We start from the raw sequence: 44,346 nt of genomic DNA, 5'->3' as shown, positions 1-44,346 counted from the left end.
CCGGTGGTTCGGGCGGCTCCGGTGGCTCGGGCGGCTCCGGTGGTTCGGGTGGCGCTGGTGGCGGCGGCGGTGGCAACGGCGGTGGCAATGGCGGCGGCAATGGTGGCGGCAATGGTGGCGGCAATGGCGGTGGTTAACCCATGCCAATCACATTCGGCTGCTGATTTCTTGTCGCCAACATCGACAAGGTCGTAGGGGCCGAGCAGTGGCTTTGTCCGCCGCGCTCATGAAATTGCTACGTCAGAAGGCTCTCTTTTTTGGGTTATTCTGCGTTTTGGCCGTCGCCTATGGTTTGGGCGGGCTAACTGGCCTCGACAATCTTCTGACATCATCGCAGTTTAGGCTGGCTAGATCGGATGCCAGCCAGAAACTAGTTTTAATCGAAATCGATGCGCACAGCTTGGCGGCGTTGAACTCATGGCCGTGGCCACGGTCGATTCACGCTGAATTGATAGAACGGCTGAAGGAAGCCGGGGTCCGAGACATCGCATTGAATGTCGATTTTAGCGCCCGCTCCTCATCGCAAGAGGATGGCCAATTGGCGCGAGCGCTGGCGAATTCGCCGGGACAAGTCATCCTTCCGGTGTTTCGGCAAAATTCATCACGTGTCGGCCTGGAGGAGCGGATTATCTTGGTGGGGCCGATCGCACGATTGCGCGATAACGCAGTCCCCGGTTCGGTTAACGTATCTGCGGATTCCGACGGCGTGATCCGCCGCCACGCGACGGTGGAAAACTGGAATGGCATTACCATTGCCAGTATGGCGGCGCTTCTCGCGGGCAGTTCCGATGGCATCGAGAAAATATTTCATGTCGATTACGGAATTCGCGCCGAAACGATCCCGGTGTATTCCTATGCGGATATTTATCTTGGCCGGACGGACCTCACCCCCTTGGACGGAAAGTCGGTTCTCATCGGCGCGAGCGCCGCTGAACTCGGCGCCCGGTTCACTATCCCAGCCTATGGAACGGTGCCGGGTACGCTGGTTCATGCATTGGCTTATGAGTCCATGGTGCAAAACCGCATGTTGCAGCGCTTTCCTATGGTTGCCGTGGCGGCAATCGGTTTCGCTCTCGGGCTAGTTTTTTTGACGATCTTTGGCATCGGCAAGTGGCGCCGGGGAGCCCTCACCCTGGTGGCCGGGATCGCACTCCTATTTTTTTCCGCACTTGCCGTGCAGGCGTGGTCAACGACTCTTGTCGATTCCGGGTTCTGGATGCTGTGTCTGTTGGCTGCATTTCTTGCGGCAATGGCGCGCGGTATAGATCAGCAAGCCTATCGGCTGTTCGTACAAGGAATGGCCGTTCAGCATCGGCGGAACATGATGGATGCCGTTCTCGACAATAACTTCCATGGCATCGTGATCACCGACAGCAAGGGGCGTATTCAATTTTTCAATGATGCTGCGGAGAATCTTCTTACCCTCCGGCGCCAGGAGGTGCTGCTCAAATCCATCGAATCAATCTTACCGGGCGCAGATATTCTTGAACTTTCAAATAATTTGTCGCGTGGCTCGGAACACGGTACTGCCGCGGCGCCGCCCGCCCCCGAATTGGAATTTGTCCGCAGCGATGGCGAGAGAATACCCTTGGAAGTGGTCACCAGCGAATCAGCCGTCGAAATCGGCAAATCTCCCTTCGAGCGCCGCGTAGAGGCTCGCGTAATTCGCGTCTATACTTTTCGCGATATAAGGCACCGAAAATTTCTTGAACAGGCGCAAGAGAAAGCCCTGGAAGAAGCCCTATCGGCCGGACGGTCGAAGGCTGAGTTTCTTGCAGTCATGAGCCACGAGCTGCGCACGCCGCTCAACGCAATTATTGGCTTCTCCGATATCTTGAGAAACCAGTTATTCGGACCAATCAGCAATCCGCAATACCTCGAATACGCGAATGACATCTACAGAAGTGGTGCAGGTCTTTTGACACTTGTTACGGACATTCTCAGTGTCTCCCGCGTCGAGGCAGGAAAGTTTGATGTCGAAAACAGCATCATCGACGTTTCCGACGTGATCTCGGCCAGTTTGAGATTAATTCGCGGTTCAAAAGACCATCTAACCGCAAACTTGGTATCCGATTTTGCGGAGGATTTGCCGCGCCTACAGGCTGACGAGCGCCTCCTTATGCAGATGATGATCAATATCGTTTCGAATGCAGTGAAATTTACGGAGGATCGCGGCGAAATTCGTATCCGTGCCTATGTCGACGAGTATGGCAGAATGGTGATTGAAACATCAGATGAAGGCATTGGTATGTCTAAGGAAGATATTCCCAGGGTATTGCTGCCTTTTCAGCAGGCGGATGGCTCACTTGAGCGAAAATTTGAAGGCAGTGGCCTTGGTCTCTATCTCGTCTCGAAATTTATCGACTTGCATGACGGTGAGTTGGAAATTGATAGCGCGCCCGGGGTCGGCACGACGGTCAAACTTTTGTTTCCGAGTTCACGCGTGCTGAGTGAAGACTGGGGCGGATGCTAATTTGAAGAGTAGATTGCGAAATTGTATAGCCATGGTCCAACAGGTAGACCATGGCTATACTCGCTCGATCGACGGAATATAAAGAACAAATACCGCCGATTGGGAGAGTGACATGGCCCTTACGCCTCCGACTAGAGCGATCAGGCTGTTCGGAACAGAAGAACCGCGGGCGGAAATACGCACCCTCAGCGCCGGTCCGCTATCCGTCGAACTCGAAGCGGGAAAATTGCGGTATGTGCGGATGGCCGGATATGAAGCCATACGCGGTATCGCCTTTGTCGTGCGCGGTCCAGGCTGGCAGACCTTTCACCCGGCAATTTCCAATCTCTCTGTAGAAGAGGGAGTGATTGATTTCCGAATTTCCTACGACGCCGCGGTCGACGAAGCCAATGGTGCGATAAATTTTCATGCCGAGATCACCGGTTCGGCGTCGGGCGGCCTAGAATTCAACGTCGCGGCCCGCACCGGGAGCGATTTTGAAACCAACAGGACTGGTTTTGTCATTCTGCATGCGGTCGAAGGCGTCGCCGGGCAACCCTGCACCATCCTGCATGTCGATGGCAGCGCCGAAGAGACGATTTTCCCTGATCATGTTATGCCGTTGCAGCCGTTTTTCGACATGCGCGCGATCAGCCATGAAGTGGCGCCGGGCCTCCGCGTGACATGCCGGATGGAGGGCGAACATGCGTGGGAGTGTGAGGACCAGCGCAATTGGACAGATGCGTCCTACAAGACCTATTACCGCCCGCTGTCGCTGCCTTTCCCCTATGTCATTCCCGGCGGCAGTGAATTTGACCAGACGGTCGCGCTGACGTTTGACGGCACCGCGAAGGGCTCAGCCACAAGCAGTGATGCAGCGGTAAAGGTCACGCTCGGCGCCGGCAGCGGCAAGAAAATGCCGCGCATCGGCATCGGCGTGCCGGCCGATCTTGGCCGCAAGAGTTTGGACGCGCTCGATCTGTTGCGCGATATCGGCCCGCAATTGCTTATCGCCGAATACCGCGCCGATCAAGCACGCGCCGATTTATCCGCCTGCCAACAGCTGGCCGATGCCCTGCAGGCAGAATTGGTGGTCGAGATTGTGGCACCCTGCGCGCGCCCGCTGGATGCGGAGATGGGCGATGCCGCCAGCGCCATTGCGGCGGCGGGGGTCAAGCCGGACGCGGTGATCGTGGCGCAGGCCCGGCTCATGGATTTCACCCTGGAAACTCTCGCGGCGCTTGGCGTGCCGAGCTTCGAGGAAACCTACGGCGCGGCGCGCAAGGCCTTTCCCGGCGTTGCACTCGGCGGCGGTGTGCTGACTAATTTTACCGAAATGAACCGCAACCACCCAAGCGCCGATCTCTACGATTTTATCTCGCACACGACCTCGGCCGTGGTGCATGAAGTAGACGACCGCTCGGTGATGGAAACCCTGCAATCCTTGCCGTCAATCATCGGCTCGGTGCGCGCCATGTCAGACGGCAAGCCTTATCGCGTCGGCCCGAGCGCCATCGGCATGCGCTACAATCCCTATGGCCCCAGCACCTTCGACAATCAGGCCAATATCCGCATGGCGTTCAACCAGCAGGAGCCTCGCCACCGCGCCTTGGCCGGCTCCGCCTTTACGCTTGGCTATGTCGCGCGTATGGCGGCGGGCGAAGTGGAAGCCGTGAGCCTCGGCGCGGCGGTCGGTGAATTTGGCCTCGCCTATCGCAAAATGGCGCATCCGCAACCTTGGTATGATGATTTGGCCGCTGCGCGCGGAGATGACACTGTGAGTGGTGATGGTGGCTGGGTGTTTCCGCTGCGCCATATCGTCGCTGCCATGGCTGGCGCAAGCACCTCTGAAATGCTCGACCTGGAGACGTCTGCGCCGGATAAGATTTTGGGCGTGGCCTACCGCACCGCTAACGGCGCGCTGATGTGGCTCGCCAATCTGACACCGGAGCCGCAACAGGTGACGATCGCCGGCCTGCCCGCCGGTGCTGCGCGCATCGGACGGTTGGATGAGAGTAATTTTGTAACTGCCGTGTGCGAGCCGGCCGCCTTTGCCGCTGATCGCGGCTCGCTTGGCGACGCCTCTGCCCTCGACCTCGGCGCATACGCAGTTTTACGCATTGAGTTGGAGGGGGCATGAGTCGTTTTGCCATTATTGTCGAATTCGAACTGCTCGAAGGCAGCTTCGACATTTTTCACCAGGAAGTCCTAAAAAACGGTGAGGCCTCGAAACGCGAGGAGCCGGGCTGCCAATGCTTCGATGTTCTGATACCCAACAAGGAAGAAAACCGCATCACGCTCTACGAGACCTATGACGACGAAGCGGCGTTCCAGGAACATCTGCAATCCACACATTTCAAGGATTTCAGCGACCGCGTAAGCGGCCTGGTGACGGACCGCAAACTCACGAAATTTCGCGTCAGCAACGACGCCTGAAAACTCGACACAACAACATAAAGGGAAAAAGCAAATGGCTGATTCAGCGTTCAAAAATTTGACAAAGCATAGCCGCCTCAAGGTTGGAACATTTTTGGTCGAATTCAATACACCTGGAATCGGGCAAATCCTCAAGGCATCGGGATGCGATTTCGCTTTCGTTGATATGGAGCATAGCGGCTTCAGCATCGGCGATATCAAGCAAGTTTTGCGCTACATGCAGGCGGCGGATTTGCCGGTCATCGTCCGCCCGCCGTCCAAGGAATATCACCATGCCGCGCGCGTGCTTGATATTGGCGCCAGCGCCGTCATCTTCCCGATGGTTGGCTCGCCGGAAGAAGTGAAACGTTTGCTCAGCTTTATCAAATATCCGCCCGAGGGCGGGCGCGGCGTGGCGCTACAAATCGCTCATGACCGCTATGCGCCCGGCCCAGTGATGAAGAAACTGAGGGACGCCAATCGCGATACGGCTTTTTGCGCCCTTATTGAAACAGAGGAAGGCGTGGAAAACGCCGAAGCCATCGCCGCGATGAAGGGTGTCGACCTCATGTGGATCGGCCATTTTGATCTCAGCGCCGATATGGGCATCGCCGGGCAATTCGACCACCCAAAGTTCAAGGCGGCGATCCGCAAGATCGTGGCGGCATGCAAGAAGTATGACAAATCCCTCGGTCGTTTGGTACCCGATGCCAAAGTAGGGGGCGCCCTGTTCAAGCAGGGGTTCGATTTTATCTGCCATTCTGGCGATGTGTGGATGTTGCAAGCCACCATGCAAGCGGGTGCCGACAAACTACGCGCCACCTGCAAAGGCGGCCGCAAGCGGAAAGGGCGTTAGTCATGGCGGATAATTTCCGTATCGCCGTCAGCAGTGATTTCATTAAGCCTGATGGTTCGCCGGCCTTTCCGATGTTCGATATGACCCCGCTCGACGATATGGCGAATGTCGAGTGGCAATATTTGCAAAGCCGAGACGGGCCTGTCTCGGCCGCCGAATTGGCCGGCCATGACGCGCTCATTCTGTTGGGCCAGCGCTTTGACCGTGCGAGCGTCCCGGCGGACGGCCGCTTGGCCCATGTCGCCCGTTTCGGCGTCGGCTATGACACCGTCGATGTAGCGGCTTGTTCCGATAACGGCATCGCGCTCACCATCACCCCGGACGGCGTGCGCCGGCCGGTAGCGGTGTCGATTATCGCGCTGATGCTGGCCTGCACCGGCAAGCTCCTGATCAAGGACAAACTGACCCGCCAGGGGCCGGCAGGCTTTGCTAAGAAGATCGACCATATGGGTGTCGGTCTGGTCGGCAAAACCCTTGGCACCATGGGGATCGGCAATATCGGCGCCGAGATGTTCCGCATGGCGATGCCGTTCGATATGAAGTTCATCGCCCATGATCCCTATGCCGACGCCGCCGTGGCGAAAGAGTTGGGTGTGCACATGGTCGACAAAGAGACGCTGGCAAGAGAGTCGGACGTTCTCGCGGTCAACTGCCCGTACAACGACGAAACCTATCAAATCGTAAGCGCTGAGTTAATCGCCCTGATGAAGCCGACGGCCTTTCTAATCAATACATCGCGCGGGCCGACGGTAGATCAAAAGGCGTTGACCAAGGCGTTGCAGATTGGTGCCATCGCTGGCGCCGGCCTCGATGTTTTTGATCCGGAGCCACCTGAAGCTGACGATCCACTGCTTCAGCTTGAGAACGTCATTCTCACGCCGCATGGCCTGTGCTGGACGGATGAATGTTTCGCCGGAATCGGCGCCGCTGATGTTGCCGCAGTATTCGCGACCATGAAGGGCGCAGAGCCGCGCGGATTGGTCAACCGCAGCATCACCAACAACGCCGATTGGCAAGGCAAAATGGCGGCGCTTAAGGCGCGATTCGGCGCTTAATCATAGTTGCGGCGAGGCGGCTTCCCGCGCATTCTGACGCGATAGAAGGAGTATTCCGTGCCGCACTTGAGCGCCAATAATCTGCGCTTTCCGCCGCCCCGCCTGCCCGACGAGGTAGCCGAACTGCGCGCCGAATTGCGCGCCTTTCTCGCCGAATCATCGGCGGCGGAACCTTGGCTTCCGAACAGCGATTTCGGCGCCGGTTTTTCGCCCGAATTCAGCCGCAAGATCGCCGACAAAGGCTGGATCGGCATGACCTGGCCGAAGCATTATGGCGGCGGCGAGCGTTCTCATCTCGAGCGCTATGTCGTCACCGAGGAATTGTTGGCGGCTGGTGCCCCGGTCTTCGCCCATTGGATCGCCGACCGGCAAAGCGGCCCGCTCCTATTGCGCTTCGGCTCACAATCCCAGCGCGCGGAGCTGCTTCCCCGCATCGCCGCTGGTGAATGCTTTTTTTCGATTGGCATGAGTGAGCCGGATTCAGGCTCCGACCTCGCATCCGTCCGCACCCGCGCCGAGCGCACCGCCCATGGCTGGCGCTTGAACGGCGCCAAGGTGTGGACCAGCAATGCCCATCTCAATCATTACATGATCACATTGTGCCGTACCGGAGATGCCGGCGAGGACCGTCACGGCGGCCTCAGCCAGTTTCTCATCGATCTCCGTCAGGACGGCGTGACGATCAATCCGATCGTCAACATGCTGGGCGCGCATGAGTTCAACGAAGTCGTCTTCGACAATGTTGAGATTCCTTTAGACAGATTGATCGGCCAGGAAGGCGAGGGTTGGCGGCAGGTGACCAGCGAACTGGCCTATGAGCGCAGTGGCCCGGAGCGCTTTCTCAGTAATTTTCATATTTTCCAGGCACTCGTCGATGAAATCGGCCCCGCGCCTGACGCCCGCCAGGCGGAGGCGCTCGGGCGCTTGACCGCTAGGCTGTGGACGCTTCGGCGCATGTCCCTTTCTGTTGCAGCGATGCTGCAGGCGGGCGAGTCGCCTGACGTCGAAGCCGCCATCGTCAAGGAACTCGGCAACAAGTTCGAGCGCGAAGTGGTGGAAACCGCGCGCGCCGTGCTGCCCGTTCAACCTACAATCACCGCAGGCGGAAATTCGGCGGATTTCCCCGCCATGCTGGCGGAAGCGCTCCTCCGGCTGCCGTCCTTCACCTTGCGCGGCGGCACCACGGAGATCATGCGTTCGATCATCGCGCGCGGGCTCGGCCTCCGATGAACGCAGAGTTAGAACTTCTCACTGAATCGGCGGAGCGGCTGTTCACCGATCATGTAACGCCGGCGCTGTTTCGCCGCGTTGAAGCTGGCGAATGGCCTGACGCATTATGGCGCGCTGTCACCGCGGCAGGCTTCGAGCGCGCCGACATGCCGGAATTCGCGGTGGCCATCTGCCAGGTCGCCGGTCGCTTTGCCGCGCTGATTCCCCTGCCGGAAACAATTCTTGCGGTCTCTCTGTTGGAGGGCGCCGGCCTTGCTGTGCCGGATGGCGCGCTGACGATTGCCGTGGCGGATGCCGCCGAACCTATCGCAATCTCTGCCAACGGCTCTCTATCCGGCACCGCACGCCGCGTTCCCTGGGCCCGCCATGCGGCGCATATCGCGGTAATTTCGGATAGTCCGGAGGGCGGCACTTTGGCCCTTGTCAAGTTGGCGGGCGCACATATCGCGCCAGGGCAGAACATCGCCTGCGAGCCGCGCGACGATGTGCGTTTCGATAACACTCCATCCGTTCATGCCGTCGCGGGTGTATCCCCGGCGGTAGTGCAAGAACAGGCCGCGCTGTTGCGCGCGGCGCAGATCGCCGGCGCGCTGGAGAGGATCCTTGCCATGACGGTGCAATATGCTGGCGAGCGCCGCCAATTCGGACGGCCAATCGCCAAATTCCAAGCGGTGCAGCATCATTTGGCGGTCCTTGCCGGGCATGTTGCGGCGGCCTGCGCGGCCGTCGAAGCGGCGGTTGGCGCGCCTGATTTTCTCGCCGTTGCGGCGGCCAAGGCGGCTGCCAGCGAAGCGGCGGGTGAGGCCGCCGCCATCGCCCATCAGCTACACGGCGCCATCGGCTTCACCGAAGAGCATGACTTGCACCGCTACACCAAGGCGTTGTGGGCGTGGCGCGAGGAATTCGGCAACGAAGCCGAGTGGAATTCTCGTCTCGGCGCAGAGGTCGCGGCGCGCGGCGGCGCGGCGTTGTGGCCGGACGTCACCGGATCAGGTGGCTGAGGGAATCTATCGTGAGCGCACTCGACGCCCTCCTGTCGCCCCGCGCGATCGCGATTATCGGCGCCTCACCGGACGCTGGAAAAATACGCGGGCGCATACTCGCGGCGATTCTCGCCGGCGGCTATGGCGGCCCGATCTATCCGGTCAATCCAGCGCATGCGGAAATCCAAGGCCTTCGCGCCTATGCCTCGATCGCCGCCATCGGCCAACCGGTTGATCTCGCGCTGATCGCGATCCCGGCCGAGCGCGTGGCTGCTGCCCTAGAGGAATGCGCCGACGCAGGCATCCGGGGCGCAGTGATATTCAGCTCGGGCTTTGCCGAAAGCGGTCACGCCGCGGCGCAATTGCAAGCGCAAATCGGCGATATCGCGGTGGCACGCGGCATTGCCGTTTGCGGTCCCAACACCGCCGGCTTCCTCAACACCGGCATAAACCTCAACGCCAGCTTTAGCGTCGGCACCAAATTGGACAACACTCCACGCACCGGCGCGGGCTCACGGCGGCGCGTCGCCATAGTCTCGCAAAGCGGTGGTCTCGGCTTCGCGATCTATAACCGGGGCATCCGGCGCGGCATCGCATTTAGCCATGTGGTGGGCACCGGCAATGAGAGCCATTTGGGATTGCTCGATTTCACCAAGCATCTGTTGGAGAAGGAAGAGGTTGGCGCCATTGTCCTCTTAATCGAGCAACTGCGCGGCGCCACAGGATTTCTTGACGTAGCGGAGAAGGCGGCAGCGCTCGGCAAACCGTTGATCGTGGTAAAATTCGGCCGCTCGGAAGCGGCGCGGCGCGGCGCGCTGTCGCACACCGGCAGCCTGACGGGCGGCGCGCACGCCTATGACGCGGTATTTCGTCACGCCGGGGTGATCCGCGCGGACGATCAGGACGAATTACTCGATATCGCCGCTGCGTTCACTTCCTGTCCGCTCCCGAAGGGCAGAAATGTCGGTATCGTGACAATCAGCGGCGGTGTCGGTGTGTGGCTGGCCGATGCCTGTGAACGGCAGGGCCTGAGCGTGCCCGAATTAGATACCGATGTGCAGACCGATCTGCGTAGCTTCATTCCGGATTATGGCGGCGTTTCGAATCCGGTGGACATCACCGCGCAAGCGCTGGAGCAGGGCGGCAATGTTGCTGCCATCGAGCGGCTCTATGATTCGCCGCAAATCGACAGCGTGATCGTCGCCGCATCGATGGCCGAAGCAACAATGATTGCCGCGGAAGAAGCGCAGCTCACGCGCATTCAAGCGCGCTGGGAAAAGCCGCTGATGTATCACTCCTACACCATGCCGCATGGCGATGCCTTGGCGCATCTCTCTGCCACGGGAATACCGTGCTACACCTCGGTTCGAGGCAACGCCCGGGCGCTCCAGGCAATGGCAGATTACGCCGCCTTTCTTGAACTTCGCGCCGCCGATACATTGCCTGCGGAGCTGCAAACGCCAGCCCTGCCTGAGGGCAAGGCGGTGCTGACGGAATGGTCCGCCGCGCCCTATCTGGCGGCGCTCGGTATCGCCATGCCCGCAGCGCGACTCGTTCAGGCTGCTGATGACGCAGTTGCTGCCGCTGAAGCACTGAAGGGCGCGGTAGCGTTAAAGGCACAATCTCCACAGCTAACCCATAAGAGCGCCGCCGGCGGCGTGGCGCTTAATGTTGAAGGCGAGCGGCACGTGCGGCGCGCATTCGAGCAGGTCTCGAACCTGCCGGATGAAATCGTGCTCGACGGCGTGTTGGTGCAAAAGATGGCACCCAAAGGCGTTGAGATGATTGCCGGCATCGCGCGCGATGAAACCTTCGGCCCGCTCGTCATGGTCGGCTTCGGTGGCACGGACGTAGAGATTGCTGGCGATGTGGCGTGGGCGCCGGCGCCTTTCGGCGTCGCACGCGCGCGTGCGTTGATCGTTTCACTTCGCGGGTTCGCCCGGCTTAGCGGTGGCGCCGGGAGGCGGTCCGCCGATATAGAGGCGCTCGTGGACCTCCTGGTTCAACTCAGTTTCTTCGCCGCGCGCAACCGAGACCGCATTCAAGAACTCGACCTCAACCCGGTGGTGGTTTATGAGGAAGGCGAGGGGCTGATGGCGCTCGACGCGCTCATCGTGACATGTGAAAGCAGGGGAGCGTAAATTACATGGCTGGAGATATTTTGTTTGCAGTGGCGGATCGTGTCGCCACCATCACGTTGAATAGGCCCGAGCGGCGCAATGCCTTCACCTTGGCCATGATCGATGAATGGGCAGCGCGTCTCGAAGAAAGCGCCGCGCGCGCCGACGTGCATGTGGTTCTGATCACCGGCGCCGGCAAGGCATTTTGCAGCGGCGGGGATATCGATGAACTGATGAAGCAGGGACAGGAAAGCGGCCCGCAAGAACGCAAGGACGAGCTGATCGGCCATGTCCACCGTATCCCCCGCATTCTTGAAAATATGGACAAGCCGGTGATTGCCGCGATTAACGGCGCGGCGACCGGCGCCGGCCTCGATTTGGCCTTGATGTGCGACCTGCGCTACGCCGCGCGGTCGGCAAAATTCGCTGAAACCTACGTCAAGCTCGCTCTGCTGCCGGGCGCTGGCGGCGCATATTTTTTGCCGCGCATTATCGGCAAGGCGCGAGCGTTGGAAATGCTGTGGACCGGCGATTTTATCGATGGCGACGAAGCCGAACGCATCGGTCTGGTCAACAAGGCACTGCCCGACGACGAGCTGATGCCGTTTGCACGGGCCCTGGCGGAGCGCCTTGCCGCCGGGCCGACACAATCGATCCGCGCGATTAAACGCGCCGTCCGCGCCGGGCAGGCGACTGATCTGTCAACAAGCCTCGATATCGGAGCCTCAAATTATGGCGTTCTGGCGATGGGCAAAGACCATCATGAGGCAGTAGATGCTTTTCTTGAAAAACGCGCGCCAAATTTCAAAGGCGGCGGTTCGTAACGTAGCAAACCAGAAAAGGAGGTAGTAATGGTCTATCCGCGCACCATGAATCATGTCGGCATCACGGTGACCGATCTCGACGCGGCGGTAAAATGGTATCAGGATTTGTTCGGCTGTACGGTCGTCATGGCACCTATCGCGGCGGCCGACGACGGCGGATATTTCGCCGAGATCATTGCCGATATTTTTGGCCCAGGCTTTGGCGAGATGAAGCTCGCACATCTGGCGACAGGCGATGGTGTAGGCATCGAGTTGTTCCAGTTCACCAACCCCAAAAGCGTGGTGCCGGAGGATAATTTCGAATATTGGAAGGCCGGAATTTTCCACATCTGCTTCACCGACCCGGAAATCGAGAAATTGGCCAAACGCATCGATGAGAGCGGCGGCAAGCAGCGCTCTAAAGTATGGAAACTGTGGCCCGATAAGCCGTGCAAAGTGTGCTATTGCCAAGACCCATGGGGCAATGTCATCGAACTCAGCTCACATAGCTACGAACAAACCTGGTCTAACTATGACCAACCGCACAAGCCTTGACGGAAGAGCTATGAAAACCCAAGCAAACGGCATCACCTTCAATTGCCGTATCGACGGCCGGGAAGGCGCGCCGTGGCTGATGCTGAGCAATTCATTGGCGACCAATCTCACCATGTGGGACCGTCAAACTGCAGTGTTAGCCACGGATTACCGGGTGCTGCGCTACGACCAGCGCGGCCATGGCCAGAGCGATGCGCCAGCCGGAGATTATGATTTCGACCTGCTCGCCGATGACGCCGCCGCCCTGATGCAGGCACACGGCATCGATGCTTGTCATTTTCTCGGTCTCTCCATGGGCGGTATGACGGCGATGGGTCTTGGCCTCAACCATCCAGAGCGATTGCTGAGTGTGACGATCTGCAATTCCCGCGCCGACGCGACGCCGGAGTTTCGCGCTATATTTGATGATCGCATCGCCCTGGCGCTTAAAGAAGGCATGGCGCCGCTCGTCGAGACCACGGTTGCGCGCTGGTTCACCGAAGACCTGCGTGCCACCGCTCCTGCCTTCCTCGAAGATGTGCGCGAGATGGTGCGGACCACGCCGGCGCAGGGTTATGCCGGCTGCTCGCGCGCTGTACAAAATATCAATTATATGTCGCGTCTCTCGGCAATCGACAAACCGGTTCTGCTTATCGCCGGGGCGCAGGATATCGCCACGCCGCCCGATGGCATGCGCGCGATGCAGTCGGTTCTTGCCAATGCACGATATGTCGAGCTTGACCCCGCGGCCCATCTTTCCAATTTAGAGCAGCCAGAAGCCTTTACCGCCGCGGTCCAGGATTTTCTGACGGCGCACGGGTAGGGTAAGCAACATGGTTGCGGCACTAACTTTGGCGGCGATCGAGGCCGCGGCAGCACGGATCAAAGGTAAAGTGGTGGCGACGCCAATTCACCATTGGCACGGCCCGCAGTTGAACAATATTCTAGGCGTGGATACCGAAGTGATATTGAAGCTTGAACTGTTCCAGCACACCGGGACCTTCAAGGCGCGCGGCGCCCTGGTCAATCTTCTCAGCCTCTCCGATGAACAATTGGCCAAGGGAGTGACCGCCGTCAGTGCCGGCAATCACGCCATTGCAGCAGCGTTTGCCGCCCAAAGTTCTGGTGCCAGCGCCAAAGTTGTGATGATGAAAAGTGCCAATCCGTTCCGTGTTTCGCAATGCCGGGCTTACGGCGCAGAAGTCATCTTCGCCGAAGACGTCCATCAGGCCTTCGACACCGTCAAGCAGATCGAAAAGGCGGAGGAGCGCACATTCGTGCATCCCTTCGAAGGTGAATTAACGGCGCTCGGTACCGCGACATTGGGACTGGAATTCGCCCGCCAGGCACCGCAGTTGGACACGCTGATTGTACCGATCGGCGGCGGCGGTTTGTGCGCCGGTGTCGCCAGTGCCTTCAAATTGGTGCAGCCGGCCTGTCAAATATATGGCGTTGAGCCCGAAGGAGCGGACAGCATGTCACGCAGCTTCCGGGCCGGCTCGCCGCAAACCATCGACAAAGTGCGCACCATTGCCGACAGCCTCGGCGCGCCCTATGCCTTGCCCTATTCCTTCGCCCTCTGCCAACAGACTGTCGACGAAATTGTCCTGATCGACGATGACGCGATGCGCCGCGCGATGGGCTTGCTGTTCTCCGAGATGAAGTTGGCGGTAGAGCCCGCCGGTGCCGCCGCGACCGCGGCTTTGCTCGGGCCGTTGCGCGAACGCCTTCAGGGCAAACGGGTCGGTGTCATCGTGTGCGGTGCCAACATCGATTTCGCCAGCTTCGCGGCGCACGCGCTGTTTGAGACGGCGTGACGCTGCCTACCAGTCGTTGCGCAATTCCCGGAGCTTGACGAACACCGTCTTGGCATCGAGTTCCGCCGGTAGGTCCGGGAAGCTCTCGCGCAGGCGCGCCATGACCGACGGGTTATGCAGGCGGAAAAACGTGTTCACCTCTTTCTCGATCGCCAGGGTCGACACCAGCGGATCATCCGGGTCTTGATTGGCGACATCGGCGAGCAGTGCTTTGGCGGCCGCGTTGCCGGGCTCCCGATCCAGCGTGAATTCGAGATTGTTGGCGATGTAATCGTGGCCGGGATAAACCCGTGTCTCATCCGGCAGAATCGCCAACTGACCGGTGAACGTCTGGTATAGCTCCGCCGGATGGCCTCCCCCGTGGCAGTTGCCGGCACCGGCGTTGAACAGGGTATCGCCGCAGAACAGCGCCGGGGTATCGCTATGCGACAGCAGGCAGACATGGCTCATGGTGTGACCCGGCGTATCGAGAGATTCCAGCTCAATCGTCTTGCCTACTTTGATGATGTCGCCGGCGCCGAGACCACGGTCGATACCGGGGATGCTTCCCTTGGCGTTGGCATGGGCGAGCAGCTTGGCGCCTGTGGCAGCGATAACCTGCTTGTTGCCGCCGGTATGATCGCCATGTTCATGCGTGTTCACCACCTGGGTGATGTTCCAACCTTTTTCTTTGGCGGCAGACAAGCATTTTTGGTGATCGAGTGGATCGATGGCCAACGCGTCTCCCGTCTCCGGGCAGGCGATCAGATAGTTAAAGTTGCGGTAGGAGTTGGCGGTCCAGATTTGTTCGACGATCATAATTGACTCCGTTAACGCCCCTCGAATTGGGGCTTACGTTTTTCCATGAAGGCGCGCCGCCCCTCGACATAATCCGCGCTCGAAAAACATTCTTCGACGAGGCGTTCGCAAAGTTCGCGGTTGAGGTCGCTCGGCGCTCGGGCAATTTCATCGACCGTCCGTTTGGCCGCCAACATGGTGAGCGGCGCGTTCGCGGCTATGCGTGCGCAATAATCGGCGGTGTAGGTCTCCAACTCATCCGCGGCAACGGCACGATTAATCAGCCCCATGGCAAGCGCCTCGGTGCAATTAAATTGACGCGCTGTAATAATGATTTCCTTGGCGAAGGCGGGTCCGATCAGGGCGACCAACGGCTGCAACGAACTGACACGGTATCCCAGCCCAAGCTTGGCCGCCGGGATAGCGAAGCGCGAGCCAACACTCGCGATCCGCATGTCGCAGGACAGTGCGACGCCAAGGCCGCCGCCAATGCAATAGCCGCGTATCATGGCGATGGTTGGCTTGGCCGCGTGGATCAGCCGCTCGCTCGCCTCATGCGCGATGTTGTCATATTGCGCGACCGCTTCGGCGCTCGCGCGTTTCTTGTCGAATTCTGAAATATCGGCGCCTGAGATAAAGGATTTCTCGCCGGCACCCTTGAGGACGATAACGCGAACTTCAGCGTCTGCCTCAAATTGGTCGAGAATGTGCGGAATGGCCTCCCACATGTCGAGCGACAGCGCATTGTGCCGTTCCACATTGTTGAAGATCATCCAGCCGACGGCGCCGTCTTTCTCGGCGATCATCTTGTCGCCGTAAGGCGTTTGCTGGCTTTTAGACAATGCCACGCTCCTTCAGGCTGGAAATATCTGCTGTATTGATACCAAGGCCGTTCAATATTTCGTCCGTGTGCTGGCCCAGATCCGGCGTCGCTGAATGGATGCGGAACGGCGTGCGGCTGAGCGAAGTGGCCTGGCTGACGATTTCGATTGGGCCGAGGGTGGGGTGATCGACCGGCGCCGCCATGCCAAGATGCTTGACCTGCGGATCGTCGAACATTTCGTCGATATCGTAGATCGGCCCGCACGGCACACCGGCATCGTTGAGAATTTGCACCCATTCCGCGCTCGATTTATCCCGCGTGAGCGCGTTTAAGCGCTCGTTCAAGGCGTCACGGTTATCGGAGCGTGCCTTGCCGGTGGCGTAGTTGGGATCGGTGATCAGTTCCTCATCGCCGAGCGCGCGGCAGAGACGTTCATATATTTCACCGCCAGCCGTGGCGATATTGATATGGCCGTCGGTGGTCGGATACACACCGGTCGGGATGCTGGTCGGATGATTGTTGCCGGCTTGGGGCGGCACTTCATGGTCGACCAGCCAGCGCGCGGCCTGAAAATCGAGCATCGAGATTTGTGCCTGGAGGAGCGAGGATTGCACCCATTGCCCCTTGCCTGAAACTTCGCGTTCGAGGAGCGCCACCATTATACCAAGGGCGCAATACATTCCGGCGCTGAGATCGGCAATTGGAATGCCAACGCGCATCGGTCCCTCGCCGGGCATGCCGGTGATCGACATCAAGCCGCCCATGCCTTGCGCGATCTGGTCGAACCCGGGGCGTTTCTCGTAGGGGCCGTCCTGTCCGAAGCCGGAGATGCTGGCATAGACCAGGCGCGGGTTGGTGGCGCTCAGCGTCTCATAATCTATGCCAAGCCGGTGTTTGACGTCGGGGCGGTAATTCTCGATGACGACATCCACGCCATCAGCCAGTTGCTTGAATATCGCCAAGCCGTCCGGGTCTTTTAGGTTCAAGGTCAGGCTGCGCTTGTTGCGGTGCAGGTTTTGAAAATCCGGCCCGTGGCGTGCTTTGACAGGGTCTGCCTGGGAGTTCTCGCCCGGCGCTGGTGGCATCTCAATCTTGATGACGTCTGCGCCCCAGTCCGCCATTTGACGGGCCGCGGTGGGGCCGGCGCGATATCGCGTCAGGTCGAGAACTTTAAAGCGCGCCAGCGCCTGTCCGGAGAGATCAAGAGGCATAATATTTTCTCGTGGCTCTATTGCGGCGGACAGTTTAGCCCTGCTGGCCCGGCTTCGCGAGACCCGAGCGGATTAATCTTTCGCACCGAGATCAAAATTGAATATGTCCTGGTCGAATTGATTGTAGGCGGCGTAGCCGAGCGCCTCGTAGAGCCGGCTTCGCGTCCACATATGCTCGACCAGCGCGGCTTGGTCGTCATTTGTTTTTAGGGCGGTGAGGCCGTCATCAATGGCTTTCAACGCCAAGCGCATGGCGGTCATCGGATAGATGACGATATTAATGCCAAGCGCCTCCAACTGGGGCGCGCTCAACAGCGGTGATTTTCCGAATTCGGTCATATTGGCGAGCAGCGGCAGGTCGATGGCGTTGCGGAATGCTGCGAACTCAGCTTCGCTTTGCAGCGCTTCGGGAAAGATCATATCGGCGCCGGAATCGGCATAAGCCTTGGCGCGCGCTATGGCACTGTCCAGACCTTCCGGCGCGCGTGCATCGGTGCGTGCGATAAGCAGGAAATTGGGGTCGCGTTTGGCTTCGGCGGCGGCGCGCAGTTTGCGGCACATGTCGGGCGTGTCGATCAATAACTTGTTGTCGAGATGGCCGCAGCGCTTGGCGCTGACCTGGTCCTCCATATGGCAGCCGGCAAGGCCCATTTCATCGAGGCGCGTGATCGTGCGGGCGGCATTCATCGCGTCGCCGAAACCGGTATCGATGTCGACGATCGCCGGCAGATCACTCACCCGGGCGATGAGCTGGGCACGCGCGACGACTTCTTCCTGGCTGGTCAGGCCGATATCGGGCAGGCCCTTCTCGGCCGCGATTCCGGCGCCCGAGATATAAACGCCATCGAAGCCGGCCTGTTCGACCATCATCGCCACCAGTGGCGCGAAGGCGCCGGGAAATCGCATGAGCCCGCCTTGCGCGAGTTTCTGGCGAAACGCCGCGCGTTTCTCTCCGGCTGTCTTTTGCGCGTCGATCATGGCTTTATACCTCTCGTGCAGTTGGCCCGCCCTGGCAGTCCGATTATGCTCAAATTTCAAATTGATTCGATATGTAAGAAGGATCGCTATCATGATGGACGAGCGCAAACCCGACGAAACCATCAATGTCGAAGTCGATGGTTTTAACGTTGTGGCCTATAGCTATGGCAGCGGCGATGAAGTGCTGTTCTGCCTGAACGGCGGGCCCGGCCTGCCCTGTGATTATGTGCGTGACGCCCATTCCTGGCTCGCCGACAAGGGCTACCGCGTTGTGGCCTTCGACCAGCTCGGCTGCGGCAGTTCAGACCGGCCGGAAGACGTCGCTCTCTGGACCATTGCGCGCTATGTTGAAGAAGTGGAAACCGTCCGCACCGCGCTAGATCTCGGCAAGGTGCATCTTTATGGGCAGTCCTGGGGCACCTGGCTCGGGATCGAATATGCACTGACCTATGCGGACAGCTTCAAGACGCTCACGCTGGCCGACGGCGCCGCCGATATACCGCACCTGGTCAGCGAACTAAAGCGCCTGCGTCAGGCGCTCGGGCCGGAGACGGAGGCGATGATGCAGCGCCATGAGGCCGAAGGAACCCTCGATCACGCAGAATATCAGGCTGCGATTACGATCCTCAATTACCGCCATGTGTGTCGCCTTGATGTCTGGCCCGACGCGGTCAACCGCTCGTTGGCCGATTGGAACATGGGTCCCTACACCGCCATTCAGGGCCCGAACGAGTTTTGTTACACGGGCAGTATCAAGGACTGGAACCGGATTGCCGATATGGCGCAGATTGTGCAGCCGGCTCTGGTGCTGTGCGGCATGCATGACGAGCTGACACCGGCCTGCTCGCAAAAAATGCACGACGCTTTGCCAAACTCTGAAATCAAGGTGTTTAAGAATTCGTCGCATCTACCAATGTGGGAGGAGCCGGGCGAGTATTTTTCTACGTTGTTCAATTTCCTGGAGAAAAACCGCACTTAAGCGGCTGTAAACATGTATGTTTGATAGTGATGCCGCCGCGCATGGAGCGGCAATTTCCCTAGGACAATATTTTTGAAAATTCGCCTGCGCTATACGCTGACCGCGACATTTACGGTCATCGCAATCGTCCCGGTACTTTTTCTTGGGCTGTGGGTCGAGCGCGCTGCCTATTTGCGTGAAGTTTCCTCAGTCGAGGAAAAGCATTTGCTGCTGGCGAAAAATATCACCAACGCGCTTGAGCTCTACTCCCATGACGCTGCGGCGCTGTTCGGGTTTTTGGCCGAATGCGGCACGGCACAGTTTTGGCCCAGAGGCTCTGCGGAGCTCGCCCAATCTCTTAATTTTCGGAATTTTGCAATATTAGCGCCGGACGGAAGTGTCAGTATGTCGCTCCTCTCGGATTCGACCAGCGAGGATATTTTACCGCAAGGCGGGATTGCCGCTCTCGAAGCCTTGATTGCCCAAGGTGGTCAGCATTTCAGCAATGTAATGCCTGATTCCAAGGGCGAGCCCACGATTTATCTGGTCGAGAAGTTATCGAGCGGTGATACGGCTATCGGTGCGATGGGCGTTGATTATATCGCCAAGCTGCAGGGCCAGATCACTTTCGGCAAACTTGGCCATGCAGCCATCGTGGACAGGATCGGAAATGTCATTGCCCACCCCAATCGGGAGTGGAGTCAGTCGATGAAAAATATTGCCCAGGTTAAGCCCGTCACCCACATGATAGAAGGCGAAAGCGGTGTGACGGAGTTTTATTCTCCCGCCGTCAAAGCCGACATGATTACCGGGTATACCATCGTGCCGGGCGTCGGCTGGGGCGTAATGGTGCCGCAACCGCTCGAAGAATTGCGGGCTAAGGCGGCATCCGCGCGCAGTGCGCAAATTGGCATCATGGTGGGCGGCGTCGTTGTCGCAACAATTTTGGGTTGGCTACTGTCCGGCCTTCTCGTCCGCCCCATATCCGCGGTTGTCGGCGCGGCGGAGAGAATCGGAACGGGCGACCTGGAAGCGCGCGTGCCGAACTTTCCAAATGTGACACCGCGCGAATATCGCGAGCTCGGCATGGCGTTCAACAACATGGCCGGTTAAATTCAAGAGGAACGGCGGCTGCTTGCCTCCGCCGCTCGCGACGCCGAATTGTCGAGCCAATCGAAATCCGCATTTCTCGCCACGGTGAGCCATGAATTGCGCACACCGTTGAACGCGATTATCGGATTTTCGGAAGCAATGCTGGAGAAAGTGTTCGGCGATCTCGGCCACAAGAAATATGAAGAATACGCAGATCATATCCATGATTCAGGCAAACATCTGTTGTCGATTATCAACGATATTCTCGATCTCTCCAAGGTAGAGGCCGGCAAGTTCGAATTCGATAGCGCGCCGGTAGCGCTCGACAAGGTCGTGTCTCAAGCGGTGACGATTGTCGGCGGCAGTGGAGAATCGAGCGGCATCAATATTGAGGTCGCCGATCTCAGCGCCATGCCGACGGTGCGGGCGAGCGAACAAAGGCTGCTGCAGATTTTCGTCAATCTGCTGTCTAACGCGGTTAAATTTACGCCCGAGGGCGGTCATGTTGGCGTACGTGCGGCGGAGGAGGGCGCGGATTATGTCGTGATTTCCATCACCGATACCGGCATCGGTATGACGGCATTGGAAATGGAGCAAGCGATGCTTCCCTTTACCCAAGTGGATACCGGCCTGGCGCGGCGTTTTGAAGGCACCGGTCTCGGCCTGCCGCTCGCCAAGCTATTGGTGGAAGGGCATGGCGGTTCGTTGCAAATGACGAGTGAGCCGGGAAAGGGCACGGAAGTTACCGTGCGGATGCCGGCGGAGAAGAAGTCGGCCTAGAAGAAGTCGGCTTAGAACCGCCGGCTTAAGATAGTGGGCGCTGAATTAAATCGGCAAGAAGCGGCATCACGTCGGCGCCAAAATGATCTATCTGCTCGATTTGATCGGCCCGCTCAGCGATAAAATCAACGACCAAATGCCGCACGCCGGCTTGATAGAATTCCCGAATTGTGGCCGCCACCTGTTCCGCCGTCCCGAGCGCACAATAGCGTTTTGCCGCTTTGCTGAAATCCATTTCATAGCGGGCACTCAGCATTTTCGTCGCATAGTCGAGCGCGCTTTCGTAATCCTTGGACAAGCGCACAAACAGCAGATGCCCAGTGCCGAATCCTGAAAGATCGCGCTCTCTCTCTTCTGCGGCGCGGCGGATGACCTCCAATCCGGCGCGATATTGCTCCGGTGTCACCACATAAGAGAGCCAGCCGTCCGCCAGCCGCCCGGCGCGGCGCAGCGCCGGCTCCTGGCGCCCGCCGCACCAAATTGGCGGGCCGCCGGGGGAATGCGGTGCCGGCAGCATCTGCACCTCGGGAAAGGGATAGAATTTGCCGGCATTCTCAACCGGCTTAGCGCTCCATAATTTGCGCAGGACCTCGATGCTTTCGCTCAGGCGCGCGCCGCGCTCCGTTACCGGTATCCCGCTCAGGGCAAATTCACCGGGAAATTCGCCGCCAACACCAACGCCGAAGATGACGCGGCCCGACGACAAGAGGTCGAGCGTCGCGACCTGCTTGGCGACCCCTGCGGGATGGCGGAGCGGCAACAGAAACACCGCCGTGCCAAGCTTGAGACTCTGTGAGATCGCCGAGGCCTGAGCGAGCTGGATCATCGGGTCCAAGATCGGTTGAGCGAAAGCCAAATGATCGCCCGCCCACATGGCGTGAAAGCCGTTGCGCTCGAGGGCGAGCACGAGGCGCTTGGTGGTTTCGAAATCGGCGATCTGAAAATTACCGCGCGCATCGGCGGGCGGTTGCACATTCTGAAAGCCGATCTCTAGACGCTCGGGCAATGGAAAACTCATTTGCCTGTCAGTTCCTTTCGCCTTCTAGCGCACCAACGACATCACGTTGGCGGCAAAATTCTCCATATTGTCGAGCGAGTCCTCGAGAGTGGCGCCGAGAAAATTAAAGAGGACATGGCGCACGCCCAGTTCCTCTAATGCTTTGATATCGCCGGCGATATCATCAGAGCTACCGGTCAGTATCATGCGCCCGCCGCCGTCCAACATGGTCGGCGTATTGCCACCATACCAAACCGCCCAAAAGGCGAGATCGATAGACGCCGGGTCTCGGTCGACTTTCTCAGCTTCTGCTTTGAGGGAATCGAGCCCGGCGGAGAATTTTTCAATGGTGTCCAGCGGATGGTGCGGGTTGCAGCCAATCGGATACCAGGCGTCGCCGAGGCGCGCCGTGCGGCGAATGGCTGGCATGCTTTCGCCGCCGATCCAAATTGGAGGATGCGGGGTTTGCACCGGCTTGGGGGCAAAGAAGATGTCGGAAAATTCGGTATATTTCCCTTTGAAATTCGGATTCTCGGCAGTCCATAATTCGCGGAAGGCCATGATGTATTCGTCCGTCACCTTGCCGCGTTCCTTAAATGGTGGCGCGTTCACAGCGACGAACTCCTCTTCCATCCAGCCGGCGCCGCAACCAAGAATCACCCGCCCGCCCGACATGACATCGATGGTAGACACCAGCTTCGCGGTGAGGATCGGATCGCGGTAGGGCACCACCATGACGGAGGTCAGGATACGCGCCTTTTTGGTGATGGCGGCCACATGCGCCATGAGCGCCAAGGGCTCGAGAAAATCGCCTGCAAAATCCTGTGCGAAGGTAAACGCGCCATCGGCGGAATACGGGTAGCGTGAGGAAATGCTGCGCGGAAATACAATGTGATCGGGAATCGCCAATATCGAGAATCCCAATTCCTCGCCGCGCTGAGAAATTGTCGTAATATCGCCGGGATTAGCGAGAATGCCGCTGTTTGGCACGTTGAAACCGAATTCCATTGTATTTCCTTCCTGGGGCGTTGTGTCGGCGCATATTATCCGGCACAACCGGCTCTGTCTTGCATGATAAGGTGATTTAGGAGCAAAAATCGCCGCGCTAGCGTGCTCGGCGGCAATTTACGAGAAACGGGAGGAGACATAGCATGGATTTGGGTTTGAAAGGTCGCAAAGCGATCATCACTGGCGGCAGCAAGGGCATTGGCCGCGCGATCGCCAATCTGCTTGCGGACGAGGGCTGCAATGTCGGCATTTGCGCGCGCAACGCGGAAGAAGTAGATGCTGCGGTCGCGGCGCTGAAAGCCAAAGGCGTGAACGCCTACGGCAGTGCCATTGATGTGCGAGACGGCGACGCCGTGCGCAAATGGGTGGCGGATTGTGAAAACGCGCTCGGCGGGTTGGACATCGTGGTCCCCAACGTCAGCGCCCTGGCGATTGAGCGCAATGAGGAATCATGGCGTGCCCAGTTTGAGGTCGACATGCTGCATACGGTGAATACCGTGGAAGCCGCGCTGCCGATGCTGGAGAAATCTGATGCCGGCTCCATTGTGATCATCTCAAGCGTCTCCGGCGTTGAGATCGATTTTGCCGCCGGCCCGTACGGTGCGTTCAAGGCGGCACTCATTCATTATGCCAAAACCCTGGCTTGCGAATTGGCCGGCAAGAACATCCGGGTCAACTCAGTATCGCCGGGCAATACCTATTTTGCAGGTGGCGTATGGGAGATGATCGAAAAAAACATTCCGGAGCTGTTCAGCAAAGCGCTCGGCATGAACAAAACCGGCCGCATGGCGACGGCGGAGGAAGTTGCCAACGCCAGCGTGTTCCTGGCGAGCCCCATTGCGACGTTCATCACCGGCACCAATCTTGTGGTCGACGGCGCGCTGACAAACCGCGTGCAGTTTTAGGATAGGGCAGGGAAGGCGGCTTTGCCCGCCTTCCTCTTGCCGTGCCGGGGCAACACCTAGGACCCGCTAGGATCGGGGCGCTTCGGAGGTTTCGGAGTTGGCCTGTACCTTGGCGTCGGGCGCTTGGGGCAGCGCCGTCAGGCCGCTGTTCTGCAGCAGGTCGAGCGGTATTTCGTTTATCAGAACGATCCCGTCCGCCGGCAGGACGACATCGTAGACATAAACCAGCTCGCCCTCGGCGTCGGGTTCCGGTCGTCCGAGCCCCTTAGCGAAAGTTAGAAAAGCCAACATCTCCGTCGCGTCTTCGCCGCTCAACGCCTGGCGCGCGGCAGCGGCAATGAGCCTGTCGAGGCCAGCGAGTTCGAGGCGTGCGTCGCCGACAACGCCCAACGCAGAGTCATTCTCGGCGGACAAATTTCCCGACGCTGCCAGTGCCGCGATCGAACTGCGCAGCACCAATTTTTCCAACCGGAGACGGGTTTGGTTGGCGTTGATCAGTGGCAAGATCATGAACTGAAGGGGCGCGCTAAAGTCATTGTGAACGGAATCAATGGGCGGGCTAAGATTCTCGGTTTCGCGCAACGTCAAGGCCACAATTTGTCGAAGGGGAAACTGTTCGAGATGCATTTTCAGCGCGCCTGTATGGGTAAAGTACGCCGCTGGAATATCGCTGTCGGTTTGCTCCAACCCCTGCCAATCCACATTAAAACTGTAAGCTCCGGGCCTGGCGCCATTGTCGTAGTTCATGCTGAGGTTGAGCTCACCCATTTTAAATTCCGGCCTACCGGGCGGGCCATAACTCAGATCTGAGACCAACAATCCGGTATTCCCAGCGCCCAGATTCATGGCTTCGAATATTCGTGCTACGGCTTGGCTACCGCCAAACGAAGTTGGACCCGTGCCATCAACCGCAGCTGAAATCGAGTCCCCCCATTCGGAAAGCGCTTGCCAGGCATAGAGGTCAAAATCCTGCAACTCGCCGCTCACTGAAAGCTTGCCGAGAGAAACATTCTCGTCTCGATCAGCCGGTGAGACCTCTATGTTCGTGGCGTCGTATACAAACGGACCGCTCCACCAGCCGTTCGCAGATTCGGCAAATTCCTGATCCATAGCAACAGAGTTAATCTTGCCAACAACCTGTCTTTCATTCTGGTTTATGTCGGTGAAGATAAGACTTTTAAGAGAGCCATGAATTTCCGTGGCGGTTCGCAAATCAGCACGCCAAACCCCGCGCAGCGCGCCCGCCCCCCAGCTCACCTCACCTTCGGTTATGCCGCCTGCCTCCGAGACGGTCATAGAATTCGGCAGGCCGACAGAGAATCGAAACTGGTCTTTCTCTTGCGGGGTGACGCTGGCCGTCACATTTCCCAGGTGAAATCCGCCGCCAGTGCGATCGAGGATACTGGGGGCGGGGAAGATCATTTCGACCCTGCTGCCACTCGGTTGGGCGCTCGGCTCAGCTCCCAATTCGAGGGTTAAGTCCTCATTCGTGGAGGTAATTAGGGTCGTGAGGTATTCAAAAACCTCGCCGAGCAAGGCTTTTGCCGAAGCAGCGTCTTGTGCCGTTTCAGCGCGCGGCGCGCTATGGACCGAAAGCGAACCGGCGATTCCAAGCGCGAGCGCAAACAAAGCAGAGCGGCGCCACAGCGATTTTCGCAACATATTGCTGATCAATCCTAGTTCACCTGCGGAAGGTCTTCCGTCGCGGTGCAGATCGGCGTGTAGAGGTCGGGCCGCCGGTCGCGGAACATGGGCAGGTTGCGTCGGGTTTCAAACACCAGTTCACGCTCGAGCGAGGCCGTAATAATTTCGTCGCCCTCATTGCCGGCCTCGACCAGCACTTCGGAGGTCGGCGAAACGATCATGCTGCGCCCCTCAAAATACCATTCGCCTTCCAGGCCCACTTTATTGCACGGCGCCACATAAGCGCCGTTCTCGAACGCCCGGGTCATCATCATTTCGCGCCAGCACGCCTTTTTCGGGGTGGCGAAAGGAATAACGATGAGTTCGGCCCCATTCAGTGCGGCACAGCGCGCCGATTCAGGAAAGAACGTGTCGTAACAAATATTTATGCCAACCCGCCATTCGCCAATCTTGAACACCGGAAAATACGAACCGTAGCGGAAATATATTTTTTCCAGGCTGGCCACGGCGGCGGGCTGAACCTTGCGATATTTGCCGATAATCTCTCCGGCCGGATTGATCACCATCGCGGAATCGTAATAGACGCCCGCCGATTGCTCTTCGAAGATTGTCGCGATGACGTGAATGCCGTGCTCCTTTGCCTTTTCCCGCATCCGTGTGATGGCGACGCCAGATTCGCGCTCGGCACAATCGATATATTTGTAATCGCGATATTGAAAGACGTAGACGTGATTGAAGAACTCCGGGATGACGACGAGATCCGGCTTGTCGCGCGCGACTGCCTCGTCGATATAGCGCGCGGCGCGTTCGACATTCTCGTCGCGGTCGGGCGAGCTGTTCATTTGGATAAGCGAAAGTTTCATGGTGGCCGATCTCCCTTGTGATGTCAGCCGCCAGACTAACTTGTTCTGCTGCTGCCCGCCAGCGGTGACCGGCATTCTTGCCGGGCAAAAAACCGGCTTCACGGCAGGCTGTAAGGCGCTATCATGGCCGCGTAAAAGCAAACAAAAAAGGATACGGGAGATGGCCGTTATCGCGAATTCAGATAGGCTGTTTGACTTGATTGCCAAAGATGCCGCAGTCGAACAGGTTGCTACCGGTTTTCAATTCACCGAAGGGCCACTGTGGAACCCGGCGGAAAATTGCCTTTATTTCAGCGACATACCGAACGATGCGCGCGGCCGCTGGAGTGCCGCCGATGGCGCAACCGTAGTGCGCCAAGCATCGGGTACGCCGGCCAACAAATGCAACGGCATGACCTATGACGGCGATCTGAACTTGTATATTTGTGAGCACTCCACCTCCTATCTAGCGCGCGAAACCGCGAGCGGTGAGCGCCAAGTGCTGGCATCACATTTTGGCGACAAGGAGCTCAACAGCCCCAACGATGTCGTCGTCAAATCTGATGGCGCGGTGTATTTCTCCGACCCCACCTATGGCCGCATGCCGGTATTCGGCGAAGAGCGCGAGTGTGAGCTTGATTTCCAGGGCGTGTTCCGCATTTCGCCCGACGGCGATGTCACTTGTGTCGCCAATGATTACGGCCAGCCCAACGGGTTGTGTTTTTCACCCGATGAGAGCCTGCTCTATATCAATGATACGCCGCGCGGTCACATCCGGGTCTATGACGTCAATGCCGATGGTTCGCTGACGAACGGGCGCATGTTTGCCGAAAATATCGGCGATGGTGAATTGGCAAACGGCGTCGTCGACGGCATGAAATGCGACGAACACGGCAACATCTACGTCACCGGTCCAAAAGGGCTATGGGTCTACGATACCAGCGGCGCGCATCTCGGCATCATCGAAATGCCGGAACATTCAGCAAATCTGAACTGGGGTGGCAGCGATTGGAAGGACCTTTATGTCTGCTGCACAACCTCAGTCTACCGCGTCCGCATGAAGGTCTCTGGCAACCGCTTGAGCTATATGAAGTAGGGGTTCAAGCAAATGGCAATTGAATTAGATGCGAAATCCAGCGCCCTAATCATTCAGGACCTACAGAATGACGTGATCATCGAAGGCGGGGCGTTCGCCGATTCCGGTGCGCCTGCCCACGCCAAGAGCCAGAACGTGGTGGCCAACGCGGCACGCATGGCAGCCGCCGCGCGCGCCGCCGGTATGGCCGTTATTCATGTCCACTACATCGTCGAGCCTGGCGCGCCCGGGCTAAAATTGAACGCGCCGCTGTTTCAAGGTGTTAAGGAGGCGGGTGCCCTGGTGCGCGGCACCTGGGGCGCCGCCGCGGCGGACGGCGTGGCGCCGCAGGACGGCGATTTTGTGGTCGAGAAAATGCGCATGAACGGATTTCACGGCACCAGTCTGGAAACCATCCTGACAGGCCTCGGCGTCGACACTGTCGTTATTAGTGGCGCGTGGACGAATTTTTCGGTCGAGCATACCGCCCGCCACGCAGCCGATTCCGGCTACCGCGCTGTGGTCGTGACTGACGGCACCTCGACGATTAATGACGAGTGGCAGAATGCCGGTTTGAACTTCGCCCTCGAAAACATTGCCGAGCGCGTGTCCACCGATGACGTCGTCGCCGCGCTGGGCGGCTGAGAAGCAAATGTCTGAAGCGGGCGTGCGCCTCGATATCGATTTCGCGCGATCCCATTTTCCGGCGTTGAGCGACGGCTGGGCGCTGTTCGAAAATGCCGGCGGCACGCTGGCTGCCAGCCCAGTGCTGGCGCGCGTTCAATCCTATATGGCGGAGAACTTCGTCCAGCCCGGCGCGGGCTATGACGCGTCAGCTGAGGGCGCGCGGCGGATCGAAGAAAGTCAGCGCTTGATGGCCGAGATGATCGGTGCGGCGCCCGATGAAGTCATGGTCGGGGTGAGCACATCGATGAATGTGTTCTTGCTGTCGCACGCCATTCGCGGCTGGTTCCAGCCGGGCGACGAGATCATCGTCACCAATTTGGACCATGAAGCCAATAATGGCGCCTGGCGGCGGCTTGAAGAGTTTGGCTTCACAATCCGCGAATGGCGTTTTAACCCGGAAACCGCTGAGCTCGAAGTGTCGGAATTGGAAAAACTGCTCAATTCGCGGACGCGGCTCGTCTGTTTCAGCCACCTCTCAAACATCGCCGGCGGCATCAACGATGTGCCCGAAATTACTCGCAAGATACATGCTGCCGGGGCCTTGGTGTGCGTCGATGGCGTTGCCTATGCGCCGCACCGCGCCATTGATGTCAAAGCCTGGGATGTCGATTTCTATTTATGTTCGCTCTACAAGCTCTATGGCCCGCATCTCTCGTTGCTCTACGGCAAGCGCGAGCATCTGGCGCGCGCCGCCAACAACAATCATTTCTTCCTTGCCGACGACATGCCGCTCAAGCTCAATCCCGGCGGACCCAACCATGAATTGACGGCAGCGCTGTCGGGCATCACCGAATATTTCGACATTCTTCACCGCCATCACTTCGGTGCCAGCAATGTGACGCTGCATGAGCGTATGAAGCAGGTGTTTACCCTGATGGCTGATCACGAAGAACATATCGCCGCGCCGTTCGTGGAGTTTCTCCGCGCTAAAAAAGGTGTGCGTTTGATCGGCCGGCAGACGGCAGCGCAGGAAAGCCGCGCACCGACATTCTCTTTTACCGTTGCCGGCCGCAGGGCAGAAGAGGTCCCCGCCGCCCTAGAGCCTTTCAAAGTCGCCGTCAGCAGTGGTGATTTCTATGCCGCGCGCTGTATCCGGGATCTCGGCTTGGAAGCCGACGGCGGCGTTATCCGCGCCTCCATGGTGCATTACAACACTGAGGCCGAAGTCGCGCGCCTGATCGAAGCGCTCGACCGCGTAATTTAGGCGCAACGACGCGCCATGCCGCATCCCCTGCAAAATCGTGTGACGCCGTTTGGTGAGATTGTTGCGACCTCGGCGCGCGGCACAATGATGGGAAATCGCGGCGGTTGTCTGCATGACGCCGCGCAACGCCTCGGCCGCCGTCGCTGGGCTTCGCGCCGTTGGATTTGCTGCCGGCTCAGCTTCAAGGGGTGGCATCGCGTGGTGATGACACCCGGACGCTATACCGAATTATTCTTCCTTGATGAAGCCACGGCGCTGGCTGCCGGTCACCGACCGTGCGCCGAGTGCCGGCGCGCCGATTACCGCTTATTTCAAGAGGCCTGGCGGCGCTCAGGTTTGCCGGGCGAGGCGCGGGCCGACGATATGGACAGCGTGCTGCACGCTGAACGCACTGTTTCGCGCAGAGAAGTCGCCCGGCCCGGCGATTTGCCTGATGGCGCGATGGTGGCGCAGGGCGAGGCGGCTTATTTGGTGAGCAACAGCCGCCTCTATCGCTGGAGCCTTCAGGGCTACACCGCGGCGCCTGATGACGGCGGAAGCGCACCGTGGCGTCTTCTCACCGCGCCCGCGATGGTGAGAATTCTCGCCTCGGGTTTCGTGCCAGGCATCCATGAATCCGCGAGCTAAACCGCAAAGAGTTAGGCTGGTCTGATCCACACTGAGGTGTCGTGAAACACCGCGCCGCCGACCGGCGCGGCGGGATCGGCCGAGGTCAGCGTATTGACGCCAAGGCCGTTTTCGAAGGCGCCGTTCGGCCAAATTGATTCGATCACCACGACGCCGGGCCGTTGTCCGTTTTCGGCAATCCGCGCCGGAACGGTTATCTCGCCGAGCCTGTTGCCGACCCTGAGGCGCGCACCGGCCGCAACTCCCATCGCCTGGGCGTCGACCGAGGTCAACAGGATGAAGGGCGCGTCCTCGCGTTTGATCGAGGTTGCGGTCTCAGTGAAGCTCGAATTGAGATAATTATGCGCCGGCGCGGTCACCAGGCGGTAGGGATGTTCGTCGTCGCTCGCGTCATACACATCGCAATGATCAGGAAGTTCGGGCAAGTCTGGGCCCATAGTCCCAATCGCCGGCCAATCGACCCTAAAATGGAACTTACGGTCAGCGGTCTTGAAGCCATTGAGAAAATGCCCGTCTTCAAAACTCGGCGCGCAATCGTACCAGCGCATCTTGTGTACGTCGTCGGCGCTCGGCCAACCAGCCGATTGGAAAGTTTCGTCGATGATTTCCCACACGCTCATGTCGAACCCGCGATGGACCGCGCCCAGGCGTTTCGCCAGTTCACAGACGACAAAATGATTGTCGCGTGCCTGCTCGAACGGCTCGACAATTTTGGCGCCGATCTGGACATAGCTATGTCCGCCGCCCAAATAGAAATCGTCATGCTCCATAAATGTCGTGGCGGGCAGGACGATATCGGCAAGTTTGGCGGTATCGGTCATGAATTGCTCATGTACGCATAGGAACAAATCGTTCCGCCGCAGGCCCGCATTGACCTTGACGGATTCCGGCGCCACCACGGCAGGATTGGTGTTTTGCATGATGATTGCCGTGACCGGCGGGCCGTCGCCCAAATCTCTCTTGTCGCCGGTTAGCACCGATCCAATACGCGACATATCGAGAACTCGGGTGTCTGGATCGATCGCGTCGAGCCCTTGCAACAGCGTCTTATCGTAATTGTAGAGGCCACCATTGCTAAAAAACGCGCCGCCGCCGCGGTGACGCCAAGAGCCCGTGACCGCAGCCAGGCAGCTTGCCGCATGCATGTTGGTCGCGCCGTTCCGCGTGCGGGTAAAGCCGTAGCCCAAACGGATAAAACTGCGTTCCGTCCTGCCGTAGAGGCGGGCAAAATCTGTGATCTCCTCAACCGTCAATCCGGTGATCGGCGCTGCCCACTCCGGCCCGCGCGATGATAAATGCTGCTCCAGATCAGCCGGGAAATCGGTGTATTCGGATAAATAATCACGATCGGCAAAACCTTCGCGGAACAAAATATGCATCACCGCACAGGCGAGCGCGCCGTCGGTACCGGGGCGCAACGGCAGATGCATATCGGCAACGCGAGCCGTTCGTGTGCGGTAGGGGTCGATAACCACCAGCTTGGCGCCGCGTTCTTTACGGGCGCGGCTGACATGGGTCATCACATTGACCTGGGTCGATGCCGGATTGACGCCCCAGCACACGATCAGATCGGACTCGGCCATTTCGCGCGGATCGCTCCCCATACAGGCGCCGACGCCGGCCGAATAGCCCGCCCGCGCGGTAGACGAGCATATTGTTTCCAATTGCCGCGAATAGCGCTTCACATGGCGTAGCCGATTTAGGCTGAAGCGCTGCACCAGGCCCATGGTGCCGGCATAGAAATAGGGCCAGACGGCTTCGCTTCCGAGTGCTTGTTCGGCGCTTACGAAGGCCTCAGCGACTTCGTCCAAGGCATCCACCCAGGAAATCTCCCGGAATTCACCGCCGCCCTTTTCGCCCACCCGTTTAAGCGGCTGGCCCAAGCGGCCCGGATGATGAATGCGCTCCTGATAGCGCGCGACCTTGGCGCAAATGACGCCGGCGGTGTAGTCATTGTCGCGCGCGCCGCGCACTTTGCCGATGCGCCTTGCGTCCAAAAGCTCAACTTCCAACGCGCAGGTGCTCGGACAGTCATGCGGACAGACCGTGCTGACATATTCACTCGTACCGGAAGCCACAGCGATCTCCTCAAACTTCTGTATCAACAAGAAATCTTATATGTGCAAATATTGACTGTTTTGTTTGTGCCTGTCACGAACGCGTCGTCCAGCATTGGCATAAAGATAAATATATCAATAAAATCAATATATTGTATCTGCTATTTTTGTTTTTTGCTGCAAATGTTGTAAGCTGCGCGGAAATTCGACATGACCATGAATCTAGATATCGAGCCGGCCCCCGTCGATCTTGAGCATAAGCTTGAGAGCGATAATCGGCACTTGCAGCACACGATCGGCGCGCTGCGCGATCAACTTGAGCGCCTCCGATTTGAGAAAGACGAAGCGGTGCAGCGGGCGGTCGCGGCGATGAGCGGCGAAATGGCGCAGTTGAAGGCGACAACGAACACACTACGCGACAATTTGGAGCGTGAGCGTTTCACCGGTCAGGAGGCCGTGCAAAAGGCGGTTGCCGCGGCGAATGCAGAGAACGTACAGATACGGGAAACCGCGAGCGCCTTGCGTGACCGGCTCGAGCAGATGCGAATTGAGAAAGAAGAGAGCGTTCAGCGGGTCCGCTCAGAAGCTAATGATGAAATACGGCAGTTGCAGGCAGCGGCCAACGCGCTGCGCGACGAGTTGGAGAGAATGCGCATGACAGGCGAGGAAAGCGTTCAGCGTCTGCGTTCGACCTCGCAAGGTGAAAGCACGCAATTGCGCAATACGATAAACGCCGTCCGTGATGAATTTGATAAAGCCCGCATAGACTCGGAGGAACGCGTGCAGCGTCTAAACGCGGGTTCGCAGGACGAGATTTCGCAGTTGCAATCGGCGGCCCATGCTCTGCGCGACCGCCTGGAGCGTGAGTCGGCGCAGTTCTATGATAAAACGCAGGCAATGGAGCTTAATTCGCGGAATGAAATTGCTCAATTGCGGGAGACGATAGCGGCATTGCGCGAACGGTTGGAGGCCAAGGATGGCGGGTGAGAAGCAAGGCCGGAAAATTGCCGCCAAGCGCTCAGTTAAGCGCGTGGCGATCAGCGCCGGGAAGGTAGCGAAGGCGGCGAACGGCGACAAAACGGCGAAGAAAAATGGCGCCGCGCCCCAGAGCAAAAAGAAATCGAACGGCACCTCGGCTGGACGGACGAAACGGCGCGCAAATGGCAGCGCGTCATCCGCGGAAGAGCGCCAGCAAAAAATTAGTCAGGCCGAATTGCTGCTCAGCGTATCCAACAAGTTGGCGGCGCATCAAACGCTGGACGAGCAGCTACAGACGCTCATCGATATGACGAATTCGGTGCTGGGTGTCGAACGCGGCACGCTGTTCTTGAACGACAATCAAACCGGCGAACTTTATTCGCGCGTGGCGCAGGGCGACGTATGGCGCGAAATCCGCATCATGAATACCACCGGCATCGCCGGTCATGTCTATACCAACAACGAAGGCATGATCATCCACGACGCCTACAAAAATGAAATGTTCAATCGCTCGATTGACGAGCAGACCGGATTTAAAACGCAAAGCATCCTGTGCGCTCCCGTCCGCACGGTGAACGGCAAATGCATCGGCGTCGCGCAAATGCTGAATAAGAAGGTCGGCAAATTTACGGAAGCCGATCTCGACTTGCTTCTAGCGATGACCAACCAGGCAGCGGTCGCGTTGCAAAGCACGCTCTATGTCGAGGAGATGGAAGCGTCGCGCGAGAAGGAGCGTGAATTTCTCGGCATCGTGTCGGAGCTGTCCTCCGAGTTGCAACTTGGGCCGTTGCTGCAAAAAATTATGTCGACAGTCACCCGGCTGCTTGATTCCGAACGCTCCACGCTTTTCCTGAACGACGAGAAAACCGACGAGCTCTATACCGAAGTTGGTGGAGGGTTGGGCGCTATTAAAATTCGCCTTCCCAATACGGCCGGCATTGCCGGCGCGGTCTTTACCTCGGGCAAGTCGGTGAATATTCCCTATGCGTACGCCGATCTGCGCTTCAATCCATCGTTCGACAAGCAGACCGGATTTTTTACCCGCTCCATCCTCTGCGTTCCGGTGGTCAATAAGAATTCAAAGATTATCGGGGTGACGCAAGTTCTCAACAAACGCGGCTCCACGTTCGATGAGGATGATGAATCGCGGCTCAACGCCTTCACCGCGCAAATCGCCATTGGCCTGGAAAACGCGCAGCTGTTCGATGATGTGCAGAACATCAAAAACTACAATGAGAGCATGTTGGAAAGTATGTCCAACGCGGTGATCACGATGGACGAGGACGGCAAGATCATCACTTGCAACGCCTCGGGCATGCGTATCATGGGCATCGGGCCCGACGATATTATCGGCAAGACGGCTGTGGAATTTTACACCGGCAAGAACGATTGGATCCTGGAGAAAATTACGCGCGTCACGGAAACGCAAGAAACCGATATCGTGATGGATTCCGAGATGTTTTTTAACGACGAAGAAATGTCCATCAATGTGTCCGTCCTGCCGCTGCAGGATGCCAAGAAGAATACGCTTGGCACGATGATTATGATGGAGGACATCAGCTCGGAAAAACGCGTGAAAAGCACCATGGCGCGCTATATGGACCCAGCCCTCGCCGACCAGTTGATGGGTGGCAGCGAGGACATGCTGGGTGGTCAAAGCAAGGAGGCGACGGTCCTGTTCTCGGACATCCGCGGCTTCACCACATTGACCGAGGAATTGGGCGCCCAGGGCACGGTGCAGCTATTGAACGAGTATTTCACCGTCATGGTCGATTGCATCCAGGCCGAGGGCGGCATGCTCGACAAGTTCATCGGCGACGCGATCATGGCGATTTTCGGCACGCCGTTTCCGCATGAAGATGATGAAGACCGCGGCGTGCGCTGTGCCTGTACGATGATGAGCGAGTTGAACATATTCAACGCCGACCGCGTCGCCAAAGGCCTGCTCCCGGTCGATATGGGTGTCGGCGTCAACACCGGGTTCGTCGTCTCGGGAAATATTGGCTCGCCGAAGCGCATGGACTACACAGTGATCGGCGATGGCGTGAATCTTTCCGCCAGGCTGGAAAGCGCCTGCAAGCAATACAACGCACACATACTGATCAGCGAATTTACCCTGTCCAAGCTGCGCGGCACATTTCGCACCCGCGATATCGACAGGGTCGTGGTGAAAGGCAAGACGGAACCAGTCGGGGTTCACGAAGTTCTCGATTACCACACAGAGGAAACTTTTCCAAATATGCGCGAGGCGCTCAGTCATTTCAAAGGCGGCATCGATCTCTACCGCACGGCCAAGTGGGATCAGGCGACGAAGGCATTCAAAGACGCTTTGGCGCTTAATCCGACGGACAAACTTTGCGAAACCTATATCGAGCGCTGCGCCGTACTGAAGAAAACCCCGCCAAAAGGCGAGTGGGACGGCGTCTGGGTGATGACCAGCAAGTAGAACTCAAGGCGATCGAGAACCACAGGTCTCGCCGGTTAGCCTCTATCACCTCTCGTTCAGATTCGCTTCGGGCTGCGCCAAAACCCAGCGCGCCTTTCTAAAGCAGCTCCAGCCCGGTTATGTGGGTGTTTTCTTTCGCCGCAGCGGCGTCGATCCTGGTTTCGGTTTTCCGCCGCCGCCAATCGTTGGATCGGCTTTCCGCTTCGATGTGGGGGCCGGTCCAGTCGGTGCCTTGGACGCGGACTTTGTGCCCAATCTGAGCGTATAGGACGGCTTCTTAACGGGTGCCGGCGCCACCTGAACCACAGGCACGACCGTGCGGGTCCTATCACCAGCCGGTGCGTCGGGTTTCCGTGCCGGCTTGCTTTTCTTTTTGTGTGGCGCGTGCGCACTGTCGCCGTCGTTTTTGCGCTTTTCGTATGGCGTGCGCGCACCGTCGTCTGCGGTTTTGCGCTTTGCATATGGCGCCCGTGTTCCGTCGCCGACGCCTTTGGGCTTTCCATATGCCGTATGTGTCTCGTCGCCGGCGGTTTTGCGCTTTTCATATGGCTTGCGCGTTCCGTCGCCGGCGCCTTTGTGCCTTTCGTATGGCTTGCGCGTTCCGTCGCCGGCGCCCTTGTGCTTTTCATATGGCTTGCGGGTTCCGTCGCCGGCGCCCTTGTGTTTTTCATATGGCTTGCGCGTTTCGTCGCCGACGCCTTTGCGCTTTTCGTATGGCGACGTCGGCTGCTCCGGCCGCGCCTCACCGGCAGCCACTACCGCGGGTTTTTTGAATATCTTGGGTGCTGCAGCCGTGCCACCAGTCCCAGGAGCAGCGTGGGCGTCGCGGTTCTCGCTCGGCTTGCCGTCAAGCGCTGTCACAGTGATCTTGCCATCGACGATACGGCTCGGTCCGATAGCGGCGAGAAAACGTTCGACGGCCTCCGGCGCGAGTTCGACATTGGTGTCGTCGGGACGCACCTTGATGGCACCGACATCCCGCGTGGTCAGCTTGCCATAGCGGCACAGCATTGGCAGGAGCCAGCGCGCCTCGGCACTCTGGCGAGAGCCGACCGACAGCGAAAACCAGACGCCACCGGTGAAATCCTCGCGGTGCCTTTCCCGTTTTGCCGGACGTTCCCCGCGCTCCTGGCGGTCGTACCGGCCGGGCCGATCTGCCCGGCCCGATGCCGCGACATCGAGCAGTTCTTCGGGCGCCGATCGGCCAGCCGAATGTAGGCGTAGGAACGCGGCGGCGATCTGTTCACCGCCATGCCGTTCGAGCAATGTCTGCGCAAAGGGTAACTCGTCGGGGTTGACCGGTTCGCTCAGCATAGGGTCGTCAAGAATGCGCTCACGGTCGCGCTCAACGATCTCATCGACCGAGGGTGGCCGTGCCCAAATTGCCTTGATATTGGCGCTTTCGAGCAGTCTCTCACTGCGCCGGCGATCGTTTGTGGCGACGATCAATACACACACGCCCTTGCGCCCGGCGCGCCCGGTACGACCGCTGCGGTGCAAGAGAGTAATGCGTGTCTTTGGAATATCTGCGTGGATCACCAGTTCCAGGTTTGGCAGATCGATCCCGCGCGCTGCGACGTCAGTGGCGACGCAGACCCGCGCCCGCCCGTCCCGCATCGCTTGCAGCGCGTGCGTGCGTTCGTTTTGGCTGAGCTCGCCCGACAGCGCGACGACTGAAAAGCCACGATTGTTGAGTCGGCTGGTCATCCGGTTTACGGCAGCCCGTGTGGCGCAAAAGACCAGCGCGTTCTTTGCCTCGAAATAACGCAGCACATTGATGATGGCATTTTCCCGATCCATCGGCGCTACGGTCAGGGCGCGGTATTCGATATCAACATGCTGCGCCTGTTCGGCCGTCGTGCTGAGACGCACCGCGTTGCGCTGGTAGCGCCGCGCTAAGGTGGCGATCGAGGATGGCACAGTGGCGGAAAACATGAGCGTGCGCCGGCTCTTCGGAGCGGCACCAAGGATGAATTCGAGGTCTTCGCGAAACCCGAGGTCGAGCATCTCGTCGGCTTCATCGAGCACCACAGCCCGGAGCCCCTTTGTGTTGAACGATCCGCGCTCAATATGGTCGCGCAACCGGCCTGGCGTGCCGACAACGATATGCGCGCCGTGCTGTAGCACCCAGCGCTCTTCACGCATGTCCATGCCGCCGACGCAGGATGCAATTGACGCCCCAGTCATCGCGTAGAGCCAGTCAAGTTCGCGTTTGACCTGCAACGCCAGTTCGCGTGTCGGCGCGACAACCAGTGCCAGCGGAATCTCGGCGCGGACAAAGCGTTCGGCGCCGGCAAGCAGCGTCGGCGCCACCGCAAGCCCGAAGGCCACGGTTTTGCCCGATCCCGTCTGCGCGGATACCAAGAGATCGGCGTCGCCTAGGCCCGGGCCAAGAATCGCCTGCTGCACCGGCGTTAAGACGTCATAACCGCGCTGGCTCAAGGCCTCGCCAAGCGCCGGAACGATGTTTTCAGTCTCGGTTATGCTGTTCATAGCGGCGTTCTAGCGCATATTCGCCGTCAATTGTTACGGTAATCGAGACAGCCCGCATTTATCCTCCGAATCGGCGGCCAGGCTTTGGCCTTTAAAGTCGAATTCAATGCCTGCTGGGGTTTCTTAGCACGCCAATATTCCTCTGACAGAGCTGGGCGAGTGGCTTAGTATCCGGGCATGCGTCTGGGAAGATTTTAAATGAACGAAAGCCGCACAGGTGTAGGCACTGGCCTCACTCTCGATCCCGTCACCTTCGAGGTGCTCAAGAATTCATTCATTACCATTGTTGACCAAATGGCCGAGCAGGTCCTCAGAACCTGCTACTCCTTCGTCATCTATAATCGTGATTTCTCTTCAGCGCTGAATGACGTCAACGGCGATTCGATCGCCCAGGGCAATCAGGATATTGCCGCGCATGTCGGCACCCTGCACTACACCTGCAAAGAAGTGATCCGCGTATTCAGCGGGGACATGAAGCCGGGCGATGTATTCATGATCAACGACCCCTATGCCGGCGGTACCCATTTCAACGATGTCCGCTTGATCCGCCCAATTTTTGTCGGCGAAGAAATTATTGCTTACAGCCAGTCCAACGGCCACTGGACGGATGTCGGCGGCAGCATCCCGGGCTCGTTCGACGTGATGGCCAAAGACATGTTCCGCGAGGGCATCCGTATCACGCCGGTGCGCATCGTTGACCAAGGCGTCTTGCGTGAGGACTTGGCCAACATGATCGCGGCCAATACGCGCGACCCCAAATCCGTCATCGGTGACATGCACGCCCAGATCGAAGCGACCCGGGTGGCGGAACGCGAAATTCTTCGCCTCGTGGATAAATACGGCAAGGACACGGTGGTCACCGGCTTCGCCGAAGTACAAGACTATGTCGAGATGGCGACCCGCCAACGCATCTCCGATCTGCCCGACGGCTCCTGGGAATCAGTGGATTATATCGATCGTGACCCGGCACTGGGTGAAGGTCTCATCCCGATCTGCGTGAAATTCACCATCAAGGGCGATGGGGTGATTTACGATTTCACGGGCAGTCATGGCATCATCAGCACGCTTTATAATTCGGCTTTTGGCGCCACATTCTCGGGCGTCGTCTCGGGCATGAAGGCCTACTTTCCAGATTTGCCGCTCAATTCCGGTTTCTACAGGACAATCAAGGTCATCGCGCCGAAAGATTCGATCGTCGATGCGCGTTGGCCGGTGGCGGTGACCGGCTTCCAGATGCCGTTCGAAAAGATGATGAACTCGATCTATGAAATCTGGTCTGAAATTCTGCCCGAGCGCGCCATGGCCTGTACTTTCAATGTCGAATATCTGCTGACCGGCGGGCGCGATACGCGCCATGCGGACAAACCGATCTTTATGTTTTACGACTGGTTGCCGGGCGGTTGGGGCGCCCGTTCCACCAAGGACGGTTGCAACGTCACCACCGCCTGCTTCGGCACCGGCATGAAGTCGCAGCCTATCGAGGGCCAGGAGCGGCTGTCGCCGATTCTGGCTAATGAATTCGAAATTGGGTGCGATTCAGCCGGGCCAGGAAAGTTCCGCGGCGGCACCGGCGTGGTCAAGACAATCACGCTTGGCGAAGCCGAGGGTACCGTTCTCTCCTATATTTGCGACCGCGAGCGCGCCATCGTCTGGGGCATCAATGGCGGCTTGCCGTCGATGCCGCACGGGCTTTGGGTGAAACGCGCTGCTACCGGTGAAACCGAGTGGCTCGGCACGATATTCTCCGATGTCGACATTCATTCTGGCGATATATTCAGCCGCCCAACCGCCGGCGGCGGCGGGCTCGGCGATCCGTTGGAGCGCGATCCCGCGGCAGTAATGCACGATGTGGAAGACGATTATGTTTCGATCGAACGGGCTGAGGTCGATTACGGAATCGTGCTGAAAGTGATCGACCAGGATCTTGCGCAATATGAGGTCGATGTCGAAGCCACCAGGGTGGCGCGGCGTGGGATCGCCAAGGCACGGCGCGGCTGGCTGAACGAAGACCCGGTGAAAGTCGCCGCGCGCTATGTCAAAGGCGAAATCAACAGCTTCGACATGGTCCGGCGCTACGCCGTGATCGTCGATTGGGGTACGGGCGAGCTGATGCCGAAATCAACCGAGCAATTCCGCGCCTCAACAAAAGTACGCAGTTCCGACCATTGGAACGATAGTATTGCCGAGCTTTGCGAAGCGGCGGAATAACGGCGCGCCGTTACAGTTTGGGCAGCAGCTTCACGACTTCGCGGTCGCGCGCTGATCCGTCTCACGGTAACGAAGTGCATCAGCAATCCGCTGCCGTTGCGGCAAGTCGAATACCTACCTGTTTGAACGTGGTATCCGCATCCGTCATCAAAATATGCGATTCTTCGAACGGTTGATCGCGGTGCCGCGACGACATGGCTGCACCGCGCGATTGAACCGGCTGTCTACCATCCATGACTTCCTGCTGCGGCTCCTACGACCGTGACAACGCTAAGAATAAGCAGGACCCAGTGAAAGCGCTGTATCAGGCGAAATGTTTGCTCCGGTCCCTTCGCCGCGCGTGCCGATAGCCAACGGTGCAGGAACAGGGGCTCCGCAACGAACAGCAGTATGGAAAAAACCGCCCAGATAATGACCATGGCGTGCATCCACCAAAATTCTGACTGACTGAATCGGTCCCAAAACCCGCCAGTGTGCACCAAGTAAAATCCGGAAAGGCCGACCAGCAGCGTCGTTCCGCGTGCCTGCCAGGCGAACCGCCTCTCGATTTCGTCGAAAAATGTGACGCGTTCGCTGGCATTCTTCATCCGCCGAATCGAGGGTAGCAGGACCGTGGTCACAAACCCGACCCCGCCGATCCACAGCACGATACCCAACACATGCACTGCGCGGGCCAGATTGGCATCGTCCATAGGCGCGTTACTCCGTCCCAGCAGCGGGTTTCAGATCGTCGATCTCATCGTGCCCCTACTCGATAGGCGTAGGGGCCTTCACCTGGGTCATGAGGTCGTCGTCCCATTCGCCCTCAACGTTAATGTGGGCGACAGCACCAAGCTCAATCGCCTCTATCAGATTGTGGTTCAGATACGCATATAGGCCCGGCTGTTTGAAAGTGTAAATTGCCGCCCCGGCGGACCCACCTCTGATGAACCACGTTTCCAGATTTGTGGCCGGAGGGTCACCGAACGAACCGGTTTCCCAGACATATTCACCATGACCGCCGATTAGATGTGGTCGTGTGTCCCGATTGGCCTGGGAGTGAATAAAAAGAACCGTCTCGCCGACCTTCGCGGTCAGGGCGTTGTCGTCCGTCAGGGCACCTGCGCTCCCGTTGAACACGACATGACTGGGAATCAAGCGGCGCATGACTTCGATGGTGTCGGCGAAGGCGTCGCCCGGATCCTCGTAATTCTTGAATTCGCCATTTACATCTCTTGGGATATAGAAATCCTGCTCGCCGATGTAGTAGGCGCGGTCGTAGCGGAGCGCATTTCCTTCGCGGTCCTTCAGCCCGTCGCGCGGCAGCACCATGATGGCGCCATTCATGCCAGAAACCACATGCCAGGGGATCATCGAACCACCCGGCGCGCAGTGGTAAACAAAGACGCCAACTTTCGTCGCTTTCCAGCGAAAGACGACCTCCTCCCCCGGATCAACAAGGCTGAGCTCACCGCCACCCAGAGCGCCGGTGGCGGCGTGAAAGTCAATATTGTGCGTCAATATGTTGGTCTCAGGATTAACCAGAGTCAGCTCCACATAGTCGCCCTCGTGCACGACGATCATCGGGCCGGGCACGGAGCCATTAAAGGTCATTGCCTGGACGACAGTCCCGTCATCGTCGATGACCATTTCTTTCTCTTCAACAACCAAACGAACTTCGACGATGTTTGGGCCACCTGTCGCAATTTGTTCGTGTTCGGGCAAGAAGGGCGGAGCGACAAGTTCTTGCGTAACGCGTGGCAAGCTATTCAATTCCGCTGCCCACGCTTTCTCGACGGTCGGGGACAGGCTCGCCGGCGCGCCAAACATTACGCCAGTCGCCAGGGCAACGATACCCAATGCGGCCATCGACAGACCCCTGAATTTGGTATGATAGATCTTGCGCATCGTTCCTTCTCCTCTGATCAAGCGTCACTAACAGGTGGCGCTGAGCCTGCTCGGAGCGAACGCCATTTGACAAAGCTACTCTATCAATCTTTCGCAAACCATGACACGGCTCACGCAAACCACGAGCTTCGTTCATATTGCATCGACTCATAGGCCTAGCTAGGATCGACGCCACGGTAATTTGCTCCCACAGCTTTGAGGAGAAAAACATGAGCGCTGGATCAGCAGCGGTAGCCGATAAGCCGGTTGCAACGGAGGCGGCGGGCGGCGTGGTCATCGCCAGGAAAGACCAGGCCACTTACGTCACCGGGCGCCGTGAGTGGATGAAATATCGCGAGCTCGGCGTGACCAAGGCGAGTGATGGCCGCATCCGCGCACAGGTGACCTCGGCCTCACAATCTCTTTCGGAGCCGACGGGCTGGCACATTCACCTGTGCGAGGGACAGTTCGTCTATATGCTGAGCGGCTGGCTCGACCTGGAGTTTGCCGGCGGCCGGATCGAACGGGTAGGGACGGGCGACAGTGTCTACATCCCCGGCAATACCCCGCATAATGAAATCGCGACGTCGGATACTTTCGAGCTTATGGAAATCAGCATACCCGCCGATATGGGTACCGAGACCTGCGAACCGCCCACCGCGTAAAATACGCGGCGGGACGGGCGACCAATAGCCCGTTCAATCCTCGAAGTCCGGGTGCATCCAATAATGCGCCCGGTTGAGAAAGCGAAGAGGGGTTTTGCGCCCCTATTTGGCCTTGGAACAATGGGCGCAAATCTTGTTGCCGTCCGGGTCGCGCATATAAGCGTAGTAATTGCTTCCATCGGCGGGGCGCAAGCCTGGCTTGCCCTCGTCCGTTCCACCGTTGGCGAGTGCGGCGGCATGGAACCCATCAACCGCCTTTCGAGAATTGGCCTTCAGGGTGATCATGGTACCGTTGCCCGCGGTCGGGGGCTTCTTGTTGAACGGCTTGGACACGAAAAACTTGGCCTTGTCCGGTGCGCCTTTGGGGCCAAAGCCGATATAGCTCTTGCTCTGGTCATCCGGAACATACCCGAGGGGCGCGAGTGCGGCCGTATAGAACTTAACAGTCCGTTTGACATTGCTGCTGCCAACCATCACGTACGAAAGCATGTTGTCTTCCCCCTGTCTTCCTCGATGAGAAACTGACCGAACAATTCGGTTTCAGAGTGCGAAGATTGAACCGTGGGAGATTGCCGGTCAAGCGGTGCGACCGAATTCTGGTGTGTTAGGGCAGTGAGCGGAAGTCAAAAACGCTACACTCTTGGCAGCAGAAATCTAACTAGCAGGAGCCCACGCTCGGCCAGGACATTTACATCGAATACTGGTTGATCGCCACGCGGTCAAGATTGCCTAAGCATGATACTGGGTTCGTTATGGTTCTGAATGCGGCTATGCGTTAGGCTGAATCTAGGGTGCGAATCGCAGCCAATCTTACAACCCGAGGCAGCATACCACCAATTTACAAAACACCGCCGGGAGCGTTGTCCGGGAAGGAGATTCTCATGTGGGAATCATTTATCAATTTGTGGCCGGCCGCCAACCGTCGCTCCCTTGGATTGACGGCACCGATCGCGCTCTTGGTCGCCGTCAGCATCGCCCTCGTTCTAGGCGCCATTTATTATGCCGTCCACGCGCAAAACAAATCAGTGGTCGCACAGTCCGAGAAATTCGCCCAATCCCTGCTCGAACTCGAAGAAAACCGGATCAAAGGCACGGTGAAAGATTGGACATGGTGGGACGAGGCGCGAACCAACCTCGTTCCTCGGGTCAACGAAATCTGGGCAGCCGAAAACTTGGCGAATTTCTTGACGGAATCGCTGGATATATCGTGGGTATTCGTTATCGACGCCGCGGGCAAAACGACTTACGCAATGGTCGATGGGGAATCCGTCTCGACAGACTTGGACATGTACCTAATCGGCAATTTGGCCGAGCTAATAAAGCGAGCCCAAGATGCGCCGATGGACGAGCCCATCGCGCATGCCGGCTTTTTCCGCTCGCAGGATGGCGGCGTTCAGATGGTCGCAGCAAGCGCTCTGACGCCGGAGTTTCCGAGCGGAAAAAATTTCGAACGAGCGCCGCGCGCGGTCATGCTATTCACCCTGGCATTCGATGAAGTGCGTCTCCAAAAAATTGCTCGGGACTTCGGGTTAGAGAATCTGCGGATCGCTGAACCGGGCGGCTCTTTGAGTGAAGCGTCGTTCAATCTTTCCGAGGTCGACGGTGCCAGCGCAGGTATATTGACCTGGGATGTGGCGTCGCCCGGCGAAACTTTTTTCAGCGTGTTGGTGGCCCCTATCATCATTGCCTGTCCGTCGTCATATAATTTGGAACAATCTACGGCCTGATCTAAAGGAGGATTTGGCCCACCTGGTTCAAGA

At 58.5% G+C, this 44,346-nt stretch carries 36 protein-coding genes and 1 pseudogene; 24 read left to right on the top strand and 13 right to left on the bottom strand.

The features are described from left to right. Nucleotides 1–226 precede the first annotated feature (226 nt). The 12 genes from O3A94_12905 (at nt 227) to O3A94_12850 (ending at nt 14,265) form a co-directional block, all read left to right on the top strand. Complete coding sequence (locus O3A94_12905; GenBank protein MDA1357150.1) at nt 227–2,473, top strand: CHASE2 domain-containing protein; 2,247 nt, start codon at nt 227–229, stop codon at nt 2,471–2,473. A 112-nt stretch (nt 2,474–2,585) separates the two neighbouring features. Then, a complete protein-coding gene (locus O3A94_12900; GenBank protein MDA1357149.1) occupies nt 2,586–4,592 on the top strand; it encodes a hypothetical protein in 2,007 nt (668 codons plus the stop codon). Continuing rightward, nucleotides 4,589–4,888, top strand: a complete 300-nt coding sequence (locus O3A94_12895; GenBank protein ID MDA1357148.1) for a putative quinol monooxygenase — start codon at nt 4,589–4,591, stop codon at nt 4,886–4,888. Before O3A94_12900 ends, O3A94_12895 begins: the two co-directional genes overlap by 4 nt. A 34-nt stretch (nt 4,889–4,922) precedes the next feature. After that, entirely contained in the window at nt 4,923–5,723 is an 801-nt protein-coding gene (locus tag O3A94_12890) for an aldolase/citrate lyase family protein (protein MDA1357147.1), read from the top strand. A 2-nt stretch (nt 5,724–5,725) separates the two neighbouring features. After that, nucleotides 5,726–6,778: an NAD(P)-dependent oxidoreductase gene (locus O3A94_12885; protein MDA1357146.1), complete on the top strand. Its 1,053-nt coding sequence runs from the start codon at nt 5,726–5,728 to the stop codon at nt 6,776–6,778. Nucleotides 6,779–6,844: 66 nt separating this feature from the next. Then, the gene (locus O3A94_12880) at nt 6,845–8,008 is read left to right on the top strand and encodes an acyl-CoA dehydrogenase family protein (protein ID MDA1357145.1); all 1,164 of its coding nucleotides are present in this window, start codon (nt 6,845–6,847) and stop codon (nt 8,006–8,008) included. After that, nucleotides 8,005–9,009 carry an acyl-CoA dehydrogenase family protein gene (locus O3A94_12875; protein ID MDA1357144.1) on the top strand — a complete coding sequence of 335 codons (1,005 nt, stop codon included), beginning with the start codon at nt 8,005–8,007 and terminating at the stop codon, nt 9,007–9,009. The genes O3A94_12880 and O3A94_12875 overlap by 4 nt, the downstream gene beginning before the upstream one ends. Nucleotides 9,010–9,020: 11 nt before the next feature. Next, complete coding sequence (locus O3A94_12870; protein MDA1357143.1) at nt 9,021–11,132, top strand: acetate--CoA ligase family protein; 2,112 nt, start codon at nt 9,021–9,023, stop codon at nt 11,130–11,132. 5 nt (nt 11,133–11,137) lie between these two features. Beyond that, nucleotides 11,138–11,935, top strand: coding sequence for an enoyl-CoA hydratase (locus O3A94_12865; protein ID MDA1357142.1), 798 nt, complete (start codon nt 11,138–11,140; stop codon nt 11,933–11,935). A 27-nt stretch (nt 11,936–11,962) separates the two neighbouring features. Then, on the top strand, nt 11,963–12,469 hold the full coding sequence (locus O3A94_12860) for a VOC family protein (protein MDA1357141.1): 507 nt from the start codon (nt 11,963–11,965) through the stop codon (nt 12,467–12,469). A 10-nt stretch (nt 12,470–12,479) separates the two neighbouring features. Beyond that, complete coding sequence (gene pcaD, locus O3A94_12855) at nt 12,480–13,271, top strand: 3-oxoadipate enol-lactonase (protein MDA1357140.1); 792 nt, start codon at nt 12,480–12,482, stop codon at nt 13,269–13,271. Nucleotides 13,272–13,281: 10 nt separating this feature from the next. Beyond that, the gene (locus tag O3A94_12850; GenBank protein MDA1357139.1) at nt 13,282–14,265 is read left to right on the top strand and encodes a threonine/serine dehydratase; all 984 of its coding nucleotides are present in this window, start codon (nt 13,282–13,284) and stop codon (nt 14,263–14,265) included. Between the two features lie 6 nt (nt 14,266–14,271). Here O3A94_12850 and O3A94_12845 read toward each other — a convergent pair whose 3' ends face one another. From O3A94_12845 to prpB, 4 genes are all read right to left on the bottom strand, one after another. Then, nucleotides 14,272–15,063 (bottom strand): hydroxyacylglutathione hydrolase, encoded by a 792-nt coding sequence (locus O3A94_12845; GenBank protein MDA1357138.1) that lies wholly within the window; start codon nt 15,061–15,063, stop codon nt 14,272–14,274. A gap of 11 nt (nt 15,064–15,074) precedes the next feature. Continuing rightward, the gene (locus O3A94_12840) at nt 15,075–15,884 is read right to left on the bottom strand and encodes an enoyl-CoA hydratase (protein ID MDA1357137.1); all 810 of its coding nucleotides are present in this window, start codon (nt 15,882–15,884) and stop codon (nt 15,075–15,077) included. Continuing rightward, nucleotides 15,877–17,076 (bottom strand): CoA transferase, encoded by a 1,200-nt coding sequence (locus O3A94_12835; GenBank protein ID MDA1357136.1) that lies wholly within the window; start codon nt 17,074–17,076, stop codon nt 15,877–15,879. The genes O3A94_12840 and O3A94_12835 overlap by 8 nt, the downstream gene beginning before the upstream one ends. 72 nt (nt 17,077–17,148) lie before the next feature. Beyond that, on the bottom strand, nt 17,149–18,054 hold the full coding sequence (gene prpB / locus O3A94_12830; GenBank protein ID MDA1357135.1) for a methylisocitrate lyase: 906 nt from the start codon (nt 18,052–18,054) through the stop codon (nt 17,149–17,151). A gap of 91 nt (nt 18,055–18,145) precedes the next feature. On the opposite strand from prpB, the gene O3A94_12825 reads away from it, so the two are divergent. The 3 genes from O3A94_12825 (at nt 18,146) to O3A94_12815 (ending at nt 20,884) form a co-directional block, all read left to right on the top strand. Beyond that, nucleotides 18,146–19,033 carry a proline iminopeptidase-family hydrolase gene (locus O3A94_12825; protein ID MDA1357134.1) on the top strand — a complete coding sequence of 296 codons (888 nt, stop codon included), beginning with the start codon at nt 18,146–18,148 and terminating at the stop codon, nt 19,031–19,033. Between the two features lie 72 nt (nt 19,034–19,105). Next, nucleotides 19,106–20,125, top strand: coding sequence for a HAMP domain-containing protein (locus O3A94_12820; GenBank protein ID MDA1357133.1), 1,020 nt, complete (start codon nt 19,106–19,108; stop codon nt 20,123–20,125). A gap of 48 nt (nt 20,126–20,173) precedes the next feature. After that, on the top strand, nt 20,174–20,884 hold the full coding sequence (locus O3A94_12815; protein MDA1357132.1) for a HAMP domain-containing sensor histidine kinase: 711 nt from the start codon (nt 20,174–20,176) through the stop codon (nt 20,882–20,884). Between the two features lie 25 nt (nt 20,885–20,909). On the opposite strand, the gene O3A94_12810 is transcribed toward O3A94_12815, so the two are convergent. Together O3A94_12810 and O3A94_12805 are read right to left on the bottom strand one after the other, a co-directional pair. Beyond that, on the bottom strand, nt 20,910–21,902 hold the full coding sequence (locus tag O3A94_12810) for an LLM class flavin-dependent oxidoreductase (protein ID MDA1357131.1): 993 nt from the start codon (nt 21,900–21,902) through the stop codon (nt 20,910–20,912). 24 nt (nt 21,903–21,926) lie between these two features. Further along, nucleotides 21,927–22,889 (bottom strand): LLM class F420-dependent oxidoreductase, encoded by a 963-nt coding sequence (locus O3A94_12805; GenBank protein ID MDA1357130.1) that lies wholly within the window; start codon nt 22,887–22,889, stop codon nt 21,927–21,929. A gap of 143 nt (nt 22,890–23,032) precedes the next feature. Here O3A94_12805 and O3A94_12800 point away from each other — a divergent pair, with 143 nt between their 5' ends. Beyond that, nucleotides 23,033–23,794 (top strand): SDR family NAD(P)-dependent oxidoreductase, encoded by a 762-nt coding sequence (locus tag O3A94_12800; GenBank protein ID MDA1357129.1) that lies wholly within the window; start codon nt 23,033–23,035, stop codon nt 23,792–23,794. 66 nt (nt 23,795–23,860) lie between these two features. Here O3A94_12800 and O3A94_12795 read toward each other — a convergent pair whose 3' ends face one another. Both O3A94_12795 and O3A94_12790 read right to left on the bottom strand, forming a co-directional pair. After that, nucleotides 23,861–25,456, bottom strand: coding sequence for a hypothetical protein (locus O3A94_12795; GenBank protein ID MDA1357128.1), 1,596 nt, complete (start codon nt 25,454–25,456; stop codon nt 23,861–23,863). Between the two features lie 14 nt (nt 25,457–25,470). Next, nucleotides 25,471–26,301, bottom strand: a complete 831-nt coding sequence (locus O3A94_12790; protein ID MDA1357127.1) for a carbon-nitrogen hydrolase family protein — start codon at nt 26,299–26,301, stop codon at nt 25,471–25,473. 160 nt (nt 26,302–26,461) lie between these two features. Between O3A94_12790 and O3A94_12785 the strand changes: the two are divergent. From O3A94_12785 to O3A94_12775, 3 genes and pseudogenes are all read left to right on the top strand, one after another. Beyond that, nucleotides 26,462–28,000, top strand: a pseudogene (locus O3A94_12785) (isochorismatase family protein). 7 nt (nt 28,001–28,007) lie between these two features. After that, nucleotides 28,008–29,246, top strand: a complete 1,239-nt coding sequence (locus tag O3A94_12780; protein ID MDA1357126.1) for an aminotransferase class V-fold PLP-dependent enzyme — start codon at nt 28,008–28,010, stop codon at nt 29,244–29,246. 15 nt (nt 29,247–29,261) lie between these two features. Beyond that, nucleotides 29,262–29,873 carry a hypothetical protein gene (locus O3A94_12775; protein MDA1357125.1) on the top strand — a complete coding sequence of 204 codons (612 nt, stop codon included), beginning with the start codon at nt 29,262–29,264 and terminating at the stop codon, nt 29,871–29,873. An 11-nt stretch (nt 29,874–29,884) separates the two neighbouring features. Here the strand turns inward: O3A94_12775 and O3A94_12770 are convergent, their stop codons facing one another. Beyond that, nucleotides 29,885–31,951: a molybdopterin-dependent oxidoreductase gene (locus O3A94_12770; GenBank protein MDA1357124.1), complete on the bottom strand. Its 2,067-nt coding sequence runs from the start codon at nt 31,949–31,951 to the stop codon at nt 29,885–29,887. A 348-nt stretch (nt 31,952–32,299) separates the two neighbouring features. Between O3A94_12770 and O3A94_12765 the strand changes: the two genes are divergently transcribed. Both O3A94_12765 and O3A94_12760 read left to right on the top strand, forming a co-directional pair. After that, complete coding sequence (locus tag O3A94_12765) at nt 32,300–32,917, top strand: hypothetical protein (GenBank protein MDA1357123.1); 618 nt, start codon at nt 32,300–32,302, stop codon at nt 32,915–32,917. Continuing rightward, nucleotides 32,907–35,354, top strand: coding sequence for a GAF domain-containing protein (locus O3A94_12760; protein MDA1357122.1), 2,448 nt, complete (start codon nt 32,907–32,909; stop codon nt 35,352–35,354). The genes O3A94_12765 and O3A94_12760 overlap by 11 nt, the downstream gene beginning before the upstream one ends. 117 nt (nt 35,355–35,471) lie before the next feature. On the opposite strand, the gene O3A94_12755 is transcribed toward O3A94_12760, so the two are convergent. Continuing rightward, nucleotides 35,472–37,838, bottom strand: a complete 2,367-nt coding sequence (locus O3A94_12755) for a DEAD/DEAH box helicase (GenBank protein ID MDA1357121.1) — start codon at nt 37,836–37,838, stop codon at nt 35,472–35,474. A 207-nt stretch (nt 37,839–38,045) separates the two neighbouring features. Here O3A94_12755 and O3A94_12750 point away from each other — a divergent pair, with 207 nt between their 5' ends. Beyond that, nucleotides 38,046–40,055 carry a hydantoinase B/oxoprolinase family protein gene (locus O3A94_12750; GenBank protein MDA1357120.1) on the top strand — a complete coding sequence of 670 codons (2,010 nt, stop codon included), beginning with the start codon at nt 38,046–38,048 and terminating at the stop codon, nt 40,053–40,055. A gap of 224 nt (nt 40,056–40,279) precedes the next feature. On the opposite strand, the gene O3A94_12745 is transcribed toward O3A94_12750, so the two are convergent. Both O3A94_12745 and nirK read right to left on the bottom strand, forming a co-directional pair. Continuing rightward, a complete protein-coding gene (locus O3A94_12745; GenBank protein MDA1357119.1) occupies nt 40,280–40,747 on the bottom strand; it encodes a hypothetical protein in 468 nt (155 codons plus the stop codon). A 55-nt stretch (nt 40,748–40,802) separates the two neighbouring features. Then, entirely contained in the window at nt 40,803–41,864 is a 1,062-nt protein-coding gene (gene nirK / locus O3A94_12740; protein ID MDA1357118.1) for a copper-containing nitrite reductase, read from the bottom strand. A 287-nt stretch (nt 41,865–42,151) separates the two neighbouring features. Between nirK and O3A94_12735 the strand changes: the two genes are divergently transcribed. Then, entirely contained in the window at nt 42,152–42,586 is a 435-nt protein-coding gene (locus O3A94_12735; GenBank protein MDA1357117.1) for a cupin domain-containing protein, read from the top strand. Between the two features lie 102 nt (nt 42,587–42,688). Here the strand turns inward: O3A94_12735 and O3A94_12730 are convergent, their stop codons facing one another. Further along, on the bottom strand, nt 42,689–43,075 hold the full coding sequence (locus O3A94_12730; protein MDA1357116.1) for a VOC family protein: 387 nt from the start codon (nt 43,073–43,075) through the stop codon (nt 42,689–42,691). A gap of 392 nt (nt 43,076–43,467) precedes the next feature. Here O3A94_12730 and O3A94_12725 point away from each other — a divergent pair, with 392 nt between their 5' ends. Then, a complete protein-coding gene (locus O3A94_12725; protein MDA1357115.1) occupies nt 43,468–44,313 on the top strand; it encodes a hypothetical protein in 846 nt (281 codons plus the stop codon). Nucleotides 44,314–44,346: the final 33 nt, after the last annotated feature.

It is taken from the genome of Pseudomonadota bacterium (assembly GCA_027624955.1).
Taxonomy (GTDB): Bacteria; Pseudomonadota; Alphaproteobacteria; order UBA828; family UBA828; genus PTKB01.
This window is presented reverse-complemented; position numbering and strand designations above follow the sequence as displayed.

What these genes read in the sequence shown, in the direction of transcription:
- O3A94_12825 (MDA1357134.1), top strand. Translation starts at nt 18,146, where the DNA reads ATGATGGACGAGCGCAAACCCGACGAAACCATCAATGTCGAAGTCGAT.
- O3A94_12865 (MDA1357142.1), top strand. Translation starts at nt 11,138, where the DNA reads ATGGCTGGAGATATTTTGTTTGCAGTGGCGGATCGTGTCGCCACCATC.
- prpB (MDA1357135.1), bottom strand. Translation starts at nt 18,054, where the DNA reads ATGATCGACGCGCAAAAGACAGCCGGAGAGAAACGCGCGGCGTTTCGC.
- O3A94_12890 (MDA1357147.1), top strand. Translation starts at nt 4,923, where the DNA reads ATGGCTGATTCAGCGTTCAAAAATTTGACAAAGCATAGCCGCCTCAAG.
- O3A94_12730 (MDA1357116.1), bottom strand. Translation starts at nt 43,075, where the DNA reads ATGCTTTCGTACGTGATGGTTGGCAGCAGCAATGTCAAACGGACTGTT.
- O3A94_12905 (MDA1357150.1), top strand. Translation starts at nt 227, where the DNA reads ATGAAATTGCTACGTCAGAAGGCTCTCTTTTTTGGGTTATTCTGCGTT.
- O3A94_12860 (MDA1357141.1), top strand. Translation starts at nt 11,963, where the DNA reads ATGGTCTATCCGCGCACCATGAATCATGTCGGCATCACGGTGACCGAT.
- O3A94_12790 (MDA1357127.1), bottom strand. Translation starts at nt 26,301, where the DNA reads ATGAAACTTTCGCTTATCCAAATGAACAGCTCGCCCGACCGCGACGAG.
- O3A94_12885 (MDA1357146.1), top strand. Translation starts at nt 5,726, where the DNA reads ATGGCGGATAATTTCCGTATCGCCGTCAGCAGTGATTTCATTAAGCCT.
- O3A94_12760 (MDA1357122.1), top strand. Translation starts at nt 32,907, where the DNA reads ATGGCGGGTGAGAAGCAAGGCCGGAAAATTGCCGCCAAGCGCTCAGTT.
- O3A94_12725 (MDA1357115.1), top strand. Translation starts at nt 43,468, where the DNA reads ATGTGGGAATCATTTATCAATTTGTGGCCGGCCGCCAACCGTCGCTCC.
- O3A94_12895 (MDA1357148.1), top strand. Translation starts at nt 4,589, where the DNA reads ATGAGTCGTTTTGCCATTATTGTCGAATTCGAACTGCTCGAAGGCAGC.
- O3A94_12835 (MDA1357136.1), bottom strand. Translation starts at nt 17,076, where the DNA reads ATGCCTCTTGATCTCTCCGGACAGGCGCTGGCGCGCTTTAAAGTTCTC.
- O3A94_12775 (MDA1357125.1), top strand. Translation starts at nt 29,262, where the DNA reads ATGCCGCATCCCCTGCAAAATCGTGTGACGCCGTTTGGTGAGATTGTT.
- O3A94_12735 (MDA1357117.1), top strand. Translation starts at nt 42,152, where the DNA reads ATGAGCGCTGGATCAGCAGCGGTAGCCGATAAGCCGGTTGCAACGGAG.
- O3A94_12765 (MDA1357123.1), top strand. Translation starts at nt 32,300, where the DNA reads ATGAGCGGCGAAATGGCGCAGTTGAAGGCGACAACGAACACACTACGC.
- O3A94_12795 (MDA1357128.1), bottom strand. Translation starts at nt 25,456, where the DNA reads ATGTTGCGAAAATCGCTGTGGCGCCGCTCTGCTTTGTTTGCGCTCGCG.
- O3A94_12750 (MDA1357120.1), top strand. Translation starts at nt 38,046, where the DNA reads ATGAACGAAAGCCGCACAGGTGTAGGCACTGGCCTCACTCTCGATCCC.
- O3A94_12850 (MDA1357139.1), top strand. Translation starts at nt 13,282, where the DNA reads ATGGTTGCGGCACTAACTTTGGCGGCGATCGAGGCCGCGGCAGCACGG.
- O3A94_12805 (MDA1357130.1), bottom strand. Translation starts at nt 22,889, where the DNA reads ATGGAATTCGGTTTCAACGTGCCAAACAGCGGCATTCTCGCTAATCCC.
- O3A94_12875 (MDA1357144.1), top strand. Translation starts at nt 8,005, where the DNA reads ATGAACGCAGAGTTAGAACTTCTCACTGAATCGGCGGAGCGGCTGTTC.
- pcaD (MDA1357140.1), top strand. Translation starts at nt 12,480, where the DNA reads ATGAAAACCCAAGCAAACGGCATCACCTTCAATTGCCGTATCGACGGC.
- O3A94_12845 (MDA1357138.1), bottom strand. Translation starts at nt 15,063, where the DNA reads ATGATCGTCGAACAAATCTGGACCGCCAACTCCTACCGCAACTTTAAC.
- O3A94_12900 (MDA1357149.1), top strand. Translation starts at nt 2,586, where the DNA reads ATGGCCCTTACGCCTCCGACTAGAGCGATCAGGCTGTTCGGAACAGAA.
- O3A94_12745 (MDA1357119.1), bottom strand. Translation starts at nt 40,747, where the DNA reads ATGGACGATGCCAATCTGGCCCGCGCAGTGCATGTGTTGGGTATCGTG.
- O3A94_12810 (MDA1357131.1), bottom strand. Translation starts at nt 21,902, where the DNA reads ATGAGTTTTCCATTGCCCGAGCGTCTAGAGATCGGCTTTCAGAATGTG.
- O3A94_12780 (MDA1357126.1), top strand. Translation starts at nt 28,008, where the DNA reads ATGTCTGAAGCGGGCGTGCGCCTCGATATCGATTTCGCGCGATCCCAT.
- O3A94_12800 (MDA1357129.1), top strand. Translation starts at nt 23,033, where the DNA reads ATGGATTTGGGTTTGAAAGGTCGCAAAGCGATCATCACTGGCGGCAGC.
- nirK (MDA1357118.1), bottom strand. Translation starts at nt 41,864, where the DNA reads ATGTTTGGCGCGCCGGCGAGCCTGTCCCCGACCGTCGAGAAAGCGTGG.